Genomic DNA, 57,671 nt, shown 5'->3' on the forward strand with positions numbered 1-57,671 from the left:
AGTCCGGCAGCGTCGTCACCCTGGTCACCCCGAACCAGCGCCGCAGCATGGACCGCCTCATGTCCGACGCCGGGATCCGGCCGCAGACCACCCAGGTCCGCTCGGGCGACGAGGCCCTGCACCGCATCACCGGCGCCCAGACCCCCTCCGGCATCCCGGTCGTCATCAAGGCACCGGTGACCGAACGCCCCAAGCGCGGCACCACCTCGCGCGGCCGGCGCCGCCCCGCCTCGGCGGCCCGCCGCGCACCCGCCCGCCAGCCCACCGCCAACGCGGCGGCCTGACGGTTCGGCCGGGGTCCGCTGCCGGGTGAAGCCCCGCGGTGGGCCCCGGCGTCGTCCGGTCAGGACCCGTTCGATGCGCTCGAACCGGCGGCCCCGGCCGGCAGCGGGCCCGCGCACCGCGGTGGGGCCGGATCGGATGCCGGGCTCCGGCCCGCGCGGGCCAGGACTGTCCGGGCGTCACGACGGGACGGGTTCCAGCTTGCAGCGGAAATGACGGAGGAACGAGGGCTGCTCGACCAGGCGGTAGCCGGGGATCCGCTCCTTGGACTTCACTGCCGCTGCCAGGACTTCGCCCACGTGGTCGAGGTGGCTGAGGCCGTAGGTCCGGCGGGGAAGCGCGAGCCGCACCAGTTCGTAGGGTGCCGTGGTGACCGGTGTGCCGTTCTCGTCCTCGCGGCCGAGGTAGAGCGAACCCAGTTCCACCGAGCGGATGCCGCCTTCCAGGTAGAGCTGGCAGGCGAGCGCATGGCCGGGGAAGCGATGCGCGGGGATGTGCGGAAGCAGACGGCCGGCGTCGAGGTAGAGGGCGTGCAGGCCGGGCGGTTCGATGATGCTGATCCCGGCGTCGCGGGTCAGGCGGGCGAGATGGTGGGCGGCGTCGGCGCGGGACCGGAGGTACTGGGGATCGGTGACCTCGGTCAGCCCCTGGGCGATCATGTCCAGGTCCCGGCCGGCCAGGCCACCGTAGGTGGGGAAGCCTTCCGTGGCGATGAGCAGCAGTTCGCACCGCTCGGCGAGGGCGTGGTCGCGCAGGCCGAGGAAGCCGCCGATGTGGACGATGCCGTCCTTCTTGGCGCTCATCAGGCAGCCGTCCGCCAGCTGGAACGCCTGCTCGGCGACCTGCCGCGGACTCATGCCGCGGTACGCGGGCTCGTGCTGGGTGACCAGCCACGCGTTCTCCGCGAAACGGGCGGCGTCGAGGAAGAGCGGAACCGAGTGTTTCCGGCACAGGCCGGCGGCTCGGGCGAGGTTGTCCATCGACACCGGCTGGCCGGCCGCGCCGTTGTTGGTCAGCGTCATGATGACCAGGGCGATCCGGGAGGCGTCGGGGCCACGCAGGGCCTCGTCCAGCCGACGCAGGTCGATGTCGCCCTTGAACGGCTCGTCGCTGTCGAGATCCTGGGCCTGCGGGCAGGGAAGGTCCACCGCCTGGCAGCCGGCCAGTTCCACGTTGGCGCGCGTGGTGTCGAAGTGGGTGTTGCTGAGCGTGATCCGGCCCGGAGCGAGCAGGGTGGAGAAGAGGATGCGCTCCGCCGCCCGGCCCTGGTGGACCGGCAGGACACAGGGGTAGGAGGTCAGTTCCCGTACTGCTTCCCGGAAGCGGTAGAAGGACCGCGACCCGGCGTAGGACTCGTCGCCGGCCATGCCCGCGGCCCACTGCGCCGCTGACAGAGCACCCGTTCCCGAGTCCGTGAGCAGGTCGATCGTGACCTCGTCGGCACGCAGCCCGAACAAGTTGTAGTGCACGCGCCGCAGGGCTCGCTGGCGCTGTGCCCTCGTCGTCACCGGAATCGGTTCGACGACTTTGATCCTGTACGGCTCCACAGCCCTCACCCTTCCTGGTGCACGGTCTGCACGGTCTGCACGGTCTGCACGGTCATCCGGTGGTACGGCGCCGGCGTGCGTCGGCGACGGCATCGGCGCGCCGCCGCTCCTTCGCGTACGGAGGGCGGACCCCGTAAGCCTCCGGCGAGAAGTAGACGTTCACGCGAGTGGGCTGCCAGGTGCTCCGCACGAGGGACACGTAGGCGATCAGACCCACCCCGTCGGACGGGCGGCGCGACGTCATCGCGGCCAACGCGCGGTCGATGACGGCGGTGTCCATGCCGTGCAACCGGAGAACGGCGACGGCACGGTTCCGGGCGATCCCGTCGTTCCGCGCGTAGTCGCGGACCGGTACGTGGACGGTGTAGCCGCTGGGGTGCTCCAGGTCCCGTTCGGTGTAGGAAAGGCAGGACACCAGGGGCCGGTGAGCGAAGCGCCGGGGGGCGCCTCCCACCACACGGCAGAACTCGCCCACCCGCCCGGCACGATCTCCCGGCAGCAGGCGGGAAACGGCATGCACTTCCGCGGCGGTGGCGTCGTGGTGAGCGACGTAGACCTTCACCCGTGGTGCGTGCCACCGGCCCAGATCCAGCGCGAAGAACAGGATCTCGTCCCTTTCGGGGCCCCGTGGCGTGGCTCGTTCCCGCAACGCGCGCCATGCTCGCCCGAACCCGAACCGGCTCAGTGCCTCCTCCACCACCCGGGCGGCCCACTCCCGGCCGTGGGCCTGCGGATTGACGTACACCTTGAAGCCCGGGGGCCGGCCCTGTCGCAGGTCCATCGCGCACCACAGTGCGAAGGGGCCGTGGACTGCCGGGAAGAAGAGGTCCTCCACCCGGCGTACCGGTTCGGTCGAGAAGGCCCGGCGCGAGGCCAGTGCCTCCAGGGCCCGCAGGCCGAGACGGCCGTTCTCCTCCAGCGTGGCCGCCGTGCAGCCGGGTTCGGCCAGGACACGTACGGCCGTCCCGCTCCCCGCCGTGAACGCGAGGGAGAACTCCACCGGGGAGTGGTCGTCGCAGACGAACGAGGGGGAGGGCGGGCCGGCGCACAGCGGACGCCGAGCGGCGGGGCCGAGCAGGTCCAGCAGGTCCAGGCGCGGTGCCTCGCAGACGCCGTCGGGGTCCGTGAATCCCGCCGCACGGCACACCCGACGCAGTTGTCCACCCACCCGCTCGCCCAGGGTCGCACCGGCGACGACCTGCGCGGACGCCGTCGCCGTGGAAGGGTGGTTCGGCTGTCTGTGGTTGCTCGGGGCCATGCGCGGACTCCAGGACTGTGTGCCGTGAACGCTGGGCCCACGGTCCTCGCCCCGGGCTTCCCGCCGGTCACTTCCCGGTCGCGCGGCGACTACAATGCGTGTCGTGCCGGTCACTTGCCGTTGTGCGGTCGTGGCTGCCCGAGGCCGGTGACCGGGGGGACAATGAGTACGCGGTACGAGTTCAAGGTCCTGGGGCCCCTCGAAGTCCTGCGCGACGGGCGGCCGGTGCACATCGACGCGGCCAAGGTCCGGCTGCTGCTGGCGGCCCTGCTCGCCCAGGCCAACCAGGTGGTCACCGTGGAGACGCTGGTGAACCGGCTGTGGGGCGAGCATCCGCCCAGCCGTGCGCGCAACACGCTGCAGAACTACGTCCTGCGTCTGCGCCGCGCGCTCGGCTGTCCGGCGGGGGGCGCTCCCGTGCTCACCCGCCCCCACGGGTACGTGATCGAAGCCGCCCCGGACGCCCTGGACCTGCACCGTTTCACCGCTCTCGTCCGCCAGGGCCGCGCGGCCCTCGAAGAGGGCGCGGCGGCACGCGCGGCCCCCCTGCTGCGGGAGGCCCTGGGACTGTGGCGGGGAGATCCGCTGTCCGACCTGCCCGCACACCTCCTCCAGGGCGTCGTACCCGCGCTGGACGAACAGCGACTGCATGCCCTGGAGCTGCGGATCGAAGCGGACCTTGCCCTCGGCCGGGCCGCCGACGTGCTTCCGGAACTCCGTGGCCTCGTCGAGCAGTACCCGCTGCGCGAGCATTTCTGGGCTCAGCGGATGCTCGCGCTCTTCCGTTGCGGTCGGCAGGGCGAGGCGTTGGAGAGCTACCGCGTGGTCACCGCGCTGCTCGCCGACGAGCTGGGCGTCACGCCCGGCGCCGGGCTGAGGCAGGCCCATCAGCGGCTGCTGGCCGCCGCCCCGAACCTGAACGAGGTACGGCAGGCGGGGACGGCTTCGCCGGCCCGGGACCGGGACGGCGATCTGCCGGTCGAGATGACCACGTTCGTCGGCCGTGAAACCCAGCTGGCGGAGGTGCGGCGCCTGTTGGGGTCCGCCCGGCTCGTCACCCTCACCGGAGTGGGCGGTGTCGGCAAGACACGGCTCGCGCTGCGGGTCGCCGCGGAGGTCGCGCCCTCCTTCGCCGACGGTGTCCGGCTCGCGGACCTCGCCCCCCTGGGTGACGCGGACCTCCTCGACCGGGCCGTCTCCGAGGCGCTCGGACTGCGGGACCAGTCCGCGCGGCCCGCCGCGGACGCCGTGGTCGGCCATGTGCGCGACCGGAACCTGCTGCTCGTCCTGGACAACTGCGAGCACCTGGTGGAGCACGTCGCCGCGCTCGTACTGAGGCTGGGGCGCGCTGCCCCGGGACTGCGCGTGCTGACGACGAGCCGGCAGCGTCTGGGAGCGCCCGGTGAGCACGTACTGACGGTGCCCTCGCTCACCCTGCCCGGCGCGGACCACCGCGCGGGTGGCGCCGCCCGCCCGGAAGACGCGGCCGGAGCCGGAGCCGACGACCCGTTGCTTCGCTCCGAGGCCGTGAGACTGCTCGTGGAGCGTGCCGCCGGCTCCGCCCCGGCCTTCCGGCTCACCGCCCGCAACCGCGGTGCGGTCGCCCAGCTGTGCCGGCGGCTCGACGGCATCCCGCTCGCCATCGAACTCGCGGCGGTACGGCTGAGTGCGATGACGGCCGAAGAGATGCTGGAGCGCCTCGACGACAGGTTCCGCCTGTTGTCCATGCCGCAGGCGCGCACGTCGGTCCGCTACCGTCACACCCTCCGCGGCGTCGTCGACTGGAGCTACGACCTGTGCACCGAAGGGGAGCGGCGGCTCTGGAACCGGCTGTCCGTGTTCTCCGGCGGCTTCGACCTGGAGGCGGCGGAAGCGGTCTGCGCAGGCGAGGGCGTGGCCCGGGAGGACGTGCTCGACCTGCTGGCCGGGCTGGTGGACAAGTCGATCGTGGGGGTCAACAGTTCGGGTGACCGTGCCCGGTACAGCCTGCTGGAGACGATCCGCCAGTACGGCCGGCAGCGGCTCGAGGAAGAGGGCCGCACGACGCTCCTGCGGGCCCGGCACAGCGACTTCTACCGGCTGACCGCGGTACGGGCCGGCCGTGAATGGTGCGGGCCGCGTGAGGTCGACTGGCTGATCCGGTTGCGCACCGAACTGCCCAACCTGCGGGCGGCCCTGGATCACTGCGCGACCCGGCGGGACCGGGCCGGGGCCGGTGTCGAGATCGCCGTGAACCTGGCTCGTACCCGATGCTGGTTCTTCAGCAGCACGCTGGGGGAGGGGCGGCACTGGCTGGAACGCCTGCTGGGGCCCGGCCCGGACGGGGCACGCGCACGGGTGGAACCGGGCGCGTCGCCCGGTGCGGCCGAGGGGGCGCCGACGCTGGTCGCCGGGGCGCTGGCGATGAAGGCGTGGATCGCCCTCTGCCAGGGTGACAACCCGGCGGCCGGGACCTTCCTGACCGAATGCCGCGCCGTGGCCCGGGAACTGCCGGACGGCCCGGCAGCGGCCCCGGTGACGTACATCGAGGGTGCGCACGCCATGCTCGTCCGAGGCGACCCGGCCGGCATCGCGCTGCTGGCCGAGGCGCGGGAGGGGTTCCGCGCGACCGGACAGCGGGGCGACGCCCACATGGCGACGATGCTGTGGGCCATGGCACAGGCGTTCTTCGGCGACCGTGTCTCGGCCTCCACGGCTCGTGACGTGTACGTCGCCGAGGCCGAGGCGAGTGGAGCCGACTGGGCCCGCACCTGGGCCCGGTGGTGCACAGGGCTCGTGGAGCTGCGACACGGCGAAGCGGAGCGCGCCCTGGCCCCCCTGCACGAGGCGCTGACGCGGCAGAAGGCCATCGGGGACAGCTGGGGACCGGTCTGGGGCCTGGAGACACTCGCCTGGGCGGTGGCGGCCACCGGCGACTGCACCCGGGCGGCATGGCTCCTGGGCGCCGCCCACCGCCTGCGGCAGGAAACGGGGGTGGCCCTGATCGGCCTGCGCCCGTTCCACGAGGCACACGTCGCCGCCGAACGCCGGGTACGCGCGTCCCTGGACGCCGACGAGTACCGGGCGGTGTGGTCCCGGGGCGCGTCCGCCGAGGACGGTCTGCGACTCGCACTGGAGGAGGGGGCGGTCCGGCCGGGACGTTCACGGGGCGCCCAGGCGGCCGGCACACCGGGTTCGGACGCGCGAGTACCGCTCCGGCCCGGGCGTTCCGGCGACTCGCACGGTGTGACTCCTCCCCGGTGACGCCGGTACCGTGGCCCGGTCATCGCCGGGGTGGCCGAAGGACTCGGCCCCGGTGCCTGCGCGGACGCCCGGGAACACCCGGACCCGAGCCGCCGCCGGCGGGAACCGCACGGGCGCTCGCTGCTCTTCGTCGCGGCGGCCCGCGCCCGTGACGCACCCGCGCCTGCCCGGCACGGTGAGCCGAGCCGCTTCCCGGCGCCGTTGCCTCCGCCCCGGTGAGGGGGCGTACCACCGAAGCGGTCGCGGGCCCGGTGAAGGGGCGGCGCCCGGGGTGACGGGACACCATCCGGCCGATCGCGCGGAAGTCGCGGCGGCCGATGCATGGGAACGCTTTTGGGGGGAACCCGGCCCGGTCATGCATTCGTCGAGGAGGACCATGGACGTAACCGGCACCAGTGCGGGAGTTCCCCCCGCAACCGGTCCCCAGGCGTGGTCCGACGCCCTGCTCGGTACGGCGCTGGAGGACGTACGGACGGCTGTCGTCGTCGTCGACGACGACGGTCTCATCGTCCTGGCCAACGGCGCGGCCCAGAGCGTCCTGGGCCGTGGCTTCGAGGAACTCGTCGGGCAGGACTCCCACGACCTGCTGCACCGCGACAGCCACGGGCACGCCACGCCCCGTACGCGCTGCCCGCTGAGGAACGCGCTTCTCGCGGGGAAAACCGTGCACGGCGACCTGGAGTGGTTCGCCCGCGGGGACGGCACACTCGTCGGGCTGTCCTGGCTCCTCGCGCCCTGCGCCTCCGGATCGGCCGAGGCGGGTGCGCTCGTGCTGCTGTACGGATCGGATCAGGGCGTACCGGACGAGTCCGCCCATGAGGATCACGTATCGCTGACGGAACTGGACCGCCTGGCCCTGCTGGCGGAGACGACCACTCAGCTGACGTCCACCCTGGACGCGGACGAGGCACTGCACCGGCTGGCGGCCCTGACGGTGCCCCGGCTCGCGGACTGGGCGGTGATCGATCTGCTCACCGAACGGGACGAGGTGCGGCGCGCCCTGGTGACGGAGCACAAGGACGGGATCCTGGTGGAACGGGAGGACCTGCAGGGGCCCATGCCCCCCGTGCCGGAGGACTCCCCGATGCCCCTGTCGCGGGCTCTGCGCGGCGCCGCGTCCTCCCTCGCCGACCCCTCCACCTATCAGGGCCCGCCCGATTCCGGAATCGCGGTCGAGCAGGGTCGCCTGTTCACCGAGACGGGCATGCACTCCGCCGTCATCGCGCCCATCCGGGGTCTGCGTGACGTGCTCGGAGCCCTGACCCTGGGACGTTCGACGCGTCCCGGTGCCTTCACCGCCGCCGATCTGCCGTTGCTGGAGGACATCACCCGCCGCGCGGGGCTCGCGCTGGACAACGCGCGTCTGTACCAGCGCCAGCGCAAGGTCGCCGAGACCATGCAGCGCCACCTGCTGCCCCAGCTCCCCGTCGTGCCCGGGGTGGAGATGACGGCGCGGTACGTACCCGCTCCGCACGCCTCCTCCGTCGGCGGCGACTGGTACGACGTCTTCGCCCTCACCGGCAGTGCCCGCGCCCTGGTCATCGGCGACGTCGTCGGGCACGACCTCGACGCCGCGGCCGGCATGGCGCAGGTCCGCAACATGCTCCGGGCCCTGGCATGGTCCCAGCCCCATGCCACGCCCAGCGCCGTCGTCACCCAGCTCGACGACGCCGTGAAGCACATAGCCGAGGTCCCCATGGCGACCATGATCCTGGCCACGCTCACTCTCGACGACGACAAGCTGTGGCGACTGTGGTGGACGAACGCCGGTCACCCGCCCCCGCTGCTGGTGAGCCACGACGGCCGGACCCGCTACCTCACCGATGCCCACGGCATCCTGCTCGGGACCGGAATGATCCGGCCCCGTCCCGACGCCGTCACCGTGCTGCCGCCCCGCACCACCGTCCTGTTCTACACCGACGGCCTGGTCGAGTCACCGCATCAATCCATCGACCACGGACTGGACCGGTTGCGCCGGCACGCGGCCTCTCTCGTCCACCGCCCCCTGGATTCCCTCTGCGACCTGCTGCTGGAGCGGGTCCGTCCCGGCGACAACGACGACGACGTCGCCATGCTGGCGCTGCGCACGCCCCCGCGTGCGTAGACGCTCCCCGCGCGGTCGCTCGCCGGGCGCGCCGGACGAGCCGGACTCGCCACGCCCGAGGTCCCCCTCCCCGGGACGGGGCTCAGGGCAGCGTGACCTCGCCCTGGTTCAGTACACGGGGATGGAAGTACGCCGCCTGGATCTCGGCGTTGGTGTTGTTCCCGCGCAGTTGCTCGGACCACATCATGAACCACGACCACCGGGTCTGGCTCTCCAGCAGTGAGGCGGTCGGCATCCTGCCCATCTCCGCGAGGGCCATGGGCTTCGTCCCCGCGATGCTCCGCAACTGCTGGTAATCGGCGGAACTGGGGTGGTTCTTGTACCAGACGTCCAGGGAGACGACGTCCACGTATGGGTCGCCCGGGTAGTAGGTGCTCCACCCTCCGGCCGGGTTGTCCTGCACGTTCCACACCCAGATCAGATGGTCCAGCCCTTTGCTCCCGGCGAGGTAGTCGCGGGTGATCTGATAAAGGCGTGCGCTGCCGTTCGCTCCGGGCCGGTTTCCCCACCAGTTCCACGATTCGTTCATTTCGTGCAACGGGCGGAAGAGGACGGGAACACCCGCGTCCTCGAGTTGCTGCAGGTAGGGAACGACCTCGTCGAGCCGCCGCTTCCAGGCGTTGTTCAGCGCGCTGCCCTCGGTGAGGATCTGCGTGAACTGCGCGTTGGAGACGCTCGATTTCACACCGCCCTCGAACGCACAGGTGCTGCCTCCGGTCGGAGGGCAGACGTGCCAGGTCAGGGAGACCAGGGAGCCGTTGGCCCACTCCGTTCTCGCCTGGTCCACCACCCGTTGGCGGTCGGCCACGTCATCGGCGGCGAACATCAGGTCCCCGCCCCACAGGCCCGGGTACTGCCCGGTGACGTCCTTGACCTGCTGCGTGTACTGCCCGGGCAGGGAAGCGGGTTCCTTGTTGTGCTGGCCGGAGACGATGTGATGTCCGGAAATGGAGTTCAGATAGTTCAGCACACTCTGCTTGGGCGTCGCGGGAAAGGCTTGTGCCGGTTCGGCCGTCGGCCCTGCGAGCAGGACGGCGACGACGGCCGGCGCGGCGAACGCGGAGACAAAGCGATAACCAATTCTCCTCATGCGGATTCCGTCTTTCGTGGTCGTCGGACGGGAATTCTTCTCGGCATGAGGGTGGCCGCCCTGCCGATATCCGTCAATGGGCCGCGTCGTCCTCCGCAACCTTCCGGCAGACAATTTTACTTAACGTTTCCTAAACCCCGCCGCATTTCTGGCCACATGCCCGGAACGGGAACTTCGCGCAACCTCCGGGCTGTCTTGTCCACCACTGTCGCGGGATCCCCGGGCGGGTCCGCCACCGGAACACCGGTGGCGGACCCGCCCGCGCCGGGGAAGCTCAGTAGATGTTGGCCGCGACCTCGGGGCCGTCCCCGCGCCCCGCGTTGATCTGCGCGCGCAGCGAGATCTCGTCGTAGACGCGGACCTCCTTCACGATGCGCCCCTCCTGGACCAGGAACTGGGACACGCCGAGCACCGTGACCGGCCGCCCGGTGAGGGGGCCGAAGGCCGGGATGCCGCGGTAGGTGCCGTGCATGGTCCACAGGACGGCCACGCGCAGGCCCGCGTACCGCGGGGAGTGGTTCGCCTGGATGTCGCGGACGGCGAACCGCGCGTCGGGGAAGGGGCCGACCGTGGTCAGGAGGTCGCTCTGGTAGCGCTCGGGGCGGATGACGGTGCGGTCGCCGATGGTGTGGAGGAACAGGTCGCGGTCCATGAAGTCCTTGACCTTGTTCAGCCGGCGCCGCGTCCACACCTCCTCGATGAACTCGAGCACCATCTCGCACTCGGGGCGGAACCCGTCCGGACGGGTACCGCTGACGCCGGTCAGCAGCACGTCCTTCGGCGGCTCCTCGAGCATGGAGCCGCTGTACCCCTGGAAGGCCAGCCCGCGGGCCGCCTCGGCCGGGTCCAGGCCGCTCTGCAGGCAGTCGGCCAGATCGTCGCGCACCACCCACTCCTCGACCATCCGGCCGCGCCGGTACAGGCAGTTGGCCACCGTGCGCTTGCGGATGTGGACGGGGCGGCCGTCCACGAGGTGTTCGTCGGCGGAGAAGACCAGGTGGGAGCTGAGGAAGGCGTCGTCGCCGCGCGCCTCCCACACGACGTCCTCCGCCTGGCCGATGTGGCCCGGCGTGCCGGCCATGCGCATGGTGCTGCCCTCGATGACACCGTCCCGCCCGACGACGGTGCCGAGGCTGGTGTGCACGATCGAGTCGGGCTCGTAGTTGTCGACGATGTAGGCGATGTCGCGGTCGACCCAGATGCGGTCGGTGACCTCGCGGATGAAGTCGTCCGGGTCCTTGTAGGGGAGGTACGCGACGGGGTCCAGAGGCATGGCGTTCCGTTCCGGTAGTGAGGTGAATGCGTATGTATCCGGATGGTCGGGAGGGTAGTGGGGGAGGCCGCCCGCCGGACGGCCGGGACTCGGGCGGGACGCGGGGGCGGCCCGCCCCCGCCGTCGGGCGCCGCGCGGGGAGGGCGCCCCGCCTCCCATCGGGCAGGGCGCGGGAGAGGGCGCTCCCCCCCGGCCGGTCAGACGGGGTCCTCGGCCGTGCTCGTCCTCCCGGACGCGGCCAGGGAGCGCAGGGTGTCCATGAGCACGTGGGCCATGTTGTAGACGATCAGCTGAGCCCCCTGGCGCTCGGCGGCCCCGGCGGCTTCGAGGTCCGGCACGATCGTCATCACCGCGCGCCGGTTGGCCCGCGCCGCGGCGTGTGCCCGGGCGATCAGCCCGTCGATGACGCCGGGCTCCGGGAAGCCGCAGTCCGCGGCCAGGTCGGCGGGGCCCACCAGGACGGCGTCCACCCCCTCGGTGCCGGCGATCGCGTCCGCCTCGTCACAGGCGCGCCGCGTCTCGATCATCGTCACGACCAGGGTCTCGCGGGACGCGGCCACGTGGTCGGCCGCCGTGACCGTGCCGAACCGGCCCGCTCTGCTGTAGGTGGCGAAACCCCGGGTTCCGTACGGCGGGTAGTGGCTGGCGGCCACCGCCCGCCGGGCGTCCTCCCGGTTGTCCACGTGCGGGTGGACCAGCCCGGCGGCGCCCAGATCCAGGCAGCGCAGCGCCAGCGCCGGCTCGGCCGAGCCCACGCGCACCAGGACGTCGATCCCGTGCGCCGCCGCGGCCGTGAGGTGGTGCTGGAGCAGCGCCGTGTCGGCCGGCCCGTGCTCGCAGTCGATGACGACGAAGTCCAGTCCCGCGACCCCCGCCATCTCCACCAGCGTCTCCGAGGGCAGCCGCAGCAGGACGCCCCGCAGCCGCTCGCCGTCCGCCAGACGCCGTTTGAGACCGCGGTGCGGTGTGCTCCGTGCCGTCACCGTGCCACCATCCCCGCGGAGAGGTCGATGTCGGCCCCGCACAGTCCGCGCATGCGCAGCATCGCGCTGACGGCCTCGCCCACCTCGTCCTCGGTGACCATCCGGCCCAGGGCGGAGCGTGCGACGAACGCCTGCTCGGCCTGCGCGTAGGTGCTGCCGGTGCGCTCCGCCTCCAGACGGAAGTTGCGCTCCATGCGCGGCCCCTCGACGGGCCCGGGGGAGAGGGAGTTGACCGTGACGCCCAGCGGTCCGACCTCGCCGGCCAGGGTGGCCGTGAGGCCGATGACCGCCATCTTCGAGGCGCAGTACGGGGTGCGCCGCAGCAGCGGGCGCTTGCCCGACACCGAGGCGATGTTGACGACGTCGCCCGCGCCGCGCGCGGTCATGGCGGGCAGGAAGGCCCGGCACATCAGGAACACCCCGCGCACGTTCACGTCGAAGACCTCGTCCCAGTCCCGCGGGGTGATCTCGGTCAGCGGGGCCACCGGGCCGGCGATCCCGGCGTTGTTGACCAGGATCGACACCTCCTCACCGGCCAGATCCCGGGCGAGTCCGTCCACGTCGTCGGGGCGGGAGACGTCGCAGACGCGGTGCGAGACCCGCGGGCCGAGCCGCGACGCGGTCTCCTCGAGCCTGTTCCCGTCGCGGCCCGTGATCACCACCCGGGCCCCGTCGGCGAGCAGGGAGCGTGCGACGGCCCGGCCGAGGCCACTGCCTCCCCCGGTGACGAGCGCCGTGCGGCCGGCCAGCGGCGCGGTGCGGTCGCTCATGCCCCGCCCTCCTCGTTCCACGGCAGGGTGCCCTTGCCGTACTTGGCGGCGCGGACGTCACCGGAGCGGGCGTGGCCCTCGAAGAGCTCGACGCGCGCGGCCCGGCCGCACACCTCGCCGAGCAGCGCGGAGGACGCGGTGTCGGTGACCTCCTGGTACGTCACCGTCTTGAGGTACTTGCCGACCCACAGGCCCCCGGTGTAGCGGGCGGCGCCGCGGGTGGGCAGGACGTGGTTGGTGCCGATGACCTTGTCGCCGTAGGAGACGCAGGTGCCTTCGCCGAGGAAGAGCGCACCGTAGTCCCGCATCTTCGTGAGCGCCTGGCGCGGGTTCTCGGTCAGCACCTCCACGTGCTCGCTGGCGTAGGAGTCGGCGATCTCGAAGGCCTCGTCGAGGGTGTCGGCCACCACGATCTCGCCGTGGTCGCGCCAGGCCGGCGCGGCGAAGTCCCGGGTGGGCATGGAGGGCAGCAGGCGCTCGATGTGCCGCTCGGCCTCGCGGCCCAGCTCCTCGGACGTGGTGACCAGCACGGCGGGGGAGTCCGGGCCGTGCTCCGCCTGCGACAGCAGGTCGACGGCCACCACGAACGGGTCCGCGTGCTCGTCGGCGATCACCAGGATCTCGGTCGGCCCGGCGAACAGGTCGATGCCGACCTCGCCGAACAGCTGCCGCTTGGCCTCCGCCACGTACGCGTTGCCCGGGCCCGCGAGCATCGGGACGCGCTCGATGGTCTCGGTCCCCAGGGCCAGCGCCGCGACGGCCTGGACGCCGCCCAGCAGGTGGATCTCGTCGGCGCCCGCGAGGTGCATCGCCGCGACCGTCGCGGCGGGGATCTCGCCCCGGATGGGCGGGGTGCAGGCGGCGACGCGGGGGACGCCCGCCACCTTGGCGGTGACGATCGTCATGTGCGCCGACGCGGTCAGCGGGTAGCGGCCGCCGGGCACGTAGGCGCCGGCGCCGGACACGGGGACGTGCCGGTGGCCGAGGTGGACGCCGGGCAGCGTCTCGATCTCGACGTCACCCAGCGCGTCCCGCTGGGCCTGGGCGAAGGTGCGGACCTGCCGCTGCGCGAAGCGGATGTCGTCCAGGACCGTCCCGGGTACCCGGGAGACGATCCGCCGGATCTCGTCGGGAGCCAGGCGGAACGACCCGGGGCTCCAGCCGTCGAACTTCTCGGAGTACCGGCGGACCGCCTCGTCGCCGTGTCGGCGGATGTCGTCGAGGATGACGTGGACGCGCTCGGCGACGTCGGCGCGGGCCGCGGTCACCTGCGCGGCGGGCACGGGGGACTTGAGATGTCGGGGCATGACGGCTCTCTTCCACTGCGGGTGAAGGGGAAAGGGACGGGTACGGGAGGCGTTCAGGGGGCGGCGTCCGCGGTGCTCACGGGTGTCGTGCCGGCGGCGGCCGCGACCAGTTCGCGCAGCGCGGCGCCCACCGCCTCGGGCCGTTGCCACGGCAGCAGGTGTCCCGCGTCGGGCAGCAGCGTCAGGACGGCTCCGGGGACCGAGTCCGCGATCGCCCGGTGGAAGGCGGGCGGGCACAGTGCGTCGCGCGCTCCGGCCAGGACGACGGTGGGGCAGCGGGCCGTCCGCAGGACGCCGGCCGCGTCCGTGCGGGTCGCCTGCGCGGCGAGCTGGGCGCGGGCGGCGGTGGCGCCCACGGCGTGCGCCATGGCGCGGTAGCGCCGCGCGGCCCCGGGCGTGGGGCACCGGTCGGGGAACATGTCCGGCAGCGTCCGCTCGACGACGTCCCCGAACCGGCCGGCCGCGATCAGCTCGTCCATCTCCCGCCAGGCCGCGTACTGTTCGGGCCGCGGCGCTCCCGCGTTGGTCGCCATCACGCACAGACCCGCGACGCGCCGGGGCGCGCGGCGCAGCGCCTCGAAGCCGACGATGGCCCCCAGACTGAGCCCGACGAGCACGAACGGGCCGGGAACCGTGGCGAGCACGTCCTCGGCGAGCGCCCCGATGTCCGCTCGCCGCAGCGGGACGTGGTGGACGTCGTGGCCTTCGGGGAAGTCGACGTCGCTCCACAGCCTCGCGTCGCAGAGCATCCCGGGCACGACGACGAGCGGCAGCGGGCCGGCCGTGTCCTCGTTCGCCACGCCGGTCACCAGGCGCGTGCGGAACGGGGCAGCAGCGCGTACGGGGCGACGTAGCCGTTGTGGTCGATGCCCAGGCCCGCGTCCGCCGCGCTCTTGAGGACCTCCTCGTCCCACTCCAGACGGACCCGTCCGTCACCGGAGTTCACCACGAGGAGGTCGCCCTGCCCGTCGCCGACGTTGCGTACGGTGCGCCAGGCGTCCTGCGGGACGGAGAGCATGTCGCGAGGGCCCAGACGCACCGACACGGGGTCGGTGCGGTTGAGGGTGATCTCCCACAGGCCGTCCTTCACGATCAGGGTCTGGGTCTCGTGCTGGCGGTGCGGTGAGACGCCCTGCCCCGGGTCGGCGCGCAGCCAGGCGACGTTGTGCCCGTGCGGATTGAAGACGCGGGGCTCCTGGTGCGGGTCCTCGGTCATGCCGTAGCCGATGACGCAGCTCAGACGGGCGCCGCCGCCGGGCAGGGTGCTGTCGAGGAAGGGGTGTTCGGAGAACACCAGCTCGTCCGCGGCGGCGATGCGGCGCCTCATCTCCTCGGGGGTGTAGTGCCGCAGACGGTCGATGTGCTCCTGGGCCAGGGGGCCGACCAGCTCGCTCTCCGGCGGCAGGGTGTCGCCGGCGACGGTGTCGACGAGCCGGTTGTCCGCGGTGAGGTACAGGCCGTGCTTCCGCGCCTCCCGCAGGACCGACGGGCCCCAGATGATGCCGCCGGTGTCGTCCATGCCCAGCACGGTGAACAGCCAGCCGTCGTCCGGGCCGGTGTTGGTGAACCCGCGGAAGATCCAGGTCGGGACGGAGGCGATGTCACCGGCCCGGAGCGTGAGTTCGCCCTCGGTGCCGTCCGCGCCCCAGCGCAGCAGGTACTCGCCCTCGGTGCAGACGAACACCTCGGCCGTGTAGTGGAGGTGCAGGTTGTTGGTGATGCCGTGCGGCATGGCGGCGGCGCCGATGTTGTAGCCGTGCGGCAGCCGGAGGTTGACGTGCTGGTCGGCGGCCTGCGAGACACCCGGCCCGATCATCGCGTAGTTCTCCTTGCGATCCGAACCGGGCGTACGGCAGTCGATGAAGGCCTGGTTGCAGGAGACGAACTCACTGCGGCGCACCGTACGGCGGGCCAGCTCGCTGGGGGTGACGACGGCATCGGTCATGACCGCTCCTCGCTCGTGAATACGTATGTATTCCATGACAGGCTCCGGACGGGGGGATGTCAAGGGGGAAGGGTCAGGTCGTGGTGGGGCAGTCGGAGGTCGCGAGGCGGAAAGGGCGTCGCCCGCGCGGTCCGCCGACCCATTTTCGGCATACGTATACTGAATTGGCTTGCGCCATCGGGCGGCGCCGGGGGCGACGAGGAGAGAGCCGATGGGGATCACCAGTCACGACGTGGCCAGACTGGCCGGTGTCTCGCAGCCCACGGTCTCCCGCGCGCTGCGCGACGACCCCCGCGTGTCCCGGGCCACCCGCGAGAAGGTCAAGCGTGCCGCCGAGGCGCTGAACTACGTGCCGAGCGAAGCCGGACGCACCCTTTCGACACGTGCCACACGGCGGGTCGGCGTCATCGTCACCGACCTGACGAACCCGTTCTACCCGCACGTCATCGCCCCGCTCCACGACGAACTGAGCAGCCTCGGCTACCGCATGATGCTGATCACGGAGCGGTCCGACGAGGCGGTCGCCGAGGAGAGGCTGCTGGATCAGTCGATGGACGGCGTCGTCCTCGCGACCGCCACCACAGACTCCCGCCTGCCCGCCCAGCTCGAGCGGCGCGGCATGCCCCATGTCTTCCTCAACCGCGACACCGGCCGGGCCGGCGACTTCGCCTCCGTCGTCGACAACGAGGGCGGCGGGCGGCTCGTCGCCCGGGAACTCGTGGCCCTCGGGCACCGGCACGTCGCCGGCGTCTTCGGCGCGGCCAACACCACCACGGGGCGCGAGCGCGAGACGGGCTTCCGGCTCGCTCTCGCCGAGGCGGGCGTGGGGCTGCCGGAGGAGCGGGTGGTGCGCGGAGCGTTCGAGTACGACACCGGCTACCGGGCGCTGCCCGTCCTGCTCGAGGCGGGCCGGGCACCCACGGCGGTGTTCTGCGGCAACGACGTCGTCGCCATCGGCGTCCTGAACGCGGCCCTCGCGGCCGGTGTCAAGGTCCCCGACGACCTCACCGTCATCGGCTTCGACGACCTTCCGATGGCCGCCTGGGAGGTGTTCCGGCTCACCACCGTCCGGCACGACCTGCAAGAGCTGTCGCGCCGGGCGGCACGCCTGCTGGTCCGGCGGATCGCCCAGGACGTCGACCCGGCCGGAGAACGCCTGGTCCTGCCGGCCGAGTTCGTGCCCCGCGCCACCCACGCCCACCCCCGCTGACCCCTCACGGCCCCGGCGGCGTCGGGCGGCGCGGCGGCACGCGGGACATCAGAGCCGGTCGCGCAGAGCGGCCGGAACGTCGTCGAACGCGCCGGACGTCCGCCCGATCCGGTCGATGCGGAGCGTCGCCGTGACGCCGTGGGCCGCCAGCCCCTCGAACGCCGAGACGCGCTCGACGGCGGGTGCCAGGAACGCGGTCCCCTCCTTCGCGGCGCGCTGGTACGTCAACGGCTTCAGGAACCGCGAGACGGAGAGCCCCGCGTTGTAACGGGCGGTCTTGCCCGTGGGCAGCACGTGGTTGGTGCCGGCGATGCCCTTGTCGGAGTAGGCGACCGTCGACCACGCCCCGATGAACAGCGAGCCGTAGTTGGACAGGTGCTCCAGGTAGTAGTCGTCGTCCTCGGTCTGGATCTCCAGGTGCTCGGGAGCGATCACATCGGCCACCGCGACGGCGCCGGCCCGGTCGTCCACCACGATGACGGAACCGAAGTCGCGCCACGCCGGGCCGGCGATGTCCCGGGTGGCCAGGGACCGCAGCTGGCGCTCCACCTCCGCGATCACGGCGCGCCCCAGCTCCTCGGACGGGGTGATCAGGGCGGCGGGGGAGTTGGGGCCGTGCTCGGCCTGGCCCAGCAGGTCCGCCGCGACCCACACCGGGTCGGCGCTGTCGTCGGCGATGACGGCGACCTCGGAGGGACCGGCCAGCAGGTCGATGCCGACCCGGCCGAACAGCTGCCGCTTCGCCTCGGTGACGAACGCGTTGCCCGCGCCGACCAGCATGTCGACCGGGGCCTCGCCCAGCAGGCCGAAGGCCATCGCGCCGAGCGCCTGGACACCGCCGAGCGCGAACACCCGGTCGGCGCCCGACAAGTGGGCGCCGTACAGCACCGCGGGGTGCGCGCCGTGCTCGCCCGACGGGGGAGTGCAGGCCAGCACGGTGGGGACCCCGGCCGCCTTCGCCACGTTCACCGTCATGAAGGCGCTGGCGAGCAGGGGGAACCGGCCGGCGGGCAGGTACGCGCCGACACGGGAGACGGGGACATAGCGCTGGCCGGCGGCGACACCGGGAGCGACCTCGATCTCGAAGTCCGTCAGGTGCTCGCGCTGCGCGGCGGCGAACCGGCGGGTGCGCTCGCAGCCCATCTCCAGCGCGGTGCGGACGTCCGGCGGGAGGGCGTCCCCCGACTTCCTCAGCCCGGCGGCCTCGATCTCCAGGGCACCGGACCAGCCGTCCAGCTCCTGGGCGTAGGCGCGCACCGCGTCCATGCCCTTGCGCTCGATCTCCCGCAGCATCTGCGAGACCCGCTCGACCACCGCGGGATCGCGCTGGGCGGGGGGACCGTCCACGGCCGGCTTCTTGAGCCACCGGAACGGGGGGAGGGCCTGTGCCTCGTCATGGGTGATCTGCATGGCGAGGACGCTAGACGTCACGCTGCCACAGGACCAGAGGGGCCCTTCCTGTCCGATCCACAGGGTTTCCCTGCCCTTCGGCCGAGGGCGGGGCCAGGCCGGTGCGCCGTGCCGCCGGGCCGCTCAGAGGCCGAGGTCGGTACGGAGTTCGCGCAGGGTGTCCTCGGCGATCCGGGCGAGCTCCCCGGTGGCCCGTGACAGCGGCTGCCCCCGCCGTCTGACCAGGGCGATCGTGTCGTAGAGGGGATCGGCGAAGGGAGCGGTGCGCAGCCCCGCGGGAAACGCCGCCCCGGCGACCACCGCCCGGCTGGCGATCGTGTCGCCCACCCCGGCGGCCACCAGGCCCAGCGCGGCCTCGACGTGTTCCAGTTCGATCAGCGGGTCGATGCCGACCCCGGCGAGCTGGGCCCGCTCCGCGAGCTGCCGCCGGGTCGGGTCCTGCCACCCGTAATGGGCGTCGTAGAGGACCAGGGGTGCCCGGGCGAACTCCTCGATCGTCACCGGCGCGCGGGTTCGTTCCTCGCTCGCGCTGACGAAGAACACCTCGTCACGCAGGAGCGGGGTCACCACCAGCCCTTCGTCGTCGATCGGCAGGACGACCAGGCCGGCCTCGATCCGTCCCGCCGCCACGGCCGCCGCGGTCTCGGCCGAGTTCTGCCCCACGAGCCGGACCCGGACGGACGGATACCGGGCGTGGAACATCTGCACGAGGTTGGACAGCAGGTAGTAGTCCGCGTTGCGGAGCACGCCGAACGTGGCGGTCCCCCCGCCCAGCGAGCCCAGGGAGCGCACCGCCCGGGTCCCGCTCTCGGCGGCCTCCACCGCCTGCCGTGCGTACGGCAGCAGTTCCCGGCCGGCCGAGGTCAGGGTCAGGGTGCGGCTGCCGCGTGCGAACAGCTCGGCGTCCAGCTCCGCCTCGAGCCGGCGCACCAGTTCGGAGGCCGACGCCTGGGCGATGTCCATGGCCCGCGCCGCTGCGGTGAACGACCCGAGCCGCTCCGCCTCGACGAAGGCCCTCAGCTGATTGAGGGTCATGCGGTGCCTGTGTCCCCTGGAGTCGGCGCGTCCGCGTCGCGGACGCGGTGATCCTCGTTCTACCACGGTGTTCCGGGGCGGGCACCGGTGCCGGCCCCTGGGTTTTCCTGTGGATGCCGCTGGAGGAAGGGGGCTTGTCCCGTGGACGGCACGATGATTGGCTCGGCCGCACCCCCGGACGCCACCGAGTGCGGAAGGCCACCCCAGCGATGACGACCCCCCTGTCGATCGGCCTCGTCCAGACGGCCGCACGGCACCACGCCGACGGCGACATGGACGCGTTCGCCGCGGACGTGCGCCGCGTCACCGCGGCGCACCCCGGTGTGCGGCTGCTCGCGTACCCCGAACTGCACCTGTGCGGGCACCGGCCCGGCGAGGACCCCGAGACGGTCATGACCGCGGCGGCCCAGCCGCTGGACGGACCGCGCGGCGCCCGGCTGGCCGCCCTCGCGCGCGAGCTGGACATCTGGCTCGTGCCCGGCAGCGTCTACGAGCGCGGTGCGGACGGCCTGATCTACAACACGGCCCCCGTCTACTCGCCCGCGGGCGAACGGGTCGCGGAGTACCGCAAGATCTTCCCGTGGTGGCCCCACGAGACCACGGCGTCCGGCAGCGGCTTCGTGGTCTTCGACGTGGCGGGCCACGGACGCGTGGGCCTCACGATCTGCTACGACGCCTGGTTCCCCGAGACCACCCGCCACCTGGCGTGGCTGGGCGCCGACCTCGTACTGAACCTGGTGCGCACGCCCACCGCCGACCGCGCCCAGGAAGTCGTGCTCGCGCAGGCCAACGCGATCGTGAACCAGGTATTCATGGCCAGCCTCAACGCGGCGGCGCCGGACGGCGTCGGGCGCAGCCTCGTCGTGGACCCCGAGGGGCACACCCGCGCCGAGGCCGGGCCCGGCCCGGAGGAGGTGCTGACGGACGTGCTCGACCTCGCCGAGGCCCGCCGGGTGCGCAGGCGGGGGACAGTGGGCCTCACCCGGGTGTGGGACCCGTTCGCGCAGGGCCGTCCGCCGCTGGAACTCCCGCTGTACGCGGGGCGGATCGACCCCGAGCGCTGGCGCCGCGGAGCCGGCCCGTGAGCCGGCGGGTCCCGCGGTGACCGCCTGAGCGGCCGGACGGCACCACGGGCCGGCCGCACGGCACGCGGGGCCGGACGGCACGCCTCAGCGGCCGGACGCGGACCCGGCCCGCAGCCAGGCGGTGGTCCACGGCGGGAGCTCGTCACCGGTCAGCGGCCCCGAGGCGAGCAGCACCTCGCCCCGCGGCAGCGGGACGGGGTCTGCGGAGAGGTTGCCGACGGTGTGCCAGCCGCCGGCGCGGGCGAAGTGCAGCAGCCCCCGACGCGTCCGCTCCCGCGGGCCGATCCATTCCAGCTCCTCGTCCGCGACCAGTGCCCGGCGCAGTCGCAGGGCCTCGCGGTACAGCTCCAGGAAGGACTCCTTGTCGCCGCTCTGCGCGTCCGCCGCGTACCGGCCCCAGTCGGCGGGCTGCGGCAGCCACGATCCACCGGGGCCGAACCCGAAGCTCGTGCCCTCGCGGGTCCACGGCAGCGGCACCCGGCAGCCGTCACGGCCCTTGACGCGCCCGCCGCTGCGGACCCACATCGGATCCCGCAGGTCCGCGCGGTCCAGGTCGGCGACTTCGGGCAGCCCCAGCTCCTCGCCCTGGTAGAGGTACGCGGACCCGGGCAGCGCCAGCATCAGCAGCGCCGCGGCGCGCGCCTTGCGCACCCCCGTCGACAGGTCCGGGGCCGGTTCCCGGCCGTCGGCGAGCAGCCAGGCCTCGATGTCCTGCCTGGTGCAGTCCTCGGGCAGGGCGTAGCGCGAGACGTGACGCACCACGTCGTGGTTGGAGAGCACCCAGGTGCTGGTCGCCCCCGCGCGGCGGGCGTCGGCGAGCGCGGTGTCGATGAGGGTGTGCAGCCCGGCGGCGTCGAGCCGTGCGCCGAGGAAATCGAAGTTGAACGCCTGTCCCAGCCCGGTGGCGGAGGCGTAGGCCGTACGCCGCGAGGGACGCACCCAGGCTTCGGCGACGGCGAAGCGCGGCGGGTCGTACGCGTCGAAGACCCGCCGCCAGCCGCGGTAGATCTCGTGCACCTCGTCGCGGTCCCACAGCGGATGGCTGCCGTCGGCCGGCAGGGCGTCGGGCTGGTAACTCCGCTGCTCGCCGAGGTCGCGCAACGGCGCGCGCAGGTCCTTGGCGAGGCCGTGGGCGACGTCGACCCGGAAACCGGCGACGCCCCGGTCGGACCAGAACCGCAGGGTGTCGTGGAAGTCCTCGCGGACCTCGGGGTTGTCCCAGTTGAAGTCGGGCTGCTGGGGGGCATAGAGGTGCAGGTACCACTGGCCGTCCGGCACCCGGGTCCAGGCGGGGCCGCCGAAGCTCGAGGGCCAGTCGGTGGGCGGCAGTTCACCGTCCTCGCCCCGGCCGTCGCGGAAGACGTAGCGCTCGCGGGCGGCCGAGCCGGGCGGGGCCGCGAGCGCCTCCTGGAACCAGACGTGCTGGTCGGAGGAGTGGTTGGGGACGATGTCGACCATGATCTTCAGGCCGAGCCGGCGGGCCGTGCCGACCATCTCGTCGAAGTCGTCGAGGGTGCCGAGACGGGGATCGACGTCGCGGTAGTCGGCGACGTCGTAGCCGCCGTCGGCGAGCTGCGAGGGATAGAACGGGCTCAGCCAGACGGCGTCCACGCCGAGGCCGGCGAGGTAGGGCAGACGGGAGGTGACGCCGGGGATGTCACCGATGCCGTCGCCGTCGGAGTCGGCGAAACTGCGGGGGTAGACCTGGTAGACGACGGCCTGCCGCCACCAGTCCGCGTCGCGCGGCGAGGGGGCGGGGGAGTCGTGGTGGGGCATCTGTGAACCTCTCGGGCGCGTGCCCAGGGTGGGTGCGGGTTGCGGACATGCGGTGGGGGCGGGCGGGGGCGGCCGCCCCCCGGGAACGGGGCTCCGCGCGGTGTCGCTCAGCCCTTCACGGCGCCGGTGGTCATGCCGGAGACGACCGACCGCCGGAAGATCAGCACCAGGACCGCGATCGGCACGGTGGCCACCATCGCGCCGGCGAAGATCACCCCGTACGGGACCTGGTACTGGCTGGTGAACAGCGCGATGCCGACGGAGACGGTGCGGCGGTCGTCGGAGCCGTTGAAGGTGAGCGCGAGCAGGAACTCCGACCAGGTCGCGGTGAAGGAGAACACGCCGGCCGTGAACAGCCCCGGCCGGGCCAGCGGCAGGATCACCGTCAGGGCGGTGCGCAGGGGGCCGGCGCCGTCGACGACGGCGGCCTCCTCCAGCTCGGCCGGAATGCCGCTGAGGTAGTTGCGCATGATCCAGATCGCGAACGGCAGGTTCAGCGCCACGTACGGGATGACCAGGCCCGGGTAGCTGTTGAGCAGCCCCGCCTGGCGCTCCATCAGGAACAGCGGTACGAGCAGGGCGATCGGCGGGAAGACCGACAGCATCAGCAGCGCCGTCATCACGGCCCCGCGCCCGCGCAGCGGCAGCCGGGCGAGGGCGTATCCGGCGAAGAACGCCAGGGACAGGATCAGCACGGTGGAGAGGCAGGCCACGACCACGCTGTTGAGGAAGTAGTGGCCGATCCCGTTGCGGTCGAAGGCGGTCTCGTAGTTGCCGAGCGTGGGGTTCTTCGGCAGCAGGGTGGGCGGCGTCGCGCTGATCTCGCCGGGCCCCTTCAGGGAGGCGGACGCCATCCAGACCAGGGGCAGCGTGGCGCACACGGCGATCAGCAGCCCGCCGGCGTTGACGGCGTTGACGTAACGGCGCACGCCGGTGCGCGGGACGTGGCGGCTCATGCCCGGCCCCCTTCGTCGACTTGGGCGCGGAAGACGCGCAGGAACAGCAGGCAGCAGCCCAGGACGATGACGGCGGTGGTGACCGCGACGGCGGCGCCGCCTCCGAAGTCGAGGTTCTGGAAGAGGATCCGGTACCCGAGGATCGCCACCGACTGGGTGGCCGTGCCCGGGCCGCCCTGGGTCAGCACGAACGGCAGGTCGAAGATCCCGAACGCCTGGAGGATGCGGAAGAGGACCGCGATGGCGACGATGGGCCGCAGCTGCGGCAGCGTGACCTTCCAGAAGGTGGTCCACGCGCTCGCGCCGTCGATCTCGGCGGCTTCGTAGACGTCGCCCGGGATGAGCATCAGACCGGCGAGGACGACGATGGCGACGAACGGCGTCGTCTTCCACACGTCGACGGCGACCATAGCGGCCATCGCGGGCACCGGCTGCCCGAGGATGTCGGGCTGGGTGCCGAACACCTGCTCGCACAGCCAGCCCACCGCGCCGTAGGTGCCGTTGAACAGGTACGACCACAGCTGGGCGGCGATCACGTTGATCAGGGCCCAGGGCAGCAGGAGCAGGGCGAGGATCCAGCCGCGGCCGGCGCCGAGCCGCTCCAGGACGAGCGCCGTGAGCGTTCCGAGGACCAGCTCGACGGAGACCGAGACGACGGTGAAGCCCAGCGTGAACGCCAGCGCCCGGTACCACTCGGGGTGCGTCAGGAGCGCCTCGTAGTGGGCGAGGGTGGGCGAGCCGAACCGCAGGCCGCCGTACTCGAGCCGGACCTCGCAGAACGACAGCACCAGCGAGAAGACGACGGGGAAGACCGTCACCGCGGCGATGACCAGGAGGGCGGGGGAGGCGAACAGCCACCCGGTGCGGGCGCGGCGGCGGGCGGTGGAGCCCGGGGGCGCGCCCGGGGACTTCCGCGGGGCCCCGGCGCGCGCACCGTCACCCCCGCCTTCCGGCGGCGTCCCCGCCGTCTTCGTGTGCAGTACGGAACTCACAGCGCTTTTCCTTCCAGGGCCGTACGCAGCCCTTCGCGTGCGGCGCGGACGCCGTCCGCGGGGGAGAGGCGGCCGCGCACGACCGCGTTCGCCGGGGTGTACAGCGCCTTGCTGACCTGCGGGTAGTACGGCGTCTGCACGGGCCGGGCGACGAGTCGCAGGTCGGCGGCGCGCAGGACGGTCGGGTCACCGGCGGCGCGCGCCTCCGGGCCGTCGAGCACGGAGGACATCGCGGGGATGACACCGGCCTCCCGGGCGAGCAGGCGCTGCACCTCCTCCCCGGCGCAGAACCGGGCGAACTCCATGGCGGCGCCCAGCTCCTGGGAACTGGGGTTGACGAAGTTGCTCCAGCCGCCGGCGCAGGAGACGCCGGAACGGCCGGTGCCCTCGAAGCCCGGACGCGGCACCGCCCCGATCCTCCCGGCGACCCGGGAGACCTCGGGGGTGCTCGCGTTGACCCAGGCGTACGACCAGTTGCGCAGGAACAGCCCGCGCCCGTTGACGAAGGCGTCCTGCGCGTCCGACTCCTCGTACGTGGCCACGGTGCGGGGCGTGACCCCGCGGGCGGTGAACTCGGCCATCAGCGAGAACGCCCGCTCCGCCTCGGCGCCGCCCAGTACGGCCCGGCCCCGCCCGTCCAGGACGGCGGCGCCCGCGTCGGCGAGGAACTCGGTGACGTTGGCGGTCAGCGACTCGGTCACCGCCGCCTGCCACAGGAACCCGGCCTCCGTGTCACCGGCCCGCTGCACCGTGCGGGAGGTGTGCAGCAGCTCCTCCCAGCTGCGGGGGACGCGCAGCCCGTGCTTGGCGAGGAGGTCCTTGCGGTAGAAGAGGTAGGTGCTGTCGGTGAAGAACGGCACCGCGTAGACCTTGCCCCGGTACGTGGAGCCGGTGCGCAGGGCCGCCGGGTAGGCGTCCCAGAAGCCGTCCGGGAGCAGTGTCTCCACCGGCAGCGCGAGCGAGGAGTGGCCGAACTGCGCGGGCCACGTCGTGTCGCCCAGGTACACGTCGGGCTGGGGGGAGCCGCCGGCGAGCTGGGTGGCGATGGCACTGCGGTTGCCGTCCGAGGTGGACAGCGCGTTGATCTTCGAGACGCGGATACGGGGATGCCGCCGCTCGAAGGCGCGGATGATCAGATCCGCGACGACGGCGCCCCGGCGCGAGGGGATCTCGGAGACCCACCACGTCAGCCGGGCCGGTTCCGTGGGAACGGCCGCGGCCCGCGCGAGCAGGTCGTCGAGGTCCTTCCCTCCGCATCCGGACAGCAGACCCGCCGCGGCGGCGCTCACGGCGCCCGTCAGCAGTGCTCTGCGATGCAGGGACATGGCGCACTCCTCCCCTCTCGGGCTGTCTGATGACAGCGCTGTCACCGTAGGGAGCGTCCGGATGGTGTGTCAACGGTCACAACCGTGCGAATGCTGGGGGAAGTTTCGATGACAGCGCTGTCACCCTGTCTGACCTGGTGGGGTGGTTGCTGTGTTAGCGTCCCGAACATGGTCGGTGAAGCCGTTGAGAAGGGGGCCACGCTGGCGGACGTCGCCCGGCGGGCCGGAGTGTCTCCCTCGACCGTCTCGCGCACCCTGCGCGGCCTGTCGACGGTGTCCCCCGAAACCCGGGCGCGCGTGGAGCAGGCGGCGCGCGAGCTGTCGTTCGCCATCTCGCGCAGCGCCTCCAGCCTGGCCACGGGGCGGACGGGCCGGGTCGCCGTGCTCGTGCCCAACCTCGACTCCTGGTTCCTGGGCGCGGCGCTCGCCGGCATGGCTCCCGCCCTCGACGCGGCCGGCCTGGACATGCTGGTCTACAGCGTCACCACCGCCGAGCAGCGCGCCCGGTTCTTCGACCGGCTGCCGGCCCGCCGCAACGCCGACGCCCTGCTCGTCGTCAGTTTCGCCCTCTCCCCCGAGGAGCGGGCGCGCCTGGACGACCTGGGCATGCCCCTGGTCTTCGTCAGCCAGCACGAACAGGGCAGGGCCGGCGTCTACGTGGACGACGTGGAGGCCGCCCGGCGCGGCACCCGCTACCTGCTCAACCTCGGTCACCGGCGCATCGCCTACCTGGAGCCCGTGGACGCCTCGGGTTTCGCCTGGAGCAGCAGAGCCCGTCTCGACGGGTACCGCACGGCCCTGGCCGAGGCGGGCGTCGGCCGGGACGACGACCTCGTCTGCCAGGTCGCCCACTGGCAGGGGCCGAGCCTGGAAGCGGCGATGGGGCGGCTGCTGAGTCTCGCGGAGCCGCCCACGGCGATCTTCGCCGAGACGGACGACATCGCCTTCAGGCTCCTCACCGTGCTGCGCGGCGTCAACGTCCCGGTGCCGCAGCGGATGTCGATCCTCGGCTTCGACGGCCATGCCATGGCCGAACCGTGGGACCTGTCCACGATGGCCCAGCCGGCCCGCCGGCTGGGCGAGGCGGCGGCGGAGCTGGCCCACCGCGTGATCCACGACCCCGAGGCGCATCGGGAGCGGCACGTGGTCCTGCCGGTGGAACTCGTCCCGCGGGGCAGCACGGGCCCGGCACCGGCCCCGTCTCCGCGGCCCGGTGACCGGGAAGGCGACCGGGAACGCCGGGCGTGACACCGGCCGGAGCGCGGTGGCGGAAGCCCCGGGGGACGCCGGGGCGGTCCGGCCTCCCCGCCGCCGTGCCGCCCGGTTCGCCGAGGCCGCCGTAGCCGTCCCGGCAGGGCGCGGGGGTCCTCGCGGTGGCGTGGTGTTCCCGCTCGTCGAGGAGTGCTGTCCGCCCGCCCGCCCGCCCGGGTGGGCGGGCGCACGCTCCTACGGCGCGGCGGGTCCCTTGACGGCCAGGTAGACGGTGTTGGACGAGGTGCCGCCCTGCAGGGGGTTGTCGAACTCGACCACGTGGGCGGCCGTGCGGGGGAAGACCTCGGTGAGCGTGGAGACGAACCGGTCGTCGGGCGGATCGTTCGACCACAGGGCGAAGACGCCGTCGGGGTGGAGGTGCCCGGCCAGGGCGCGCAGCCCGTCGGGCCGGTAGAGGGCCGCGTGGCGCGGGTGGAGCACATGGCGCGGCGAGTGGTCGACGTCCAGCAGGACGGCGTGGAAGAGGCGGCCGGGCCCGTCCGGGTCGAGGCCGTGCGGACCGGCCGCCAGGGCGAAGAAGTCGCCGTGCACCAGGCGGCAGCGGGGGTCCGACGCCAGCCCGGCGCCGAGCGGCACCAGGCCGCGGCGGTGCCAGTCGATGACCTCGGCGAGCGCGTCGATCACCGTCAGCGAGCGGACGCGGGGGTCGTCCAGCGCCGCCCGGGCGGTGTGGCCGAGTCCGAGCCCGCCGACGGCGACGTCCAGTGCGGTGCCCGGCGCCTCCGCCAGCGCGAGTTCCGCCAGCGCGATCTCACCGGCGGTGAACAGGCTGGACATCAGGAACTCGTCGCCGAGTTTCACCTCGTACACGTCCTCGCCCGACTCCGGGTGACGCCGCCGCCGCAGACTGATGTCACCGATCGGTGTCGGCTGCCAGTCGATCTCCTGGAAACGCAGGCTCATCGGTTCGCCTCTCCGACGCCGTCGGCGCCGTGGTGCTGGGGCCGGCGGCGTCCGGCGCGGGGTGCTCGCCGTCCGTCCCCCCGCCGGGGCGCCGGGGGGACGGGGTACGGCCCGGTCAGGCGTCGATGACGACGGGGATGACGAGGGGCCGGCGGCGGTGGCTGCGGAAGGCCCAGTTGGTCACGGCGCGGGCGATGAGCTGTTCGAGCTGACGGGCGTCGCCGACGCCCTCCTCGGCCGCGGTGGCCAGGGCCTTCTCGATGACGGGGACGGCGGAATCGAAGGTGGCCTCGTCGTGCACGAAACCGCGGGCCAGGAAGTCCGGGGGCTCGGCCAGCGCGCCGGTGTCCGCGTCGACGAGCGCCACGACCGTGAGGACACCTTCCTCGGCGAGGGTGCGGCGGTCCTTGAGGGACGCCTCCGTGCCGCCGCCGACCTCCATGCCCTCCACGTAGACGTTCCCCGCGGGCACCTTGCCGGTGATGGACGCACGGCCGTCGACGAGGTCGACGACGACACCGTCCTCGGCGACGACGACCCGTTCGGGGTCGACGCCGGTACGGACGGCCAGCTCGGCGTTGGCCCGCAGGTGGCGGTACTCGCCGTGGACGGGCATGACGTTGCGCGGCTTGACGATGTTGTAGCAGTAGACGAGTTCGCCGGCGCTGGCGTGGCCGGAGACGTGCACCTTGGCGTTGCCCTTGTGGACGACGTTCGCGCCCCACCGGGTCAGCCCGTTGATCACCCGGTAGATGGCGTTCTCGTTGCCGGGGATGAGGGAGCTGGCGAGCAGGACGGTGTCGCCCTTGCCGATGCGGATCATGTGGTCGCGGTTGGCCATCCGGGACAGCGCGGCCATGGGCTCGCCCTGGGACCCGGTGCACACCAGCGTGACCTTGTGGTCCGGCAGTTTCTCCAGTTCCCTGGTGGTGACCACCAGGCCGGACGGGACCTTGAGGTAACCCAGCTCGCGGGCGATGCCCATGTTGCGGACCATCGAGCGGCCCACGAAGGCCACCTTGCGGCCGTGCTGGTGGGCGGCGTCGAGGATCTGCTGGATGCGGTGCACATGGCTGGCGAAGCTGGAGACGATGACCCGCCTGGGCGCGGTCCGCATCACCTGCTCGATCGCGGGGTTCAGTTCGCGCTCGGAGGTGGTGAAGCCGGGCACCTCGGCGTTGGTGGAGTCGGTGAGGAACAGGTCCACGCCCTCCTCGCCGAGGCGGGCGAAGGCGCGCAGGTCGGTGATGCGGTCGTCGAGGGGGAACTGGTCCATCTTGAAGTCGCCGGTGTGCAGCACCATGCCGGCGCCGGTGCGGATGGCGATCGCGAGGCTGTCCGGGATGGAGTGGTTGACGGCCACGAACTCGCAGTCGAAGGGGCCGAAGCCGCGCCGGTCGCCCTCGCGCACCCGCACCGTGCGGGGCCTGATGCCGTGCTCCTTGAGCTTGGCCTCGAGGAAGGCGAGGGTGAGCTTGGAGCCGACGACGGGAATGTCGCGCCGCTCCCTGAGGAGGTAGGGCACGCCGCCGATGTGGTCCTCGTGGCCGTGGGTCAGCACGATGGCGGCGATGTCGTCCAGGCGGTCACGGATCGAGGTGAAGTCGGGCAGGATCACGTCCACGCCGGGCTGGGTCTCCTCGGGAAACAGCACACCGCAGTCCACGATCAGCAGTTTTCCGGCGTGCTCGAAGACGGTCATGTTCCGGCCGATTTCGCCCAGACCGCCCAGGGCGGTGATCCTCAGCCCTCCTTTCGGGAGCGGCGGGGCGGCTTTCAGCTCAGGGTGTGGATGGCTCATACCCCGACGCTACAGGTGAGCGGCCCGGGAGTGATCCACGGCCCGTCCGGTCGGGGGACGGCGCCGACGCCACCCGGTGGCCCGGTGCCTCGCCCGGCCGGGGCCGGCGCCCCGGCCGTGTCGGTCCCCGCCGTCCCGGACGCCGCGCGGCAGGACTTCCCGGGCGGACGGTACCGGTGCTCCGTGATGCGGTGGATCACCGGGTCCGGTGCCGAACGGGGCGTGCCGTGCGCTCCCCGCCCCCCCCGGATCTCCGCCGAGCCGGGCCGCACCCCGGCGTCCGGGATCCGGGCCACCCCTCGGTGTCCAGGGCAGGGCCGCCGAGGACCGGGGCCGGCCGGTGGCGCGGAACGCGCGCAGGGGTGGACACGGCGCATCCCGGCGTCGTGCCGGGCACCGGGGATCCTCGGCGCGTCCATCACGTGCTCGTCCACGGTTCCCCGGGGTGGTCGTGCGCCGGCGCCGGCCGCCGGGCGTCGTTTTGTCCGCCCCTGCCGCGCTGCGCCCGCAACGTCCGCTGAACGGGCGCCGATCGGGCACGTGCGGACTCCATACGGAGGGGGCGCGGGCCCCTGCGCGCAGGACCGCTGTGGCATTCTGATGGCCCCCCGGCCGCCACCGTCGTCGGGCCGTCACCGGGTGCGGCCATTGAGACGGACGCCACCCGGTTCCGGCTTCCGTGGCCGGTACTTCACCAGGCAAGATCAGTGGGGCATGTGACGAACCGGATGCCGGGCCGGACATGGGAAGAGTTCGGCGCAGAAGGGTGGGGTCGGCGTGACGGAGCCGCTGGAGAAGCGTTTGGAGAAGGCGATGGCCGAACTCCAGGCGGCTCAGGAGGCGGTCGCTCGTACGGAGCGTGAATTGCGGCAGTCGTCTTTCGCCGTGGTCTCCTCCGACCGGGCGGTGCGTGCCACCGTGGGTCCGCAGGGCGAGCTGAGCGGGATCGAGTTCCTGGAGAACAAGTACCGTGACATGTCTCCGCAGGAGTTGGCCGCCAGTGTGCTCGAAGCGGCGGCCGCCGCGCGCCTGAAGATGAACCGGCACGTGATGAAGGCGATGGCGCCCTTCACCGAGCCCAGTGCCGACGTGCCGGAGCTGAAGGGCTTCGAGCTGGACTGGGAGCGGATCTTCGGGCCCGGGGTGCTGGACGAGGACGACGAGGACACGGCACGTGGTGGCGAGGCCGCCCCGGCCTGGCGGGACGCGCTCGGTGAGGACGGGGAGGACTGAGATGGGACAGCGGTACTACGTCGACCCGCACCGTATCGAGGCCCTGGCGCGGCAGCTGGAGGAGATCGGGGACCTGGCCAGGAGCATGACCGAGGAGTTCCTCGACGAGCTGGCGCCGACGGTGAGCTGGCCGGGTACGGAGGGTGAGTTCGCCGAGAAGGCGAAGCCGCAGGAGCAGAAGGAGCGGCAGACCACCAAGGACACCATGCTGTCCATCCGCGATGCGCTGGTGGGCATCACGGACGCCACGGTCGGTCAGGTCCGGATGATGAAGGACACCCGCGATCACCACATCGAGGAGATCGAGCGGGGCAACAACCGGATCGACTCCGAGGGGTTGAACGGCGAGGGCGGCCCGGGCGGGCATGGCCGTCGCTGACCTGCGTACCGCCGGCCGCTCCCGCGCTCTGCCGGGAGCGGCCACCGCGTGCTGCCCGTACGGTTCCCAGGGCATTCCCGGATGAGTATCCAGCCCTCGCCCGAGGTCAACGCGATGATCTTCATCCTCACCGGGGAGAGGCTCACCGACGCCGACGAGGACCTCGCCTACGAGAGCCGCCGGCCCTACTCCGGCCTGGGCCGGAAGCTCGGCAGGATGTCCTCGCTGATCGACAAGTCGATCCACGACATCGCCGAGTCGATGCCGGACGACCTGGCCAAGTCGTACGCCAAGGCGATGGGCGCGCTCATCGACGACGGCGGCAAGAACTACCTGCGCGACTTCGCCGAACAGCTCGACAAGATCGCCGAGGGCCGGCGGAAGACCTCCATGGACATCATGGAGTCCAAGTGGCAGGTCATCGCCGAGGTCATCCGGCTGCTCATCGAGATCGCCATCTACCTGGCGATGTCCTTCTTCACCGGCGGCGCCACGGCCAGCCAGATCATGATGGCCAAGCTGCGCAGCCGGTTCATGATCCTCACCACGCTCAGCCATCTCCTCCAGCGGCTGCACCTGGCGCCCTCGCTGACCGAGGCGTTCGCCGAGGCGTTCACCACCTTCGCGGTGCGGCTGGCGATGATGAACTTCGCCCCGGACGGCCGCCGTCCCGACGGCTTCGACTGGAACGACATCCTCAAGGCGGCCGCGTTCGGCGCCGCCGCTGGCGGGCTCACCAGCATCTTCGACGACCTCGCGCGCAACATCGTCCGGAGCTACGACAACAACTTCCTCAAGAACGGCCCCGATCTCGACTTCAAGAACAACCCCAACCTGCGCAACCCGCCGGACCTCGACCTCGGGAACAACGGTCCGCGCCCCAAGCCGGACCCCGATCCCACCCCCGGCACCAACGGCCCCGACGACCGCCCCGATCCCGGCGGTTCGTACGGCAACGGGAACGGCCCCGGCCCGAACAACACGCCGGTCACCTTCCGGGACGACCCGCTCTCCTTCCGCAACAACCCGGACCTGTGGCGCAACAACCAGCTCTGGCGCGACAACGCCGACCGCCCCGGCGCACTGGCCGGGCACTACGGGCTCAAGGGGACGGCCGACTTCCTGGCCGCCGGCGCCGGCGAGGCCCTCGCGGAGATCCTCATCAAGGGCGCCTTCGAAGGTGACTGGTCCACCAGTTGGTCCACCTTCGTCGGCGCGGGCGTCAGCAGCCAGGTCGAGGCCACGCTCACCGACACCGCGATCAACAGCGGTGCGGAACTGCGGCACCTGATCGACACGTTGCGCAACCCGCCCACCGTCTCCGGCGGGGACGCCGGCTCCGGTGCGCGGGACTCCGACGGCACGGCGGGCTCGCGCGGGAACGGCGACGGCGACGGCGCGGACCGCACCGGCGGGCCCTCGGGCACCGGCTTCACCGGCGGTGGCGGCGGCTCCGTGGGCGGCTCGACCCCGCCCGTCACGCAGCCGGGCACCGGCCGCGGCGACTTCACCGGCAGCGGCTCGCCCCCGCCCTACGCCGCGGTGGACCCGCCGCCGTACACCTTCGAGGACCCGCCGCCGTACTCGCCGGGCACGCTGCCCGTGACCGCCGCCGAGAACGAGCTGTGGCAGCAGGTGTACGACGGCCCCGCCGAGGTCCGTGAGCAGGCCCTGCGCGACATCGGCGCCCTGCGCGGCACCCCGGGGCCCGGCACCACCGAGATCGGCGTCCGCGACGGCCTGCACGGCAACCTGTCCCAGCTGCCCGAGGTCCGGGTGGTGCCGGCCGGCAACGGACCCGCCGCCGAGATCGACGCCGACGGGATCCGCCGCACCCTCGACGGCCTCGGGATCCCGGTCACGGTGGACGCCCCGTCGGGCGACGCCGGGACGGGTAACGCCGGGACGGGTAACGCCGGGACGGGGGACTTCGGCACCGGGACTGCGGGTGCGGGTGCGGGTGCGGGACTGGGGACGGGGTCCGGTGCCGGTGCCGGCGTGGGTGCCGGTGTGGGGTCCGGCGTCGGTGCGGGGACGGGCACGGGTTCCGGCACGGGCACAGGTACGGGTTCGGGGGCCGGTGCTGGTTCCGGGGCCCGGGCGGGTGGTGCGCCGGTCGGCGGCAACCCCGCTTCCTCCACCACGCCGTCCCAGGCGACGGGGGACGGCTCCGCGCAGGGGGCGGCGGACGAGGTCTCCGAGGGAGCGGAGGGCGACGCCTCGCAGGACACGACGGGCGACGTCCTTCCGGGCACGACGGGCGACACCCCTCAGGACGCGGCAAGCGACACCCGGCCGAGCACGAGGAGCGATGGCCCGGCGGACGTGGGCGGCGATGTCCCGCAGGGCACGCGAACGCCCGCGACCGTCACGTCGCCGGCGGCCGACACGACTCCGGACGGCGTCACCGCGCCGGATGCCGACCTCACCACCGCGCCACCCCAGGTGAACACCACCGGCGCGTACGCCGACACCGACGGCGTACGCGACGACGGGAAGGCCGACCCCGCTCGGGCGGAGGGCCCCACGTCCGCCACCCAGGCGCCGCCGTTGACGATCGTGGTCGCGCAGGGCGCGCTGCCGGTGGACGGGTCGCCGGAGGCGGCCGAGTTGCTGGACCGGGCCGGGACCGACCGGGCCGTGGTGCTCGGTCCGGCGGTCGCCCCGGACGGGGCCGGACGGCCGGTACGCGCCGCCGTCGAGCTGACCCGGGAGGGGCCGGGCTCCCCGGTCACCGCCCGTCCGCTCAGCGGCCCCCCGTCGGCCGTGACGCCGGACGGCACCACGGGCGACGCCCCCGCGAACACCACCACGGGCAGCCCGGACGGCCGGAACACGGCGGACACCGTGTTCCCCGGCGCCGACGTGCTGCTGCCGCTCGCCGACGCCCTCGGCGTGACCCCCGATCCGGCGCCCCGGCCCGTCACCGAGAGTGCCGCGACGGCCGACAGCGGCGGCGAACCGGCCGCCGGCACCCCGACCGCGTCCCCGAAGACGGTGCCGGGGACGACGCCCTCCCCGCAGGGCGACGGCGTCGTCCCGAACCCCGCTGCCACGACCGAGGCTCCCGTCACGAAGATCGCCACGCTGTCCGGGCCGTGGAGCGAACCGGCCACCGATCTGCACCTGGAGTCCGGCAACGGCAGCGGTAACGGCGACGGCGGCAACGCTGACAGCGGTGACAGCGGCGTCGGCGACAGTGCCGACAGCGGCGTCGAAGGCACCCGGGCCGGTGACGAGACCGGGAGGGGCGGGCAGGTCCCCGGGACCGGTGGCGGCACCGGTCCCGGCAGTGGGGGCACCACCGCACCGCCTCCGCCGCCCCAGGACACCACCGCGTCGGACACCCCCGCGCCCGCACCCGTGGCGGCGCCGCCCCCGCAGGGAAGGATCGTCGTGCGGCCCGCGACCCCGGTCGGTGCCGCCGTCGACGGCGGGAACGGTGCCGCGCGGCCCGGCACGGAACCGGTCGTCACCACCCTGGACGGTCACACGGTGCCCGTCTCGCAGTTGCGGCGCCTGGTGCCGGATGCGGCGGTGCGGCCCGAGCCGGGGCGCGCGGTACAGACGCTGACCATCTCGCAGGGACCGGCCGAGGACGGTACGGCGCAGGACGCGGGCCGTCGGGCACTCCTCGGGCAGGACACCTTCCGCGGCGTGCGCACCACGTCCGTCGCCCCCGCCACGGACCCGGCCCCGACCTCAGCCCCCCGGACGACGTCGACCACCCCGCAGACGACCTCGACCGCCTCGCCCACGAACCCGGCCCCGGAGACCGCCGCGAACCCGCCGGTCCGGCGTACGGTGTTCACCGGCCCGCCGGCCGCGCTCCCCGGTTCCGGCACCGGACGGGGCGCCGACTACCTCGTGGTGCACGGCACCTCCCGCACCGTCGTCCTCGGGACCGAAGACGCCTCGCGCCCCACCATCAAGGTCAGCGGTGTGCAGCTCGGTGAGGTGCTCAGGTCCTGGGGGCAGGACGGCGACCAGGACCGGCCGCTGGTGCTGTACTCCTGCGAGACCGGGCAGCAGCCCGAGGTGGCCGGGCTGCCGGTGGCCCAGCACGTGGCGAACCGGACCGGGCGGCCGGTGTACGCGCCGACCACCGAGGTCGGTACGGCACGGGACCGGGACGGCGACGTCCGCGCGGTGCTCACCGAGGGCCCGGACGGGCCGGGACGCTGGAGGATGTTCACCCCGGAGCCCGGCGGTGCCGACCTGGACCGGCTGGCGCGCGACGCGGGCCTGCACGCCGGTCCCGAACCGGCCGACGCCTTCGCCCGGGCCCGTACCCTCCAGCAGGTCCGCACGCTGCGCGACGTCCTCGGCCCGGACGCCGAACAGCGCCCGGAGAACCGGGATCTGCTCGCCGGGCTCGCCTACGTGGACGGCCTGCGCTGGCTCGACCCCGGCACCGCGGCCCGTTACGGCGACGGCCGGATGACCCCGGACCTGCTGCGCCGGATGGCCGTCGACCGGCTCGCCGCGACGGGCGGCGGCACCACCCCGACCACCACCGGCCCGGAGTCCGGTCCCACCACCGGTCCGACCGGTGAACCCACGGCCGAGCAGTACGCCGATTTCCTGCGCGCCGCCGCCGAGTTGCGCGCCTCCGCCGGACCCGACACCACCCTCGACGCCCTGCTGCCCCCGCCGCCGCCCGTGCTCCCGCCGACCACCCTGGTCTCGCCGGAGGACGCGCGCGGGCTCGCCTACGCGCCCTCCGCGCGGATCAGCTGGTCGCTGTCGAGCGCACCGCTGCCGCTGTCCGCGCTCGCCCTCGGCCCCGAGGACGCCGCCGAGTTGGCACGCCGCCTGGGCGATCCGGCGCGCACAGCCACCGTCCATGAGGAGCAGCGCGCGCCCCAGCGGTTGGAAGCGGGCACGGTCGACGCGTACACGGCGCGTCATACCTACGGGATGCCGGAGAAGAACTTCAAGGGGTTCCGTGACCTGGTGCGGGAGAAGAACCTGGTCATCGACGTGCGTCCGACCAATCCCCGTGCCCCCAAGTGGCTGGAGGCGGGGGCCGCGGCCAAGCCGGAGTCGATCAAGGCGAAGACCGTCGACGAGACCGATGTGAGGCTCGGGGCCGACGCGGACACCATCGGGCTCGTCGGGTACTTCAAACCGGTGCTGCCCGAGCGGGGATCCCTCTCGGACGGTGCGTGGGACAGGGTCCTGTCGCGTTTCAACCAGCGGTCCACCGAGTTCCACGAGCTGGCCCCCAAGATGGCGGCATACGAGAGGGAGAACAAGTTCGTCGTCAGGAACGGGGTGATCCACGAGGTGGGGGAGGGCGGAGGACACCGCCCCATCACCGCGGACCACGACCTGTTCGACATCTCGACGCCGGACGGCACCCGGATCACGCATGCGCTGCACGACGAGCTGATCAAGGAGATACGGGCGAAGGGCATCGCCGTGATGCACGGCGCCCACATGTTCTGGAATCCGCCGACCGCTTTCGACAAGTCCGTCTTCGACAAGATCGTCCATTCGCACCAGGGTCCCGACGGCGAACCGCTGCTCCGTTTCCGTCCTGGGAACGATCACGCCGAACTGACCTGGCCCGCTCCGCTCAGGACACCGTCGAGCCCGTCCCCGAACTCGCTGAACTCGCTGAACTCGCTGGACACGCCCGACACGTCGGACCGCCCGGACGGACCCGCGAAGGAGCGGACCGGGCGCACGGTGCCCGCCACGGCGCCCGTCCCGGCCGGCACCGTGCACGCGGACGGGCTCGCCTTCCACCGGCTGGACACCCCCGGCGGAGGGAACTGCCTCTTCCGCGCCGTACTGGACAGCGCCCGCAGCCGGGACGTGCCGCCCGCGTGGGCCGCGCGGAACGTGGCCGGGCTGCGCGCCCTGCTGCACGACCGGCTCACCGGGTCCGAACTGCTCGACGCGGCCGCCGAGGCGACCCCGGACCCGGTGCTCGCCGTGGTGGACGACCTGCGGATGAGTGCCCTCGCAGGGGTGCGGGAGCCGGGCGAGCGCAACCGGATCACCGCGCACTGGAACCGGATCGCCGACGCGGTCGTCACCGACGGCGACACCGGTCAGTGGCAGCGGATACTCCGGGACGGCCCCTACCCGCACCTCGCCGACCTGGCGCCCGCCCCCGCCGACGCGCGGCGGCTCGGCACCGGCGGACTGACCGTCGCGGCGGCCGAGCTGCCCGGCCTGTGGGCCACGCCCTTCGCCGACATGCTCCCGCAGGCGCTGGCGCACACCCTTGACCTCGACCTGCGGCTCGTCGCCCCCGACCCGCACGCGCCGGGAAGCACCCTCGTCACGCCCCTGCACCCCGGTGGCCGCGGCGGCACCCTGCACCTCGCCTACAACGGCACCGACCACTACGACGCCCTGGTCCCGGCACCGGACCCGGCCCTCGACACCGACCCGGTCGCCCAGCATCAGGCATCCCGGCATCAGACCACTCGGAACCCGGTGGGCCTGGACCCGGTCACCCAGGACTCCGACGGCTCCGACCCCTTCGGGGAGTGGCTGCGCGGCATGGCCGGGATCAGCGACGTATACGGCCCCGACACCGGGACCCCCGACCGGGGCGACCCGGTACCGCTGGAGACGCAGCTCGACCGGCACCGTCCGGCCCGGCTGCTGACCGGCCCGGACGCGGTTCCGCCGGGTCCGGCGCCGCGCACCGTCACCTTCGACGACGGCAGCAGGCTGCCCACCGTACTGATCAACCCGGACGCCGATCCGGCCGGCGGCAGCCCGGACAGCCGCACGGACGGCACGACGCCGGCCCCCGCGGCGGGCCTGTTCACCGGTCCCGGGGCGCTCACCCTGCGCTCGCCCGAGAAGGCGGCCGAGGAGATCCTCGGGAAGCTGCCGCCGAAGCTGCGCGAACAGTTCGACGAGGCGGAACTGCTGCGCCTGCTGACGCAGCAGCCCGGCGCCTTCACCGCCCCGCGCGGCGCCCGCCTGGTGGGCCGGGAGAAGTCCGGCGTCGGCCACGAGATGACGGTCGAGGCGGTCCCGTACCACCGCTGGGAGCGTTTCTCGGACGTCAACGGCGGCACCGTGCGCCTCGACACCATGCGGCGCGGCCAGGCCGGTACGGGCGGTGGACGCAGCGTCGGTTTCGGGCGCCGTGTCGCCGCCGCGCTCAGCATGGGCCCGCCGCTCAACTGGCTGCTGAAGATCGGCCTTTCGCTCGGCTGGACCCGCAGGACCGACTACACCCAGGGCACCCAGGCGTACAACCAGACCGAGCACCGCGCGCACGAGGGCTCGCACCTGCACCTGGACGACGTCTACTACCGGGTGCGCGTCGAACGGGTCACCGAGGCGCCGAAGACCGACGGCGCGACCGCCCAGGCCGGTCCCCGCTGGCAGCGCAGCCCGGTGCACTCCGCCCAGTTCGCCATGCGGGACGGGCTGAGCTGGCGGCTGCCGGACGACCTCACGGTGCCCTTCAAGGGACCCCGGCGGGCGCCGGAGACGCTCACCTTCCCGGACGGCGCCGAACCGCGGGCCACCGACGTCACCGGACTGCACCTGATCGATCCGCCGGAGGACCTGGCACTCGCCCTCTCCAAGGCCCGGCCCGGCAGTTCGGCGCACCGCACCCTGGTCTCGTACGTCCGTCCCGGACGGCTGCTCGCCCTGTTCGGCAGGCTCGCCGGGCCGGTCAGCGGGCCCGAGCTGACCCAGGGCAGCGGCCAGCACCCGCTGGGGCACCTCGTGGTGGAGCGGTCGGTGCCGCACCGGGCCACCCTGGTCACCGAGTCGGTCAAGGCGGAGGTGCGCGACCTCACCCAGACCACGTACCAGAACCAGCGCGCCCACGTCCGCGACACCCGCTTCGGCGTTCAGATCACCGCCGGGCCCAACTACAGTCTCATCGGCCCGGAGACGGACGTGCGCCTCCAGGGCGGGCCGCTGATCCGCGCGGACTTCAGCGCCGGGCGGAGCCACCACCTCGGCACCGACGCGGCCCGCAAGACCACCGCGCGCGTCCGCAACCGCCCGGTCGCGCTCTACCGGGTGGAACGCACCCTGATGGTGCGCATGGCGGGCGAGCCGCGGTCCGCCGTCCGTCCGGTCCGGGTGGTCAGCCTGGACTGGATGTCCACCGAGGACGCGCGCCGGCTCGCGGGCTGGGACAGCCGTACGCCCGGTCAGGCCGGACCGAACCCGGACGCCGAGCCGCCGGTGCCGTGGTACCTGACCCGCGAGGACCCGGTCCACCTGAGCGGGCAGGTCCGCGCGGAGGGCTTCCGCCCGGACCGCCCGCAGAACGACCCGGTACGGGACCGGAGCCAGGGCGGGGACCAGCAGGGAAACCAGGTCCAGCCGCAGCCGCAGCCGCAGCCCCAGCCCTCGGCTCAGCCGCAGCCGCAGGCGCAGACCGCCCCCCAGGACCCCATGCGGGTCTTCGCGGACGCCGTGCTGGACACCCTGCACCATTCGTACCCGTCGCTGTTCGTGCCGCCGTTGATGCTGCGCCACCCGCGGCTGGCCAAGTTCTGGTACGGCGACGGGCGGATGCGGACCGCGCTGCACAACGACCGGCAGGTCCGCGAGGCGCTCGACCGGCCCAGCCTGGCGCAGAGCCTGGACGACCTGACCACCACCGGGGTGCCGGTCACCCTCACCGAGGACGGCAAGGTACAGCGGGGTCACCACACCCTGATCCTGCGGGCGCGGCTCACCGACCGGCGCTTCGAGACCACCATGAGCGAACGCTCGCTGCGCAACGCGGTGATCGGCACCGAGGTCTCCGGGCAGGGACAGCAGGCCTCCAGCACCCTCTCCGGCGGTGCCGAACTGGGCATCTCGCCGCGCGACCACGACAAGGTGCCCGAGGCCGGGCTGCCGCGCCAGGCCGGCAACGTCTCCCTCGGCGCCCGTTACGCCGTCACCGACCAGAAGGCCACCCGGAGCACGGTCGCGGTCACCCACGACCACCTGATGTTCCAGGAGGGCGCCGACCTCTACAGCTACCGGGTGGAGCTGGGCGCCTCCTTCGAGGGGCACCGGCGTCCGCGCGGCTGGGCCCGGCTCGCCTCGGCCGGCCTGCTCGGCGCCGGCGTCTTCGTCAGCAAGGTCGAGGAGCGCCCGCTGTTCGCCCGGGGCAGCGAGACCGTGGGCCGGGTGGAGCTGGCCGTGCCCGCCGCGCACGGTTCGCAGCGGTACGCCCCCGCCGACCCGCCGCCCGGCGGACCGGCACCGGCGCCCGCCACCCCCGCACCGCGGCAGCTCTCCGCCACCGAGGCGGACCAGCTCCTCGACGGCACCCGGCCGCTGCCGCGGGAGGACTCGGCCGACCGGACGCTCACCCGGCGGCTGCTCGGCGCCCCGCACGTGGTGCTCAGCACCGAGGGCGGGCCGCAGCGCCAGCAGCTCATGCAGGACACCGCCGGCCGCGCCACCGGCACCTCCTGGCACGTCGACGCACCCGGCACCCCGATCCGCACCGCACTGCGCCGGGCGGTGGCGAACCTCGCAGTGGCCGCCCAACTCGGCCAGTACCTGGGCCCGTTCGGCTCCCGCATCACCGGGCTCAACGGCGCCGGGCCGTTCCGCACCCACTACCTGAAGGCCGCGGTCCGCGGCGAGCTGCACAACCTGCGGGTCAAGAGCGACCCGAAGCCCGCCACCCTCGAGGCCACCCTCGGCAACGAGCACCGCGTCGCCGGCAGCTCCAGCACCGTCTCGCGCACCACCCTGGGCGTCCAGGGCGCCGACATGCCGCTCCAGCAGGTCCCCGGACAGCAGGCGGTCGTCGGTTCCTACTCCGCCGCCCTGCAGTACGCCCGGGCCAAGGGACACAGCGTCTCGCAGACCCTCACCCGGGGACGCAACACCACCCTCACCTACGCCGGGCGGACGTACCTGGTGGTCGCCGACGCCGTCGAGACCGTCGCGGTGCGGGACCGCTGGACGGCCGCGATGGGCGCGGTGGGCACCCGCGCCGGGACCCGGATCAGCTCCGCGGCCGGGCACCTGTCCGAGGGACTCGCCCGCGCCCTCGCGCCGCGCGGGGCCGCCGCCACGCTGCAGCGCATCCGCGACGCGGTGATGTTCCACCTGCCCATGCAGGACGTCATCGAGGCCGGACTCGCCCCGGACGGCCTGGCCACCACCACCCCCCGCAACCTCGGCGGCGGCTACCGGCTGCCCGCCTTCCTGCGCGGCCGCCGCTTCCCCACCCACCCCAGCGGCCAGCTCGACGCGAGCGGCGTGGCACCCCGGCTGCTGGCCCGGCTGGAGAAGATCGGGGTGCCCTCGCACGACCGGGAGCAGGTGCTCCAGCGGCTCTCCCCGGACTTCCTCCGCAGCCACCTGCACGAACTGACCACCGAGGGGTCGACCCTCCCGGTCCGCTACCGCAGCTGGTCCAGCCCGTTCCACCTGCCGGTCGGCGGCAGCCCCGCACAGATCACGTTCAGGCTGACCCCGGTCACCACCACCGTGGAGCGGCTGCGCACCGGCTTCGAGCTGGAGGACTACCGCACCACCGCCCGGGACGACTCCGACGGCGTCACCCAGGAGAGCGGCGCCGACGTGACGTTCGGCGTCGGCCAGCGCGCGGCGAGCGGCGGCCCCCTGCTGGCCAACCCCTCGGTGCAGGGCACCGCCGCCGGGCAGCGGGCACACACCCGAACCGACAGCACCGGCAGCACCGCGATGCCCAACATCGCCACCACCCAGGCGCACGCCGAGATCGTCACCGGCTACACCCTGACCGTCACCATGACGGACGCGGCCGGCGACCCGCTCTCCCCGCGCGCCGCCGGCCCGGTCGGCAGCCTCAGCGAGATCCTCCCCGCCGGGCTGCTCACCCCGGACGGCGACGGCGCCGACGGCGCGCTCACCGAGCAGGACGTGCCCGCACCGGAGCGCGCGGTCAGGATCCTGACCGCCGAGCAGGCCCGGCCGGAGGGCATCGCCGCCTGGCGCACCCCGGGCGGCGACGGCGGGGCCTCGGACGTCCTGCCGTTCGACGACCGCATCGGCTCCGGCATCCTCGCCGTCGACTTCCGCGGCGCGGACAACGTGCGGGACGCCCTCACCCTGGCCACCGCCCGCGCCGACGGCCTGGGGGACAGCGACCTCGGCAGGCGGCTCACCGGCGACGTCCTCGCCGGCCGGGTGCGCGCGGCCCACCTGACCACGCTCACCGGCCTCGGCACCGCGCCCGCCCAGGCCCAGCAGGAGTCCACCTCGCAGACCGGCCTGACCGCCGGCTTCCGCGAGGCGCTGGGCCCGGACGGCTCCCCGCTGCCCACCCAGGCCTCCGCCCGCCTCCTGGGCCAGTTCCACACCGCCGACTCCCGCCTCTACGCCCGGATGCACCGCAGCGGCGCCCGGCTGCTCTCCGTGGAGAACAAGCCGCGCATGGAGGCCATGCAGCGCTCCAAGACCTCCGACGCGGTCGAGGCCGGCACCACCGACAACGTCGAGGGGGCCGTGGGCACCGCGCCGCTCGCCGGCACCAGCAACGCGGGCGTGATCAACCCCGGCGCGACGGTCCCGATCGCCGGCTCCAACGACGGCATCACGACCAAGGACGCCGTGGACACCACCTCCGGCACCCACCTCAAGGTCGTCACCGACCGCAGCATGCTGTTCGCGCTGCCGGTGAGCTGGCTGTCGGTCGCCGAAGTGGACCACCGGATCACCGACAGCCGCCCGGTGCGGGCGCTCGGCAAGGTCCTGCGCGGCCCGCGCGCCGCCCAGGCCGAGACCACCGCCCTGGTGTGGCTGCGCGAGGACATCGCCCGCGACTACGGCCTCCTGGACGACTCCTCGTTCCCCGACGAGGTCGCCGCGGCCTGGGACGACCTGGCCAGGGCGGCCGGTGACCTCGCCGCCGCCGAGAAGGGCTACTACGACGCCCGCGCGCGGGCCCGCGAGACCTGGCTCGACCTGAGCGCCGACGAACAGGCCGCCCTCGGCGACGGCGACCCCGACCGGCCGACCGTCCTGCCGCGGGCCGTCGCCGAGTCCCCGGCCGTGACCGCCTGGCAGGCCGCCCGGGACGACGTACGCCGCTGGGAGCGGCGCACCGACGCCGCCGCCGCGGACCACCACCGGCTGCACCTCGCCGCCTCCCGCCTCACCGCCCACCACCAGGGCTCGGCCACGGTCACCGTGCCGGACCGGCCGCAGGAGTACACCGAGCCGGAGTGGCGCTCCGAGGCGCCCGCCCCGTACACGGTCACCGACGCCACCGGCCCCGCCCCGCGCACCCTCACCTCGCCGGACGGCACCACCGTGCGCGAACTGCACGACGTGCCGCACGACGGCGCCTCGTTCTTCCACGCGCTGCTCGCCGCCGCCCACGACCGGGGCCGCCTGCCCCACCTGCTCGGCACCGACCTGGCCGGCCGCTTCACCGCCGCGCCGGGCGACCCGGCGGTCACCGCGGAGGCCGTCGGCGCCGCCCGCGACCGCCTCGCCTGGGCGCTCGGCGAGGACTCCAACACCGACCTCCTCGACGCCCTCGCCCTGGACGCCGCCGACACCTTCACCCAGGACGAGATCGACTCGGCGGGCGTGCGGTTCACCCCGGCGCAGCAGGCCGAGTTCGACGCGTTCGGCCGGCTCCCGGTGACCTACTGGCCGTCGCCCGCGCAGCGAGTGGCGCTGGCCGTCGCGGCCCTGTCCCGCCCGTTCACGAGCGAGCCCTCGCAGGGCGGCGGCACGCAGGACCCGGCCGCCGCGCCCGCCCCGCCCGAGCGCCGCGCCGGCGACCACGGCGGCGCCGACCTGCTGCCCGCCCTCGCCGCGCGGGTCCTGGGCACCCCGCTCACCGTGGTGACCGGGGAGGGCCGCGCACAGCTCTTCCTCCCGCACGGCGGCGACCCGGCCGCCGTCGACCCGGCCGCCGACCCCGTCCTCTTCGCCGACGACGGCTTCTTCCACGCCGCCCTGCCGCCCGGCACCCCGCCCCCGGCCGCCACCCCGCTGCCGGCCCCCGCCGGCTCCGCGACCACGGACCCCTCGGACGCCGCGCCCGCCCGGCCGGCCGCGCACCGCAGCCACCCCACCCCGCCGTGGGCGCCGCCCGCCGACGGCACCGGCCCGCGCTACCGCCTCGACCGGGACGGCGTCCTCACCGCGCCCGACGGCGCCACCTACACCCAGGGCACGGTCACCGGCCGGGGCAACGGCTTCTTCGGCGCGCTGTCCACCGCCCTGCACCAGGCCGCCGCACAGCCCGGACGGGACCGCCGCGAGGCGAACCGGCTGCGCACCCGCGCCGGGGCGTCGCCCGCCCAGCTCATGCGCCTGAACGGCCTGCCCGGCGCCCCGGCCGAACGCGACGCGCTCTTCACGCCGCCGCCGATGAACGTCCGGCGCGGCGCGCCCACGCCGAGCACGGAGGCCCGTGAGGGACACCTGCGCCGCCACCTCGCCGAGGCGCCGTGGGGCCCGGAGGCCGACCGTGCGGTGGCCGAGTGGGCCGCCGCCGTGACCGGCACCACCGTCACCCTGGTCGAGGAGAACGGCACCGCCCACACCTATCCGGGTCCGTCCGCCGACGGACCCCATCTCCGGCTCCGGCGGCGCGGCGGCGACTTCGTTCCCCTGCTCCAGCGCACCCCCGCGCCCCCCGCCCCGCGACCGGCCCCGCCGGGCACGCGGCAGGACCCGGCCGCCGTTCCCCCGCCCCCGTCCCCGGACGGCAGCGACCTCCCGGGGCTCCCCGGGGAGGAGGAGGCGTACGAGCTGAGCACCCTGTCCGGTGCCGGAGTCACCAAGGCCCTGAAGACGGAGAGCACCGAGGGCGGACCGTCCCCCCTGCCGCCGTCCCCGAGCTCCCGGTACTCCCGGCCCGACACGGCAGCCGGACCCCCTCCCGCCGACGGCGGGAGCAGTCACTCCGACAGTGACGACGGGGGCCCCGGAGCAGCCCAGGACAGCTGGCTCGACCTCCTCTTCGGACCTGCGTCCAGGCACGACCACTCGCCCGAGACGCTCGTCGACACGGTGGAGTCCCTGCGGGAACTCGCCCTGGCCGAGACGGTGCCGTCATCCGTGGCGACGGCCACCGGGGGGCCGGCCGCACTGCACGCCCTGACCAGGCGGGTGCTGGACCTCGGCCCGGACACCCCGGTGCGCGGACGGCACCTGCTGCTCCTCGGATCCCTGGCCCTGAGCGCCTCCCCGGACGAACTGGCCGACGCCGACGCCCTCGCCGGCTACCTGACCCGGTACGACACGGCACTGGACGAGGGCACCCGGCTGCCGCCCGAGGCCGGCGGCGGACGGAACTGGACCGGCACCGGCGGCCAGGCGCCGTCCCTGAACTCGTACGCGGTGGAGAGCGACGACGGCAGCCTGGTCACCTGGACCGCACCCTGGCAGGACTCCTACGTCGTCCTCGCCCAGGAGGGCGCGGACGCCGTCCACCTGGTGACGCCCAGCGGCAGGCTCACCCTCGACGACGCCGGTGAATTCGCCCGGCTCGTCGCCCGGGACCCGGCACGGCCCCCGGGAGCCGATGTCGTCCTGGCCTTCCCCCACGGCGACATCGCGCTCCTGGCACGGCACGTCGCCGATCTGACGGGCTCCACGGTCTGGTATTCGGAGCACGGCCCCCGGCCGGCGACGGACTGGCGGTCCGGCACCGACCACATCACCCTGGGGCCGGTCCCCGACGGCGTCGGCGCGGCATGGGCCTCCGTCGGACCGGACGCGGACGACGCAGGCGGAGCGGACTTCTCGGACATCGTCGGACTGTACGAGAACGGCTCCGAGCCCGCTGACGGGATCGAGGCACGCCGGCCCGAGCCGCTGACCACGAGGGACTACGGGGTCGTGGACCGCCGCGGTGACGGCGTGCTCTTCCGCAGGCCCGGCGACTTCCAAGGCACCTGGCAGGCTCCGCAGGCGCTGGCCGACACGGAGGGTGCCCCCCGACTGGCCATGTCCGTACAGGGCTACCACGAGACACTCGCCACCCAGCGGCCCGTGCTGCGGATCTCCCCGGACCGTACGCTCGCGGTCGAGAACGGCGCGTACGGACAGCAGGTCTTCGCGACGGCGGAGGCCGTCGCCCGCGCCTCGGCCGATCTGGCGCGGGCGGGCCTGGCGGTGCGTCTGCGGGCCGACGAGGACCTCGGCATCCTGCTGCCCACCCCCGACGGGGGCATGAAGCGGCTGTTCCGTGTGACGCCGGACTTCCTGACCCGCTCCGGGCAGTCCTCGGAGGAGGTCTGCCGGGACTTCGCCGACATGCTGGCCGACAACGCCCGCACCTCTCACATGGTCTTCCGCGATCCCCGCACCGGCCTCGTGGCCACCGCGCCGGTCAACGCCTCCGACGGGGTGGAGGTCACCGGCACGCACCACCTCGCCGACGCCCTGGGCAGGGTCGCGGACGGCGACGTGGCGCCGGACGAGGCCGATCCTGCGTGGGCGTCCTCGCACGTCCGCCGGGACGACCGGCCCACCGGCGGCGAGGACGGCCCGCTGCCCGGCAGCGCCTACGGCAGCGCGCTCAGTCTCGACCTGCCGGTCGACCCGCGCCGCGACGCCCTCTCGGACGCCGCGAGGCGAATCGGGGTCAACGAGTACGCCTGGGCCGGTGTCGGCGAGGGCTACGTCGTCCAGTCCGTCGCGGCGGCCGGCGCCCAGGGCCAGCCGAGCCTGGAACGCAACTACGCCAAGCCGCGATCCGCCACCAACCGCTCGCACTTCGGTTACCACTTCGCCACCGTGGTCCTGGCCAGCGAGGACGGCAGTCACCAGATCTCCCTGGAGAACCACGCGCGGGCCTCGCAGCGCAACGCCCGGCACCGCGCGGAGGTGACGGCGAACCTGAGGGTGCACAACCTGACCCGGCTGCGGGAGGCCGCGGCGCGCCTGCGCGGGGAGATCGAGCGACGGCAGGAGGCCGGCGACGACCAGCACCTCACCGAGCTGCGCGGCCATCTCGAACTGACGCTGGCCCTGATACGGGCGAAGCAGGCCCAGGCGGAGAGGCGCGAGACGCCCGCCGGCTCCCCGGAGCGCGCCGCCGCCGAGCGGGCACTGGAGGGCGCCACCCGCACCGCCGCGCAGCGCATCGGACAGCTCGAAAAGGTCATCCCGGGCAAGCACCAGTGGTACATGCGGATGTACTCCCGGCGGCCGGGCGAGTCGGCCCACGACACCAACGCGGAACTGCTGGAGGACAAGCCCTCCGCCGAGGCGAACCCGCTCACCGCCGTCGTGCTCCGCGGCCAGCAGGCACTGCCGGTGACCGTCTCCTTCGAGAAGGGCGCCCAGCAGACGCCCGACGGCGCGAAGCACCCCCTCAGGTACCTGGCCGGGATCGTGGCGAGGACGGCGCTGTGGAACACCGCCAACGGACTGCCGCTCCCGGACGTCAAGGTCACCGGCCTGCGCAGCGGGCTCCTGACCGGCCGGGACATCGCGAAGGCGCGCGCCGAGGCGGTCGCGGCCTCGTTCCGGCAGGAGCTGGCCGAGGCGCTCGGGGCGCTCCAGGACGGCACCCCGCGACCGCACCTCACCGCCGACCGGTTCACGGTCGAGCCCGTCTCGGCCCGTGGCCGCCAGTCCACCACCGGCGAGCAGGGCACCGGCACCGTGGGCATCACGGTCGACGACCACCGGGGCGGCCCCCGGCAGGTCGCCACCCGCGGCCTGCGCGGCGCCCGGGGAGGCCTGCCGGGCGGCTCGCCCGACGACGGTCTCGACCCGGTCGCGGAGCAGTGGCCGATCGGCCGCCCGGTCACCGTCATGCGGCCCCGTTACGGCGGCGTCGACCCGGCCTCCGCCGTGCCCGTCGCCGGCGTTCCGGTGACCGGCGCGTCCCCCGGCGTACCGGCGCCCGGCGAACCCGCGATCGACGCGCCCGCGGCCGCCGGGTCCACGGACACCGGTACGGCGGACACCTCCGCCGACAAGGGCAAGGCGCCGGACACCGGCATCGTGGACGGCACGCAGGGCACCGCGGAGCCGCGGCCGAACCAGTGGTTCACCTACACGCGTGCCGCCGAGTCCCGCTCCGAACCCTTCACCTACGAGGTCGCCGACACCGGGCACATCCGGCTCCCCGGCGGGGAGGAGATCCCGCCGACCGGGTGGACGAGCTTCGGCCACGACTTCGTCCACGAGACGGCGGGCGTGATCCTGCGCGGAGACAGCGGCTGGATCGGCCGCGTCGCCAACATGGACACCCTCGCCCTCGTCATGGCGGACCTCGACCACGACGTGACGCCGCACCGGATCGTGGCGGACTCCTCGGACCTGTACGTCGTGCCGGAGGACGACGGCGACACGGCCCTGCGCCTCCCGCTGCGGGAGGCCGCCGACGCCGCCGCGCCCGGTGACACGCCCCCCACCGCGCCACCGCCCCGCGCCCGCCTCGACGACCGGCCGCGGTTCGTCGTGCGGTCGGCCTTCGACGTACGGCGCTTCACGTACGACGGCGAGAACGTCACCGACCTGACCGTACGGGTCGCCCTCAGGCAGGGGACGGACGGGCGGGCCGACACCGGTGCCGTCATGGCGCGGGTGCTCCGGGGCGTGGAGGAGTTCTACAACCGGCCGGGGCACAAGCTGCCCGGCGGCGACCGGCTGCACGTCACCGTCGAGCCGGTCCGGCCGGACGAGAACCCGCACCTGACGGTCGACCTCGTCGACCGGAACCGGCCGATGAACCAGCGGGCCTGGTGGGCCGACGCCGACCCGGTGGAGTTCGCGCACGAGCTGGCGCACCAGCTGTTCCTGCGGGACGAGACGCGCGACGCGAGCAACCCCGGCCGGCTCCACGCGCCGGGCAGCCTGCTCGGCCCGTTCCGCGAGGAGGCCCCCGACGGCCTCGCGCGCAGCGGTCTGCGCCCGCGCCACCTCCAGCTGTGGGCCGCGGTCGCCGGTGACGTCGAGCTGCACACCCCGCCGGAGGGCACGAGCTGGGCCGACGCGCGCGAGAACGCCCCGGCGGAACTCCGCGAGCCCGCCTGGGTCGACCCGGTGTCGCTGCCCACGGCCGGCCCGGACACCGGCCCGGACGGCGCGGTGCCGCCGCCGCTGCCGCCGGAACGCGGTCTGTCCCCGCTGGCGGAGGCGTCCGACGAGTCGGACCCCGAGCCGGACTCCGACGACGAGGACGAGCCCCCGGTCTGGGCCGACCCGGGCTGGCTGGACCTGCTGTTCGGCCCGCACCGGGCGACCGTCCCGCGCGACCGGCTCCGGGAGACCTCCGAGGCCGTGTACGACCTCGTCGTGGAGCAGACAGGCGGCCGGGAGACGCAGCAGGCGCTGCGCAGCGGACTGGTCCGCCTCGCCCGGCAGGTCCTGCACATGGGCAGCGCGGCCAGGCCGGGCGCCGGGGACTTCCACCTGCTCGGCTCGCTGGCGCTCGACGGCTCCTCGGACGACCTCGCGACCGCCGACGCCCTCGCCCTGTACTTCGTCGAGCGGCAGATCGAGACCGGGCGTGGCGCCCTCGACGAGGGCACCCTGCTGCGCGACGACGACGGCAACCCCGTCGGACGCGACTACACCGGGCCGGGGCAGAGCGTCCCCGAGCTGGCGTCGTACGCCGTGCGGGGCGGCCGGGGCCGGGTCGTCCCGCAGCCCGCGCCGTGGCGGAACCCGTACCTGGTCGCCGCCCGCCCGGCCGGCCGCGCCGTCGAGATCGCCATGCCCGGGCGCACCTTCCTGGTGGACAGTCCCGAAGAGCTCGCCATGCTCATCTCGTACGACGCCCGGCGGCCCCGCGGCGCGGAGATCGTCCTTGCGCTGCCGCCGGCGTACGCCGCGACCGTGGCGTCCCTCGTCGCCGGGACGACGGGCCGCCGCGTCTGGTACCCCGAGGCGCCGGCCGGCGTGGCCACGCACCCCACGGCCGGGACCCGCCACCTCATGCTCGACCTGAGCGCCGGTGACACGGGCGCGCGCTGGGCCTCGGCCGAACCGCCCGCGGACGGCGGCCTGCCCGGGGCCCGTGACCTCGGCGGCGAGAGCGAGCCCGGCACGGACGACGACGGGTCCACCAGCGACGGGGACGCGGAGTTCGACCGCATGGTCGAACAGGTCGAGCGGGAACGGCGGATCGAGGAGCGCAGGGCCCGGCCGCTGACGACCCGCGACTACGGCGTCATCGACCGGCGCGGCACCGGGGTCCTGTTCACCCCGCCGCTCCCGGTGGCCGCAGGGGACGTCCGGGCCGACGACGGCACCGGCACGGACACGCCCGCGCTGGTCATGCCGCGTCAGGACCACGGCACCGTCCTGATGGCCGACCGGCCGCCGCTGCACATCTCCGAGGACCGCACCCTGGCGACGTTCGCGCCCGGGGACGGCGGCACCGGCCGCAGCCGGCAGGTGTACGCCACCCGCGCGGCGATCGAACGTTCCTCGGCGGCGCTGACGGCGGCCGGGGCCGGGGTGCGGCTGAAGGCCGACGAGTCGGTGGGCGTGCTGCTGCCGAAGGACGACGGCTCCTACGGCGAACCCCTCTTCCGGGTGGAGCCGGAGTTCCTGACGGAGTCCGGCACGTCGGAGCACGCCTTCACCCGGGACTTCGCCCAGATGGTGGCCGGCGCGCCGGCCGCGCCCCTGTCGCACATCGCCTTCCGCGACCCGTCCGGCGCGGTCACCACCGCCCCGGTGAACGGCCTGCACGGCCGGGAGGTCACCGGCACCCACCACCTGGCGCAGGCGCTGACGGAGGTCGCCGGGGGCGCACGGCCCGCCGACGGCGTCACGCCGCGCTGGGCCGCGCGCCAGACGGGCCGGGACAACCGCTTCACCGGCGGCGTGGTGGGCGCGCCCACCCCCGGCGAGCGCTACGGCAGCGCCCTGAGCCACGAGCCGCAGGACAACCCGCTGCGCATCCCGCTGGCCGCCGCCGCGCGGCGCGTCGGCGTCAACGAGTACGCGTGGGCGGGAGTCGGCGAGGGCTATCTGATCCAGTCGGTCAGCACCACGAACGACAGCGGCGCGCAGTTGTTCACGCACAACCACGCCAAGCCCGGCGACCCGGTGGGCCCGCACGCCCCCTACCACTTCGCGCAGGTGGTGCTGGCCAGCGAGGACGGCACCCACCAGATCACGCTGGAGAACGAGAACCACTCGCGCGGCGGGATCCCGGCCGGACTCCTCGACGACGTCATCGACGAGAACCTCGACCGCTACGGCGAGGACGAACTCCACCGGCTGGCACGCACGGCCGAGCAGCGCGCCGCCGGGGCCCGGCGCGACGGCGCCGACGAGACGACGGCCGAACGCCTGGAGGGCTTCGCGCGGGTCGCCAGGGCACTGGGCGAGGTGCACTCGGCCGAGCAACTGCCGTGGTACTTCGACGAGGACCGTCCCGAGCACGCGCTGGCGGTCCGCGAGGCGGCCGGGGCCCGCGCCCGCGCCCGGGAGGCGATCCGGGCCGCCGCGCCGGTGATCGAGCCCAAGGACCAGTGGTACTTCCGCGCCTACAGCAAGCGGCCGGGCGAGTCGGCGCACGAGGTCAACGCCGCGCTGCTGTCGGACGGTCCACCGGCGGTCGCCAACCCGCTGACGACGGTCGTGCTGCACGGCCACGCGCCACGCGGGTACCAGCGGGCGGTCCGGTTCGAGGAGCAGGAGCACGCGCTCTCCGACGCGGACGCCGGCACGATCGACGGCCTGGCCACGACGCTCGCCCGCGTCGGCCTGTGGAACCGCGCGCACGGCCTGCCGATGCCGACGGTCACCGTCACCGGATACGGCAACCGTTCGCGGAGCAGCGGGCAGCGGCGGGCCGACGCCGTCGCCAAGGCGCTCGGGGCGAGGCTGGGTCAGGTGCTGCGGACGTTCCAGGGCGGCGCGAGCGGCGCGCGGCCCGTCACCGTGCGGGACTTCGCCCTGACCGTGGACGCCAAACGGGCGCGCGCCGCCACCGACCCGGCGCAGGGGCGGGTCGTGACGGTCGACATCGACGACCGCCGGCAGGTCCCGCCGGCGCCGGCGGGGCAGGCGGGTCCGGGAGCGTCGGGCCGTACGACGCCCGCCGGCGTACCCGTCCGGTCCGACGAGCCCACGCGGCCGGTGAGCACCGTGCCCGCGCCGACCACCCAACCGGCGACGACCACGGAGTCCGCGACCACCACCGACCCCGCGACGGCCACCGCCCCGGCGTCCACGCGACCCGCGACCACCGAGCCCGCGACCGCCGGGTCCGACCCGGCCGGGTCCGTGGCCGGTGGCGGGCGTGCCCGGTCCCGTCCGCCGGGCCGCTCCGCGCAGCCGAGCCCGGAGCGCCGGAACAGCGACGCCCCGCCGTGGGTCCACGCGCGCATCCGCTACGCCGAGGAGGCCGCCGCCTTCGACAAGCGGCTCGGCGAGTACCTGGCCGAGCACGAGGCGGTGGTCGCCGAGTACCGGAAGATGGCGAACGCCGCCTGGACGACGGCCCGCAGGGACCATCCGCGCAACCTCGCGGTGTTCGGCGACACCAGCAGGTACAAGGCGGGCGTCGTCGGCACGTCCCGCCCGGCGCTGCAGCAGGTGCTGCGCAGCGGCAACCTGCGGGAACTGGTGGCACTCCTGTACGAGGGCATCTCCAAGGACTTCGTGCCGTCCATGCTCGGCGGCCCCGAGGAGCAGCACCCGGAGATCGCGGCGGAGCGGCCGAGCCGGCGGCAGCGCGACACCTACACCGAGTTCACCCGGCGCTTCGGAGAGATCCAGGCCTCGGACATGTCCGCCGAGGAGAAGGCGGCGGCGGTCGGGGAACTGGAGCGGTCGGTGACGATCCGGACGCGTCCACAGGACGCGCGTCCGCCGCTGAGCGAGGCGGAGCGCCGGATCGCGGTCAACGACTCCGGGCTGACCTGGATGCCGGCGAAGTCGGTGCACGACATCGCGATGGGCGCCGACTTCCAGGGCCGTTCGGAGGACACGGGCGGTCTGGTGGCGACCGGCACCGCCGGATCCACGTACCGCTTCCTGGTGCACGCCGCCCGGATGCGGGACCAGTGGGGCGTCGACCTCGACCTCGGCCTGATCCGGGCCGGGATGCTGGCGGTGTCGCTGACGGTGGACCACCACACCTTCCACGAGGTGATGCGGGGCGCCCAGCTCGCGCTGAACGACGTGCCCGGCCACGACCCACGGCTGGACTACACGGACAACTGGGGCCGGTACTGGAACGTCCACCCGTTCAGTGAGCGGGAGTTGCGCGAGAACGTCGCCCGCGACGGCCTCTTCCCCGACGAGCACGCCCAGCGCCTGCTCGACGGACTCGAGGGCCGGCCGGCGACGGTCACCGGCACCCGTGAGGGCGGCGCGGCACCCCGTGGCCGTGACGGCACCCGCTCCGTGCTCCCGCACCGCCCCGGACCGTCCGGCCGGACCGTCCACACCCGGCCCGTCGCCGCCGAGCCGAACCACCCGGTGCCGCAGCTGCCGGGCCCTCCGGTGCCGCAGGCGCCGAACCCGTCCGGCACCCCCACCGGACAGAACCCGGGCGGCACCGGGCCCGTGACCGTGCTGCCCGACGAGGCGGAGCGGCACCGCGAGGCGGTCCTCGACGCGCTGTACGGCCTGGGCGCCCTCAACGGCGTCGACCGCGAGCGGGCCGACCGCGCGCTGGAACGGCTGGACCGGCTCCGGGACGCCGACCCCGGCCTGCGCGGCGGCTTCCTCGACCTGGACGCCGTGGTCCGCCGGGTGCTGCTGCTCGACCCGTCCGACACGGTGAACGGCGCCGCGCGCGGCGCCCTGGTCCGGCTGGCGACCGCACCCTTCACGGCCGGCGCCGGCACCCTGGCCGCGCTGTCCGCCCACTACCTCGCCCAACGCGGCGCCTTCCACCCCGACTTCCGGCTCACCGACGGCCAGGGCCGCCCGAGCGGCTGGAACTGGCTCGGCCGCCCCCTGCCGGCCGACTTCGACACGGGCAGCACCGGCCGCATCTCCCGCGCCGCCGACGGCACCACCGGCCACAACGGGCCCGAGCCCGCGCCCTGGCGGCCCACGTCCGGCGACCCCGACCCGTACCTCGTGCTGCTCTCCGCCCGGCCGGACGCGGTCGTGGTGCGCGGGCTCGGCGGCTTCGCGCGCCCCGTGCCGCCCGAGGTCTTCCACGAGCTGATGGCCCTCGACCGCGACCTGGCGGGCCACCCCGCCCGGCCGCCGGTGCTCCTCCACGCCGAACGGTCCGCCGCCGAGTCCCTCGACCTGCCGCGCGGGCTCGCCGACCGGCTCGGCCGCGACGTGTGGGCCACCACCGGCCGGGCCGGCATCGGCCGCCTGCCGAACGTGCCGGACCGCTCGATGGTCCTGCTGCTGGACGAGGTGAAGCGGGCGCCCCGCGGCCAGTGGTTCCGCAACACCCCGGCCCCCGCCGGTACGCTGCCCGCCACCGAGCCGGACGACCGGGTGACCGCCCTCTCCGTGGCCACCCGGGACCACCGGTCCATGGGCTACATCTCGATGGACCTCTCCGAGGCGCCGGGCGGCGGCTGGTCGCGGACGCTCGCGCACAGCCGGCTCGGCACGGTCACGGCCTACACCCACCTGCGCAACGCCTACGGCCCCGGCGGCACCCCCCTGCCCCTGCCGTGGACCGAGCTCAACCTGCCGGCACCGTACTTCGCCAACAACCACGGCACGCCGGGCACCGTCGTGTGGCACACCCCGCAGGGCCGGCGGGACGACGACGGGCCGCGGTTCGCCCGCACGCTCGCCCGCCGCCGCAGCCTTGCCTCGCTCGCCCCGGAGCACCCCGTGGTGCTGCTCATCTGCTACGCGGCGACGCCCGCCGGCATCGGCGAGGTGCCCGGGCACCACGTCGAGGGCCCGCTGCCGTTCGTGCCCGACCCGCTCGGGACCGTCGCGGTCGGTCAGGACACGGCCAACGAGACGGGCCGCACGGTGTTCGCCACGCACTCCATGAACTCCACCGGCGAGACCCGGCCCGGTGACCCCACCACGTACATCGGCGTCTTCACCGACGCGCGCGGCCGCACCCGCCAGTGGGTGATGTTCCGTCCGGAGCCGGCCGGGGACGCGCTGGACCGCCGGGCCCGCGACGCCGGGCTGCACCAGGGCCCCGGCCCGGTCCCGGAGGCGGCCCGCGAGCGCACCCTCAGGCTGGTGCGCGCGCTGCGGCAGGTCTTCGGCCCCACGGTCGACGAGACCGCCGAATACCCGGACCTGCTGCGCGGCATGGGCGCGCTCGACCTGATGCGCGAGGCCGACCCGCGGCTGGACCGCGACGGCGCCCGCCGGTTCACCCTCGACCTGTACGAGCAGGTCCTCACCGGCTACCACGCGGGCGCTCACCCGGCCGGTCGGGTCCCGCAGTTCACCCCGGACCACCACCGCGCCCTGCTGACGGAGGCGGCACGGCGGTGGGACGGCGGCGCACGCGGCCCCCTGACCGGCTGGATCGGGCTGCCGGGTCTGGTCCACATGCTGGAGGGCCTCGCCGCGTCCCCGCGCCGCGAGTCCGTCGCCCGGCAGGTCCTGGAACTCGACGCGAACGACCCGCTCGGCGAGGCCGAGTGGTCGCGGCTGCTGTGGGCGTCGTACAAGGTCGCCGCGGCGACCGGAGCCCACCCGGACCGGGGCGCGTTCGCCGCCGCGGTGCTGCACCTGCCCGCCCCCGACCCGGCGCGGTACGGCGAGGCGGTCCTCGTGGCGCGGCGGGCGGCGGCCGCGGGCCGCGACCCGTGGCAGCTCCACGAGGTGGCCGCCCACCATCTGGAACAGCAGGGCGCGCTCGGGTCCGGCCCGCTCCTGACGGACGACCAGGGCACCGCCTGGGGCCGGGCGCTGGACCGCGCCAACCGGCCGTCCGGCACGTTCGACCCCTCCGTGGTCACCCTGCTGGGGTACGCGCCCGACGGCACGCTCGTGCCGGTCGGCACCGAGCCCGCGCCGTGGGCGGCCGACCCGCACCGTCCGGCGCCGTTCGTGTACGTCGCCGACGGTGATGCCGACGGGCTGCGGGTGCCGGGTCCTGTGCCGGCCCGGGAGTTCGGCGAACTGGTCCTGCGCGACCCTCAGTTGCTGGACATGGACGGGTACGCCGAGGTCGTCGCGGTGGTGCCGCACGCCAGGCCGTCCGGCGCCCGGCCGGCCCAGGGCAGCATCCCGGGCGAGGGCGCCCGCAACTCGGCCCGCAACTGGTGGAGCACCGACAGCGCCGCCACGCTGCACCACGACCCGGCGACCGGGACGTACACCGTCGCGCTGCCGCCCGGCCCCGACGGCCGGCCCGCCGCGCCCGGCACCTGGGGCCGGACCACGCCCGCCGAGGGCGACCCCGCCGGCACGGGCACGGTGACCGACGGGACGGCGCCGGGTACGGCCGTGGCGGAGCCCAACACCGCCGCGCCCGCGCTCCCTTCCACCGGTACCGGAGCCGACGGCACCGGCGGCGCAGCCGGCCTCGCCGGCGCGTGGGAGGCGCACGCGTCGGCGCTGGCCGGTCTCCGCGAGGCCGCCGCCGAAGCCGCGACGACGGAGCGGGCCGGCGGCGGCGAAACGGCGGTGGCGGACGCCTGGGCCGCGGTCGACGACGCGCGCCGCGCCCTGGAGGACGCCGAGGCACGCCTGTGGACCCTGGGCGTCACGCCGGGCGAGCTGGGTGCGGCGCGGGGCACCGGCGAGGCGGCCGGGACCGGAAGCGGCGTCGGCCCGGACCCCGGTGACGCGGTCCCGGCCGTCCCGGCGGACGCCGACGGACGCCGCTGGATCGCGGCGCGGATCACCGAGGACGACCTGCCGTCCGCCCCGCCCGCCCCCTCCCCGGACGAGACCGTCGGCACGGACGAGCTGGCCGCCGCGGGCGTCACGCTCTCCCCGGGCCAGCAGATCGAGCTGATGCTGCGCGGCGACGACCGGCTGCCCGCGGCCACGCTGGAGGCCCTGGACCTGGCCCGGGTGCGGGCAGCGCGACCCGGCGCCTGGACGGACGCGCAGGCCACGGCGGCCGCGAACGCGTCGCGCCGGCTGTGGGCGCGGGCGTACGCCGGCTTCGCGGACGCGGTGCCCGGGGGCACGGACGCGGCGGACGCCACCCGTGCCTGGTCCGCCGCCGTCTCCCTGGTCCTGCCGGCGGAGCCGCACCCGGTCCTGGCCGACTTCCGGTACGCGGGCGACGGCTTCCGCGACGCGGTGCGCCGGGTCGCCGGACACCTGCTGGGCGAGGGGACCGGCACCGGGGCCGTACCGGCGTCCGCCGCGGAACTGGCCGACACCCTCCGCACCGGCCTGGGCCTGCACCCGCGCTGGACCACGCCCGCCACGGACGGTGCGGCCCCCGGCAGCGAGGCCCCGGCCACCGACCCCACGGAAGTCACCGACCCCACGACCGCGGCCACCCCGGACGTCACGGCGCCCGCCGGAACGGGCTCGCGGACGGCAGCCCCGGCGCCGCTGCCGCAGTCCGGTACGACCGGCCCGGAGACGCCGCCGACCCCCCTGCCGCAGTCCGGAACCGGCGCCGACCTGCCCGACATCGACATGACGAACGCCGACGGCACCGACCTGTCGATCCTCGACGACCTCGG

The 57,671-nt window shown here is 74.3% G+C and carries 25 protein-coding genes and 1 pseudogene (1 of these 26 running past the window's edge); 9 read left to right on the forward strand and 17 right to left on the reverse strand.

What is annotated here, in order from left to right:
• A pseudogene (locus ACF07S_RS31415) lies at positions 1-284 on the forward strand (ATP-dependent helicase); the annotation flags it as partial.
• A gap of 177 nt (positions 285-461) precedes the next feature.
• Here ACF07S_RS31415 and ACF07S_RS31420 read toward each other — a convergent pair.
• Complete coding sequence (locus tag ACF07S_RS31420; protein ID WP_391975725.1) at positions 462-1,829, reverse strand: tryptophanase; 1,368 nt, start codon at positions 1,827-1,829, stop codon at positions 462-464.
• A gap of 52 nt (positions 1,830-1,881) precedes the next feature.
• A complete protein-coding gene (locus ACF07S_RS31425) occupies positions 1,882-3,087 on the reverse strand; it encodes a tryptophan dimethylallyltransferase family protein (protein ID WP_391975726.1) in 1,206 nt (401 codons plus the stop codon).
• A gap of 162 nt (positions 3,088-3,249) precedes the next feature.
• Between ACF07S_RS31425 and ACF07S_RS31430 the strand changes: the two genes are divergently transcribed.
• Positions 3,250-6,330, forward strand: coding sequence for a BTAD domain-containing putative transcriptional regulator (locus tag ACF07S_RS31430; RefSeq protein WP_391975727.1), 3,081 nt, complete (start codon positions 3,250-3,252; stop codon positions 6,328-6,330).
• 376 nt (positions 6,331-6,706) lie between these two features.
• Positions 6,707-8,434, forward strand: coding sequence for a SpoIIE family protein phosphatase (locus ACF07S_RS31435; protein WP_391966843.1), 1,728 nt, complete (start codon positions 6,707-6,709; stop codon positions 8,432-8,434).
• A gap of 82 nt (positions 8,435-8,516) precedes the next feature.
• Here ACF07S_RS31435 and ACF07S_RS31440 read toward each other — a convergent pair whose 3' ends face one another.
• The 7 genes from ACF07S_RS31440 to ACF07S_RS31470 all read right to left on the reverse strand — a co-directional run bounded on the left by ACF07S_RS31440 (position 8,517) and on the right by ACF07S_RS31470 (position 15,802).
• On the reverse strand, positions 8,517-9,524 hold the full coding sequence (locus ACF07S_RS31440; protein WP_391975728.1) for a glycosyl hydrolase: 1,008 nt from the start codon (positions 9,522-9,524) through the stop codon (positions 8,517-8,519).
• A 274-nt stretch (positions 9,525-9,798) separates the two neighbouring features.
• On the reverse strand, positions 9,799-10,797 hold the full coding sequence (locus tag ACF07S_RS31445) for an ester cyclase (RefSeq protein WP_391966841.1): 999 nt from the start codon (positions 10,795-10,797) through the stop codon (positions 9,799-9,801).
• Between the two features lie 197 nt (positions 10,798-10,994).
• On the reverse strand, positions 10,995-11,780 hold the full coding sequence (locus ACF07S_RS31450; protein ID WP_391966840.1) for an HpcH/HpaI aldolase/citrate lyase family protein: 786 nt from the start codon (positions 11,778-11,780) through the stop codon (positions 10,995-10,997).
• Positions 11,777-12,550, reverse strand: coding sequence for an SDR family NAD(P)-dependent oxidoreductase (locus tag ACF07S_RS31455; RefSeq protein WP_391966839.1), 774 nt, complete (start codon positions 12,548-12,550; stop codon positions 11,777-11,779). Before ACF07S_RS31455 ends, ACF07S_RS31450 begins: the two co-directional genes overlap by 4 nt.
• Entirely contained in the window at positions 12,547-13,857 is a 1,311-nt protein-coding gene (hisD, locus tag ACF07S_RS31460; RefSeq protein ID WP_391966838.1) for a histidinol dehydrogenase, read from the reverse strand. Before hisD (ACF07S_RS31460) ends, ACF07S_RS31455 begins: the two co-directional genes overlap by 4 nt.
• 53 nt (positions 13,858-13,910) lie before the next feature.
• Complete coding sequence (locus ACF07S_RS31465; RefSeq protein WP_391966837.1) at positions 13,911-14,657, reverse strand: alpha/beta fold hydrolase; 747 nt, start codon at positions 14,655-14,657, stop codon at positions 13,911-13,913.
• Between the two features lie 5 nt (positions 14,658-14,662).
• Positions 14,663-15,802 (reverse strand): hypothetical protein, encoded by a 1,140-nt coding sequence (locus ACF07S_RS31470; protein WP_391975729.1) that lies wholly within the window; start codon positions 15,800-15,802, stop codon positions 14,663-14,665.
• Between the two features lie 211 nt (positions 15,803-16,013).
• On the opposite strand from ACF07S_RS31470, the gene ACF07S_RS31475 reads away from it, so the two are divergent.
• The gene (locus tag ACF07S_RS31475; RefSeq protein ID WP_391966835.1) at positions 16,014-17,012 is read left to right on the forward strand and encodes a LacI family DNA-binding transcriptional regulator; all 999 of its coding nucleotides are present in this window, start codon (positions 16,014-16,016) and stop codon (positions 17,010-17,012) included.
• Positions 17,013-17,060: 48 nt separating this feature from the next.
• On the opposite strand, the gene hisD (ACF07S_RS31480) is transcribed toward ACF07S_RS31475, so the two are convergent.
• Positions 17,061-18,422 carry a histidinol dehydrogenase gene (hisD, locus tag ACF07S_RS31480; protein ID WP_391975730.1) on the reverse strand — a complete coding sequence of 454 codons (1,362 nt, stop codon included), beginning with the start codon at positions 18,420-18,422 and terminating at the stop codon, positions 17,061-17,063.
• Between the two features lie 123 nt (positions 18,423-18,545).
• Positions 18,546-19,457, reverse strand: a complete 912-nt coding sequence (locus ACF07S_RS31485; protein ID WP_391966833.1) for a LysR family transcriptional regulator — start codon at positions 19,455-19,457, stop codon at positions 18,546-18,548.
• Between the two features lie 209 nt (positions 19,458-19,666).
• On the opposite strand from ACF07S_RS31485, the gene ACF07S_RS31490 reads away from it, so the two are divergent.
• On the forward strand, positions 19,667-20,542 hold the full coding sequence (locus ACF07S_RS31490) for a carbon-nitrogen hydrolase family protein (RefSeq protein ID WP_391966832.1): 876 nt from the start codon (positions 19,667-19,669) through the stop codon (positions 20,540-20,542).
• Positions 20,543-20,626: 84 nt separating this feature from the next.
• On the opposite strand, the gene ACF07S_RS31495 is transcribed toward ACF07S_RS31490, so the two are convergent.
• The 4 genes from ACF07S_RS31495 to ACF07S_RS31510 form a co-directional block, all read right to left on the reverse strand.
• Positions 20,627-22,318, reverse strand: a complete 1,692-nt coding sequence (locus tag ACF07S_RS31495; RefSeq protein ID WP_391975731.1) for an alpha-amylase family glycosyl hydrolase — start codon at positions 22,316-22,318, stop codon at positions 20,627-20,629.
• A gap of 107 nt (positions 22,319-22,425) precedes the next feature.
• Positions 22,426-23,274, reverse strand: coding sequence for a carbohydrate ABC transporter permease (locus tag ACF07S_RS31500; protein WP_391966830.1), 849 nt, complete (start codon positions 23,272-23,274; stop codon positions 22,426-22,428).
• Positions 23,271-24,266 (reverse strand): carbohydrate ABC transporter permease, encoded by a 996-nt coding sequence (locus ACF07S_RS31505; RefSeq protein ID WP_391975732.1) that lies wholly within the window; start codon positions 24,264-24,266, stop codon positions 23,271-23,273. Before ACF07S_RS31505 ends, ACF07S_RS31500 begins: the two co-directional genes overlap by 4 nt.
• Positions 24,263-25,591: an extracellular solute-binding protein gene (locus tag ACF07S_RS31510; protein ID WP_391966828.1), complete on the reverse strand. Its 1,329-nt coding sequence runs from the start codon at positions 25,589-25,591 to the stop codon at positions 24,263-24,265. The genes ACF07S_RS31505 and ACF07S_RS31510 overlap by 4 nt, the downstream gene beginning before the upstream one ends.
• 168 nt (positions 25,592-25,759) lie before the next feature.
• Here ACF07S_RS31510 and ACF07S_RS31515 point away from each other — a divergent pair, with 168 nt between their 5' ends.
• A complete protein-coding gene (locus tag ACF07S_RS31515) occupies positions 25,760-26,839 on the forward strand; it encodes a LacI family DNA-binding transcriptional regulator (RefSeq protein ID WP_391975733.1) in 1,080 nt (359 codons plus the stop codon).
• 198 nt (positions 26,840-27,037) lie between these two features.
• Here ACF07S_RS31515 and ACF07S_RS31520 read toward each other — a convergent pair whose 3' ends face one another.
• Both ACF07S_RS31520 and ACF07S_RS31525 read right to left on the reverse strand, forming a co-directional pair.
• A complete protein-coding gene (locus ACF07S_RS31520) occupies positions 27,038-27,766 on the reverse strand; it encodes a spermidine synthase (RefSeq protein ID WP_391966826.1) in 729 nt (242 codons plus the stop codon).
• A 115-nt stretch (positions 27,767-27,881) separates the two neighbouring features.
• Entirely contained in the window at positions 27,882-29,567 is a 1,686-nt protein-coding gene (locus ACF07S_RS31525) for a ribonuclease J (protein ID WP_391966825.1), read from the reverse strand.
• A gap of 777 nt (positions 29,568-30,344) precedes the next feature.
• Here ACF07S_RS31525 and ACF07S_RS31530 point away from each other — a divergent pair.
• From ACF07S_RS31530 to ACF07S_RS31540, 3 genes are all read left to right on the forward strand, one after another.
• Positions 30,345-30,800, forward strand: a complete 456-nt coding sequence (locus ACF07S_RS31530; RefSeq protein ID WP_391966824.1) for a YbaB/EbfC family nucleoid-associated protein — start codon at positions 30,345-30,347, stop codon at positions 30,798-30,800.
• A gap of 1 nt (position 30,801) precedes the next feature.
• Positions 30,802-31,179: a hypothetical protein gene (locus ACF07S_RS31535; RefSeq protein WP_391966823.1), complete on the forward strand. Its 378-nt coding sequence runs from the start codon at positions 30,802-30,804 to the stop codon at positions 31,177-31,179.
• Positions 31,180-31,260: 81 nt separating this feature from the next.
• Positions 31,261-57,671, forward strand: partial view of a lonely Cys domain-containing protein gene (locus tag ACF07S_RS31540; protein WP_391975734.1) — the 5' portion only. Its footprint extends 11,803 nt past the window's final position; the window shows 26,411 of its 38,214 coding nt (coding positions 1-26,411); the start codon lies at positions 31,261-31,263; the stop codon falls past the right edge of the window.

The organism is Streptomyces sp. NPDC016640, from assembly GCF_043076215.1.
GTDB lineage: Bacteria > Actinomycetota > Actinomycetes > Streptomycetales > Streptomycetaceae > Streptomyces.

Excerpts from the sequence above, each read along its gene's own strand:
- ACF07S_RS31425 (WP_391975726.1), bottom strand. The coding sequence starts at position 3,087 with ATGGCCCCGAGCAACCACAGACAGCCGAACCACCCTTCCACGGCGACG.
- ACF07S_RS31430 (WP_391975727.1), top strand. The coding sequence starts at position 3,250 with ATGAGTACGCGGTACGAGTTCAAGGTCCTGGGGCCCCTCGAAGTCCTG.
- ACF07S_RS31435 (WP_391966843.1), top strand. The coding sequence starts at position 6,707 with ATGGACGTAACCGGCACCAGTGCGGGAGTTCCCCCCGCAACCGGTCCC.
- ACF07S_RS31440 (WP_391975728.1), bottom strand. The coding sequence starts at position 9,524 with ATGAGGAGAATTGGTTATCGCTTTGTCTCCGCGTTCGCCGCGCCGGCC.
- ACF07S_RS31445 (WP_391966841.1), bottom strand. The coding sequence starts at position 10,797 with ATGCCTCTGGACCCCGTCGCGTACCTCCCCTACAAGGACCCGGACGAC.
- ACF07S_RS31455 (WP_391966839.1), bottom strand. The coding sequence starts at position 12,550 with ATGAGCGACCGCACCGCGCCGCTGGCCGGCCGCACGGCGCTCGTCACC.
- hisD (WP_391966838.1), bottom strand. The coding sequence starts at position 13,857 with ATGCCCCGACATCTCAAGTCCCCCGTGCCCGCCGCGCAGGTGACCGCG.
- ACF07S_RS31470 (WP_391975729.1), bottom strand. The coding sequence starts at position 15,802 with ATGACCGATGCCGTCGTCACCCCCAGCGAGCTGGCCCGCCGTACGGTG.
- ACF07S_RS31475 (WP_391966835.1), top strand. The coding sequence starts at position 16,014 with ATGGGGATCACCAGTCACGACGTGGCCAGACTGGCCGGTGTCTCGCAG.
- hisD (WP_391975730.1), bottom strand. The coding sequence starts at position 18,422 with ATGCAGATCACCCATGACGAGGCACAGGCCCTCCCCCCGTTCCGGTGG.
- ACF07S_RS31485 (WP_391966833.1), bottom strand. The coding sequence starts at position 19,457 with ATGACCCTCAATCAGCTGAGGGCCTTCGTCGAGGCGGAGCGGCTCGGG.
- ACF07S_RS31490 (WP_391966832.1), top strand. The coding sequence starts at position 19,667 with ATGACGACCCCCCTGTCGATCGGCCTCGTCCAGACGGCCGCACGGCAC.
- ACF07S_RS31495 (WP_391975731.1), bottom strand. The coding sequence starts at position 22,318 with ATGCCCCACCACGACTCCCCCGCCCCCTCGCCGCGCGACGCGGACTGG.
- ACF07S_RS31500 (WP_391966830.1), bottom strand. The coding sequence starts at position 23,274 with ATGAGCCGCCACGTCCCGCGCACCGGCGTGCGCCGTTACGTCAACGCC.
- ACF07S_RS31510 (WP_391966828.1), bottom strand. The coding sequence starts at position 25,591 with ATGTCCCTGCATCGCAGAGCACTGCTGACGGGCGCCGTGAGCGCCGCC.
- ACF07S_RS31515 (WP_391975733.1), top strand. The coding sequence starts at position 25,760 with ATGGTCGGTGAAGCCGTTGAGAAGGGGGCCACGCTGGCGGACGTCGCC.
- ACF07S_RS31520 (WP_391966826.1), bottom strand. The coding sequence starts at position 27,766 with ATGAGCCTGCGTTTCCAGGAGATCGACTGGCAGCCGACACCGATCGGT.
- ACF07S_RS31525 (WP_391966825.1), bottom strand. The coding sequence starts at position 29,567 with ATGAGCCATCCACACCCTGAGCTGAAAGCCGCCCCGCCGCTCCCGAAA.
- ACF07S_RS31535 (WP_391966823.1), top strand. The coding sequence starts at position 30,802 with ATGGGACAGCGGTACTACGTCGACCCGCACCGTATCGAGGCCCTGGCG.